The organism is Calditerrivibrio sp. (assembly GCA_026415135.1).
In the GTDB taxonomy this organism is placed as follows: Bacteria; Chrysiogenota; Deferribacteres; order Deferribacterales; family Calditerrivibrionaceae; genus Calditerrivibrio.
In genome coordinates this window covers 1-57671 of sequence record JAOAHS010000009.1, presented here as the reverse complement: position 1 = coordinate 57671, position 57671 = coordinate 1, and the positions used below count along the sequence as shown (strand labels likewise).

The 57671-nt window shown below is 34.8% G+C and carries 46 protein-coding genes, 2 tRNA genes and 1 riboswitch (1 of these 49 running past the window's edge); of the genes, 34 read left to right on the top strand and 14 right to left on the bottom strand.

Going from position 1 to position 57671, the window contains the following annotated elements:
- Positions 1-1536: the 3' portion of an aconitate hydratase AcnA gene (gene acnA, locus N3C60_02215; protein MCX8083715.1), read on the top strand. It extends 1098 nt beyond the left edge of the window; only the last 1536 of its 2634 coding nucleotides appear in the window; its start codon lies beyond the left edge, outside the window; its stop codon occupies positions 1534-1536.
- Positions 1537-1566: 30 nt separating this feature from the next.
- On the opposite strand, the gene pckA is transcribed toward acnA, so the two are convergent.
- Positions 1567-3159, bottom strand: coding sequence for a phosphoenolpyruvate carboxykinase (ATP) (pckA, locus tag N3C60_02210; GenBank protein MCX8083714.1), 1593 nt, complete (start codon positions 3157-3159; stop codon positions 1567-1569).
- Between the two features lie 86 nt (positions 3160-3245).
- On the opposite strand from pckA, the gene N3C60_02205 reads away from it, so the two are divergent.
- The 4 genes from N3C60_02205 to N3C60_02190 all read left to right on the top strand — a co-directional run bounded on the left by N3C60_02205 (position 3246) and on the right by N3C60_02190 (position 10567).
- On the top strand, positions 3246-3548 hold the full coding sequence (locus tag N3C60_02205; GenBank protein MCX8083713.1) for an HNH endonuclease: 303 nt from the start codon (positions 3246-3248) through the stop codon (positions 3546-3548).
- Between the two features lie 9 nt (positions 3549-3557).
- The gene (alaS, locus tag N3C60_02200) at positions 3558-6182 is read left to right on the top strand and encodes an alanine--tRNA ligase (GenBank protein MCX8083712.1); all 2625 of its coding nucleotides are present in this window, start codon (positions 3558-3560) and stop codon (positions 6180-6182) included.
- A gap of 216 nt (positions 6183-6398) precedes the next feature.
- Complete coding sequence (locus tag N3C60_02195) at positions 6399-9662, top strand: PAS domain-containing protein (GenBank protein MCX8083711.1); 3264 nt, start codon at positions 6399-6401, stop codon at positions 9660-9662.
- 2 nt (positions 9663-9664) lie between these two features.
- Positions 9665-10567, top strand: a complete 903-nt coding sequence (locus N3C60_02190) for a diguanylate cyclase (protein MCX8083710.1) — start codon at positions 9665-9667, stop codon at positions 10565-10567.
- A 6-nt stretch (positions 10568-10573) separates the two neighbouring features.
- Here the strand turns inward: N3C60_02190 and N3C60_02185 are convergent, their stop codons facing one another.
- Positions 10574-12949, bottom strand: coding sequence for a response regulator (locus tag N3C60_02185; protein ID MCX8083709.1), 2376 nt, complete (start codon positions 12947-12949; stop codon positions 10574-10576).
- Complete coding sequence (locus tag N3C60_02180) at positions 12946-14007, bottom strand: substrate-binding domain-containing protein (GenBank protein MCX8083708.1); 1062 nt, start codon at positions 14005-14007, stop codon at positions 12946-12948. Before N3C60_02180 ends, N3C60_02185 begins: the two co-directional genes overlap by 4 nt.
- Positions 14008-14137: 130 nt before the next feature.
- On the opposite strand from N3C60_02180, the gene N3C60_02175 reads away from it, so the two are divergent.
- The 8 genes from N3C60_02175 (at position 14138) to N3C60_02140 (ending at position 22063) form a co-directional block, all read left to right on the top strand.
- Positions 14138-14208 (top strand) — tRNA-Cys (locus tag N3C60_02175).
- Between the two features lie 73 nt (positions 14209-14281).
- On the top strand, positions 14282-15391 hold the full coding sequence (locus tag N3C60_02170) for a response regulator (GenBank protein MCX8083707.1): 1110 nt from the start codon (positions 14282-14284) through the stop codon (positions 15389-15391).
- Positions 15384-16427 carry a response regulator gene (locus N3C60_02165; GenBank protein MCX8083706.1) on the top strand — a complete coding sequence of 348 codons (1044 nt, stop codon included), beginning with the start codon at positions 15384-15386 and terminating at the stop codon, positions 16425-16427. Before N3C60_02170 ends, N3C60_02165 begins: the two co-directional genes overlap by 8 nt.
- Positions 16428-16433: 6 nt before the next feature.
- Complete coding sequence (locus N3C60_02160) at positions 16434-18323, top strand: ATP-binding protein (GenBank protein ID MCX8083705.1); 1890 nt, start codon at positions 16434-16436, stop codon at positions 18321-18323.
- Between the two features lie 52 nt (positions 18324-18375).
- Positions 18376-20472, top strand: a complete 2097-nt coding sequence (gene fusA, locus N3C60_02155; GenBank protein MCX8083704.1) for an elongation factor G — start codon at positions 18376-18378, stop codon at positions 20470-20472.
- A gap of 30 nt (positions 20473-20502) precedes the next feature.
- Positions 20503-21396: a hypothetical protein gene (locus N3C60_02150; protein MCX8083703.1), complete on the top strand. Its 894-nt coding sequence runs from the start codon at positions 20503-20505 to the stop codon at positions 21394-21396.
- A gap of 58 nt (positions 21397-21454) precedes the next feature.
- Positions 21455-21730 carry an integration host factor subunit alpha gene (locus tag N3C60_02145; GenBank protein ID MCX8083702.1) on the top strand — a complete coding sequence of 92 codons (276 nt, stop codon included), beginning with the start codon at positions 21455-21457 and terminating at the stop codon, positions 21728-21730.
- Positions 21731-21739: 9 nt separating this feature from the next.
- Complete coding sequence (locus N3C60_02140; GenBank protein MCX8083701.1) at positions 21740-22063, top strand: MerR family transcriptional regulator; 324 nt, start codon at positions 21740-21742, stop codon at positions 22061-22063.
- Between the two features lie 8 nt (positions 22064-22071).
- Here N3C60_02140 and N3C60_02135 read toward each other — a convergent pair whose 3' ends face one another.
- From N3C60_02135 to N3C60_02110, 6 genes are read right to left on the bottom strand one after another with little or no spacing between them, the layout of a single operon-like run.
- Positions 22072-22590: a nitroreductase family protein gene (locus tag N3C60_02135; protein MCX8083700.1), complete on the bottom strand. Its 519-nt coding sequence runs from the start codon at positions 22588-22590 to the stop codon at positions 22072-22074.
- Between the two features lie 11 nt (positions 22591-22601).
- Complete coding sequence (locus N3C60_02130; protein MCX8083699.1) at positions 22602-24386, bottom strand: chloride channel protein; 1785 nt, start codon at positions 24384-24386, stop codon at positions 22602-22604.
- A complete protein-coding gene (locus N3C60_02125; protein MCX8083698.1) occupies positions 24376-25143 on the bottom strand; it encodes an ABC transporter permease in 768 nt (255 codons plus the stop codon). The genes N3C60_02130 and N3C60_02125 overlap by 11 nt, the downstream gene beginning before the upstream one ends.
- Positions 25133-25834, bottom strand: coding sequence for an ATP-binding cassette domain-containing protein (locus tag N3C60_02120; protein MCX8083697.1), 702 nt, complete (start codon positions 25832-25834; stop codon positions 25133-25135). The genes N3C60_02125 and N3C60_02120 overlap by 11 nt, the downstream gene beginning before the upstream one ends.
- The gene (locus N3C60_02115) at positions 25831-26559 is read right to left on the bottom strand and encodes a class I SAM-dependent methyltransferase (protein MCX8083696.1); all 729 of its coding nucleotides are present in this window, start codon (positions 26557-26559) and stop codon (positions 25831-25833) included. The genes N3C60_02120 and N3C60_02115 overlap by 4 nt, the downstream gene beginning before the upstream one ends.
- Positions 26543-27673 (bottom strand): homoserine O-acetyltransferase, encoded by a 1131-nt coding sequence (locus N3C60_02110; GenBank protein MCX8083695.1) that lies wholly within the window; start codon positions 27671-27673, stop codon positions 26543-26545. The genes N3C60_02115 and N3C60_02110 overlap by 17 nt, the downstream gene beginning before the upstream one ends.
- 63 nt (positions 27674-27736) lie before the next feature.
- A riboswitch (SAM riboswitch) is annotated at positions 27737-27841 on the bottom strand.
- A gap of 116 nt (positions 27842-27957) precedes the next feature.
- Here N3C60_02110 and ispG point away from each other — a divergent pair.
- The 6 genes from ispG to clpB all read left to right on the top strand — a co-directional run bounded on the left by ispG (position 27958) and on the right by clpB (position 34558).
- Positions 27958-29013, top strand: coding sequence for a flavodoxin-dependent (E)-4-hydroxy-3-methylbut-2-enyl-diphosphate synthase (gene ispG, locus N3C60_02105; GenBank protein ID MCX8083694.1), 1056 nt, complete (start codon positions 27958-27960; stop codon positions 29011-29013).
- Positions 29010-29897 carry an EamA family transporter RarD gene (gene rarD, locus N3C60_02100; GenBank protein MCX8083693.1) on the top strand — a complete coding sequence of 296 codons (888 nt, stop codon included), beginning with the start codon at positions 29010-29012 and terminating at the stop codon, positions 29895-29897. The genes ispG and rarD overlap by 4 nt, the downstream gene beginning before the upstream one ends.
- A gap of 81 nt (positions 29898-29978) precedes the next feature.
- Positions 29979-30422 (top strand): Hsp20/alpha crystallin family protein, encoded by a 444-nt coding sequence (locus N3C60_02095; GenBank protein MCX8083692.1) that lies wholly within the window; start codon positions 29979-29981, stop codon positions 30420-30422.
- A gap of 41 nt (positions 30423-30463) precedes the next feature.
- Positions 30464-31567, top strand: a complete 1104-nt coding sequence (dnaJ, locus tag N3C60_02090) for a molecular chaperone DnaJ (GenBank protein ID MCX8083691.1) — start codon at positions 30464-30466, stop codon at positions 31565-31567.
- An 18-nt stretch (positions 31568-31585) separates the two neighbouring features.
- Positions 31586-31954, top strand: coding sequence for a helix-turn-helix transcriptional regulator (locus tag N3C60_02085; GenBank protein MCX8083690.1), 369 nt, complete (start codon positions 31586-31588; stop codon positions 31952-31954).
- Between the two features lie 3 nt (positions 31955-31957).
- Positions 31958-34558: an ATP-dependent chaperone ClpB gene (gene clpB / locus N3C60_02080; protein MCX8083689.1), complete on the top strand. Its 2601-nt coding sequence runs from the start codon at positions 31958-31960 to the stop codon at positions 34556-34558.
- Between the two features lie 30 nt (positions 34559-34588).
- Here the strand turns inward: clpB and N3C60_02075 are convergent, their stop codons facing one another.
- Positions 34589-35374 carry an IclR family transcriptional regulator gene (locus N3C60_02075; GenBank protein ID MCX8083688.1) on the bottom strand — a complete coding sequence of 262 codons (786 nt, stop codon included), beginning with the start codon at positions 35372-35374 and terminating at the stop codon, positions 34589-34591.
- 149 nt (positions 35375-35523) lie between these two features.
- On the opposite strand from N3C60_02075, the gene N3C60_02070 reads away from it, so the two are divergent.
- Positions 35524-38691 (top strand): EAL domain-containing protein, encoded by a 3168-nt coding sequence (locus N3C60_02070; protein ID MCX8083687.1) that lies wholly within the window; start codon positions 35524-35526, stop codon positions 38689-38691.
- A 1-nt stretch (position 38692) separates the two neighbouring features.
- Here N3C60_02070 and N3C60_02065 read toward each other — a convergent pair.
- The 4 genes from N3C60_02065 to N3C60_02050 form a co-directional block, all read right to left on the bottom strand.
- Positions 38693-38788: transfer RNA gene (locus N3C60_02065), tRNA-Sec, on the bottom strand.
- A complete protein-coding gene (locus tag N3C60_02060) occupies positions 38788-39990 on the bottom strand; it encodes an HD-GYP domain-containing protein (protein ID MCX8083686.1) in 1203 nt (400 codons plus the stop codon). The genes N3C60_02065 and N3C60_02060 overlap by 1 nt, the downstream gene beginning before the upstream one ends.
- Positions 39991-40026: 36 nt before the next feature.
- Positions 40027-40950, bottom strand: a complete 924-nt coding sequence (locus N3C60_02055) for a TerC/Alx family metal homeostasis membrane protein (GenBank protein MCX8083685.1) — start codon at positions 40948-40950, stop codon at positions 40027-40029.
- 3 nt (positions 40951-40953) lie between these two features.
- Positions 40954-41643 carry a FecR family protein gene (locus N3C60_02050; protein MCX8083684.1) on the bottom strand — a complete coding sequence of 230 codons (690 nt, stop codon included), beginning with the start codon at positions 41641-41643 and terminating at the stop codon, positions 40954-40956.
- 116 nt (positions 41644-41759) lie between these two features.
- Between N3C60_02050 and N3C60_02045 the strand changes: the two genes are divergently transcribed.
- The 14 genes from N3C60_02045 to N3C60_01980 form a co-directional block, all read left to right on the top strand.
- Positions 41760-42278 (top strand): hypothetical protein, encoded by a 519-nt coding sequence (locus N3C60_02045; GenBank protein MCX8083683.1) that lies wholly within the window; start codon positions 41760-41762, stop codon positions 42276-42278.
- An 8-nt stretch (positions 42279-42286) separates the two neighbouring features.
- On the top strand, positions 42287-43693 hold the full coding sequence (locus N3C60_02040) for a hypothetical protein (protein ID MCX8083682.1): 1407 nt from the start codon (positions 42287-42289) through the stop codon (positions 43691-43693).
- Positions 43694-43766: 73 nt separating this feature from the next.
- Positions 43767-44348 carry an LPP20 family lipoprotein gene (locus N3C60_02035; GenBank protein MCX8083681.1) on the top strand — a complete coding sequence of 194 codons (582 nt, stop codon included), beginning with the start codon at positions 43767-43769 and terminating at the stop codon, positions 44346-44348.
- Positions 44349-44409: 61 nt separating this feature from the next.
- Entirely contained in the window at positions 44410-44820 is a 411-nt protein-coding gene (locus N3C60_02030) for a hypothetical protein (protein MCX8083680.1), read from the top strand.
- A gap of 20 nt (positions 44821-44840) precedes the next feature.
- Positions 44841-45971, top strand: a complete 1131-nt coding sequence (locus N3C60_02025) for a transglycosylase SLT domain-containing protein (GenBank protein ID MCX8083679.1) — start codon at positions 44841-44843, stop codon at positions 45969-45971.
- Between the two features lie 25 nt (positions 45972-45996).
- Positions 45997-47001, top strand: coding sequence for a class 1 fructose-bisphosphatase (gene fbp / locus N3C60_02020; protein ID MCX8083678.1), 1005 nt, complete (start codon positions 45997-45999; stop codon positions 46999-47001).
- Complete coding sequence (locus tag N3C60_02015; GenBank protein MCX8083677.1) at positions 46998-47834, top strand: deoxyribonuclease IV; 837 nt, start codon at positions 46998-47000, stop codon at positions 47832-47834. The genes fbp and N3C60_02015 overlap by 4 nt, the downstream gene beginning before the upstream one ends.
- 8 nt (positions 47835-47842) lie before the next feature.
- The gene (locus tag N3C60_02010) at positions 47843-48145 is read left to right on the top strand and encodes a hypothetical protein (protein MCX8083676.1); all 303 of its coding nucleotides are present in this window, start codon (positions 47843-47845) and stop codon (positions 48143-48145) included.
- A 39-nt stretch (positions 48146-48184) separates the two neighbouring features.
- Positions 48185-50701, top strand: a complete 2517-nt coding sequence (locus N3C60_02005; GenBank protein MCX8083675.1) for an EAL domain-containing protein — start codon at positions 48185-48187, stop codon at positions 50699-50701.
- Between the two features lie 430 nt (positions 50702-51131).
- The gene (locus tag N3C60_02000; protein ID MCX8083674.1) at positions 51132-52160 is read left to right on the top strand and encodes an EAL domain-containing protein; all 1029 of its coding nucleotides are present in this window, start codon (positions 51132-51134) and stop codon (positions 52158-52160) included.
- A gap of 26 nt (positions 52161-52186) precedes the next feature.
- Complete coding sequence (locus N3C60_01995; protein MCX8083673.1) at positions 52187-53779, top strand: PAS domain S-box protein; 1593 nt, start codon at positions 52187-52189, stop codon at positions 53777-53779.
- 19 nt (positions 53780-53798) lie between these two features.
- Complete coding sequence (locus tag N3C60_01990; protein ID MCX8083672.1) at positions 53799-56684, top strand: PAS domain-containing protein; 2886 nt, start codon at positions 53799-53801, stop codon at positions 56682-56684.
- Between the two features lie 8 nt (positions 56685-56692).
- Positions 56693-57244 (top strand): 60S ribosomal export protein NMD3, encoded by a 552-nt coding sequence (locus N3C60_01985; GenBank protein MCX8083671.1) that lies wholly within the window; start codon positions 56693-56695, stop codon positions 57242-57244.
- A partial coding sequence (locus N3C60_01980; GenBank protein ID MCX8083670.1) for a hypothetical protein occupies positions 57241-57671 on the top strand: 431 nt, incomplete at its 3' end. The genes N3C60_01985 and N3C60_01980, both read left to right, overlap by 4 nt.

The window sequence follows — 57671 nt, the reverse complement described above, 5'->3', positions numbered from 1 at the left end:
GAGCCTTCCATAGCAGGGCCTTCAAGACCACAGGATAGGATATCTTTAAAAGATGTTAAAACACGTGTTTCCGCTTCGAAAAAAGATACCATTGTGACTATTACATTAAATGATACCCCTGTTAATATCAGGGATGGTAGTGTAGTTATTGCAGCGATTACATCTTGTACAAATACTTCAAACCCATATGTTATGATCGGAGCAGGATTGTTGGCTAGGAATGCTGTTAAAAAAGGTTTGAAAGTAAAACCGTATGTAAAGACATCCTTAGCGCCAGGTTCAAAGGTAGTGGAAGCATACTTAAAGAAAGCTAATCTGTTACCTTATTTGGAGGCTTTGGGTTTTCATGTTACCGCCTATGGTTGTACGACCTGTATAGGTAACAGTGGTCCTTTATTGACTGAAATAGAAAAAGTGATAGTGGAGAATAACTTAAATGTAGCCTCTGTTCTTTCGGGCAATAGAAATTTTGAGGCAAGGATACATCAGCTTGTAAAGTCGAATTATCTATCTAGCCCTATCCTTGTAGTTGCGTATGCTTTGGCAGGCAACATTGATATAGATTTTACCTCTGAACCTATTGGTTTTACACCCTATGGTGAAAAGGTGATGCTCAAAGATATCTGGCCTAAAAGTGAAGAGATAGAGGAAATACTTGAGCATGTTTTTACAAAAGCTGATTTTAAAAGGGAGTATGCTAAGATATTTGATGGGGATGAATTTTGGAAGCGTTTAAATGTCCGCAATGATAAAATTTATAACTGGCAGGAAAGATCTACATATATCAAAAAACCTCCATATTTCGATGATTTTGATTCCACTTTAAGTGAGAGCTATGATATTTTAGGTGCAAGGGTGTTGTTAATGTTAGGTGATTCAATTACCACTGATCATATTTCTCCTGCAGGTGAAATAGATCCTGATTATCCTGCTGGTAAATATCTCATTTCAAAAGGTGTTGGGGAATATGATTTTAACTCTTATGGCTCAAGAAGAGGTAATCACGAAGTGATGATAAGGGGGACTTTTGGCAATATTAGACTTAAAAATAAAATGGTGGATAAGGAGGGGTCCTGGACTATTAAATATCCAGAAAGAAGATTAGGCTTTGTTTATGATGTGGCTATGGAATATAAAAAGGATAATACCCCTTTAATAGTTTTAGCTGGTAAAGAATATGGTACCGGTTCATCGAGGGATTGGGCTGCTAAAGGGACAAGACTTCTCGGTATTAAAGCTGTAATTGCAGAGTCTTTTGAAAGGATACACAAAAGTAATTTGGTTGGAATGGGTGTTCTTCCACTGCAGTTTAAAGATGGAGAAAGCTGGCAATCCTTAGGTCTTAAAGGTGATGAGGTTTTTAATTTGAAAGGTATACAGCAGATATATCCTCGTAAAACAATTTCTGTAGAAGCAGTTAGACAGGATGGTGGTAAGACAGTGTTTGAAGTGGTAGCAAGGCTTGATACCCAGATTGAAGTGGAATATTATCTCAATGGTGGGATTTTACCTTACGTTTTGAGGAGGTTTTTATAATCAAACAGGGGAGGTGTACCCCTGTTTGTTTTAGCATTTTGGTGCACCTTTTAATATCTCTTCATCTATTTTATCTTTATATTTTTGGAAATTCTCTTTAAAATCACGGGCTAATTTTTGAATCGTTTCATCGTACTTAGACTTATCTTCCCAAGAATTTCTTGGATTTAAAATGCTTGCTGGCAGATCTGGTATAGATGTCGGTACTAAAAATCCAAATGTAGGATCTTCATTAAAAGGGATGTTGTCCAGTTCATTGTCCAATATTGATTTGATTATCCTTCTTGTGTATTCTATTGAGAACCTTTTACCAATTCCATGGGGACCACCTGTAAGCCCTGTATTCACTAACCAGCATTTGGTATTATATTTGCACATCTTTTCTCCGAGGATTTTGGCATAAACTGATGGGTGGTGTACCATAAAAGGGGCACCAAAGCATGCACTAAATACAGATTTGGGTTCTTTTACCCCTTTTTCAGTGCCAGCTACTCTTGCTGTATATCCCGAAATAAAGTGGAACATTGCTTGGTTCATATTTAGTTTTGCCACTGGGGGCAACACTCCAAAAGCATCATAGGTTAAAAATATTATATTGGATGGTATACCAGCTATGCCGTCTGGGACGATATTGGGTAGATGTGTTATCGGATAAGATGCCCTTGTATTTTCTGTAAGGGAATCGTCATCTAAATCTATTCTTCTGGTTATAACGTCGATGGTAACGTTCTCAAGTATGGTTCCAAATTTTCTAGTGCATTCATATATGTCTGGTTCAGATTTTTGAGAAAGTTTTATCACTTTTGCGTAACAACCACCCTCTATATTAAAAATTCCTTTATCACTCCAACCATGTTCATCATCACCAACAAGGGCCCTTTCTGGATCAGTGGAAAGTGTAGTTTTACCTGTGCCAGATAATCCGAAAAAGAGTGCAACATCACCTTTCTTTCCAACATTTGCAGAGCAGTGCATAGATAATACACCTTTTTTTGGTAGAAGATAATTCATTACTGTAAATATAGACTTTTTTATTTCGCCGGCATAACTTGTACCACCTATGATGACCACTTTTTTCTCAAGGTTTAAAATGATAAATGTTTCCGAATTTGTGCCATCTATTTCTGGTATTGCATGAAATCTTGGTACATTTATAACGGTAAAATCAGGTTGAAAGTCCTTAAGTTTATCCTTATCATATTCCCTGATAAACATGTTTCTGGCAAAAAGATTGTGCCAGGCTGTTTCTGTGATGACCCTTACTTTGATTTGGTATTCCTTATCTGCTCCAGCATACAACTCCTGAACAAAAACCTCTTTTGTCTGCAAATAGGCCTGAATTCTTGCATATATCCTTTCGAAATTTTCTTTGGAGATAGGTTTGTTATCCTTTGACCAGTTTACATCTTTGCTATAAACGCCATCATCAACGATAAACTTATCGTTGGGTGATCTACCTGTGTGATGGCCTGTTCTTACAACTATTGGCCCTAAGTGGGCTAAAATACCTTCTTGTCTTTTGATAATCTCTTCATATAGTTCTGGTGTGGAGAGGTTCCAATGGATCCTCTTTAGGTTTTTAAAACCATGTGCCTCAAGACCGCTGTGTTCTGTTTTTTCCATAAACTTACCCCTTAAAATTTTTAGCCATCCCTTTTAGCAAAATTTCGCTTGAAAATAAATAGAAAAATATATTATAGTTTTAAAATATGGACAATTTTTTTATATCTGATATTTCAGAAGAAGAAATTAAAAAAGAGAGACAAAAAGCCAGAGAGCTTAGAAAGAAACAGTGGTGGAATACTCTTATCTCTAAAGGGGAATGCTATTACTGTGGAAAAAAAGTTCCTCCAAAAGAGCTGACTATGGATCATATAGTGCCTTTGATAAGAGGAGGTAAGTCTACAAAAGGGAATATCGTTGCTGCTTGTAAGGATTGTAATAATAAGAAAAAATATATGTTGCCCATTGAATGGGAAGAATATCTTAATAGAATAAAAAAAGAATCATAGGAGATAGATATGGTATCTGGAAAAGAGATAAGGGAAAGGTTTTTGAAGTATTTTGAAAAGCATGGTCATAGAGTAGTGGATTCTTCATCGCTGGTTCCCCACAATGATCCCACTCTTTTATTTACCAATGCAGGTATGAATCAGTTTAAAGATCTTTTTTTAGGCCTTGAAAAAAGGGACTATAACAAAGCAGTAACATGTCAAAAGGTTGTTAGAGCAGGAGGGAAACACAACGATCTGGAAAATGTAGGCAGGACTGCGAGACACCATACCTTTTTTGAAATGCTCGGTAATTTTTCTTTTGGGGATTACTTCAAAAAAGAAGCCATAGAGTATGCTTGGGAGTTTCTCACAGTGGAGTTGGGGCTTCCCAAGGAAAAGCTGTTTGTTTCCATTTACTACGATGATGAGGAAGCATTTAAAATCTGGAATGAGGTAATTGGTGTCCCCACTGAAAAGATACTAAGACGAGGGGAAAAGGATAATTTTTGGGCTATGGGGGATACTGGACCTTGTGGACCATGCTCGGAAATACATATAGATTTGGGGCCTGATGCTGGGTGTAAGAGACCTGATTGCAATCCAGACTGTGATTGTGATAGGCATCTTGAGCTGTGGAACTTGGTGTTTATGCAGTTTGATAGATCCTTTGATGGTAAACTCACTCCCCTGCCAAAACCGAGTATAGATACAGGTATGGGGTTAGAGAGGATCACAGCTGTGTGCCAAGGAAAGACCTCAAACTACGATACTGATCTCATAAAACCTATCATAGATTTTACTGCTGATCTGGCAAATAAAAAGTATGGGGTCAGTGAAAAGGATGATGTGAGTTTTAGGGTGATAGCTGATCACAGTAGATCCACGACCTTTCTCATAGCAGATGGTGTTATACCTTCTAATGAAGGTAGAGGCTATGTGTTAAGAAGGATAATGAGAAGGGCGATGAGACATGGAAAAATGCTTGGGTTTGATGATTCATTTTTCTATAGGGTTTGTGAATATGTTGTGGATTTTATGGGGGATCATTATATAGAGCTAAAGGACAAAAAGGATTATATCTCTAAAATGGTGGCTTTTGAGGAGAAGAGGTTTTCGAGGACTCTGGATGTTGGCCTTAAAATGATTGAAGATATTATGGAGAAAAATAGGGATACGAAAGAGATATCAGGTGTAGATATTTTTAGATTATATGATACCTATGGTTTTCCTACAGATCTTTTACAAGATATTGCTGAGGATTATGGTTATAAGCTTGATATGATCGGATTTGAAAAAGAGATGACAATTCAGCAGGAAAGGGCAAAAAAGAATTGGGCTGGAAGTGGTGAGGAGAGGATACCAGAGATATACAAAAGATTATCGCATCTAAAGACGGAGTTCAAAGGCTATGAAGATTTTTCTCTAGATGGTAGTATTATTGCTATTATTCGTGGTGAACAAGAAGTGGAAAGTGCTGTAGAAGGTGAAGAGGTGGATATTGTTTTAAATGAAACACCTTTTTATCCTGAAGGTGGTGGTCAAATGGGAGATACAGGAACCTTGACCAATGGGCAGGCACTGGCAACGGTCCGTGATACAAAAAAAATAGCAGGAATTATAGTGCATAAAGCTACTATTAGGAAGGGTTTTCTTAAGTTAAATGATGTAGTTGTTGCTAATATAGATACGCAGAAGAGGTTTGCTACGGCGAGAAATCATACCGCTACCCATTTACTCCACAGAGCACTACAGATGGTTTTAGGAGATCATGTTCGTCAGGCTGGTTCCCTTGTAAATGATGAGAAGCTAAGGTTTGATTTCAGTCATTTTGAGGGTTTGAGTAGAGAGAATATATATGAAATCGAAAGGATTGTAAATTCAGAAATAATAAAAAATTCTATTGTAAAAAAAGAGTATATGTCTATAGATGATGCCATCAGGTCAGGAGCTATGGCTCTTTTTGGAGAGAAATATGATAAGGTTGTGAGGGTTGTGGAGGTACTTGGTTTTTCAAAAGAGTTGTGTGGTGGTTGTCATGTTAGGCAGACAGGGGAGATCGGTTTTTTTAAGATTATATCTGAGACAAGTGTTGCTGCTGGGATTAGGAGGATAGAGGCTGTAACTGGGATTAGGGCTTTCGATGAGGTGACAAGGATATATAATATTTTGGATACGGCTTCTTCTCTTCTCAAGATCAATACAGATTTGATTAGTACCAAGATTCAGGAACTCATAGATGAAAATAGAGCCCTAAAAAGGGAACTGGATGAGATAAAGACTAAAGATATAATGGGCTTTTTAGGTGAAGTGGATAAATATTCTTCTGATATAAATGGCATAAGATTTGTCACATTTAAAATAAATGCCGACGATCTTGAAACAGTAAGGCAACTGATAGATAATATCAAAAATAAAATAAAGTCTGGGGTAATTTTTATCCCTGTAATAAATGGTGAAAAACTGACATTTTTATGTGGAGTAACCAAAGATCTTACAGCTAAATTATCTGCTAATATCTTGGTGAAGGAAGCCACTAAGATAACTGGTGGCGGTGGTGGAGGTCGAGCAGATTTTGCACAGGCAGGTGGTAAGGATATATCTAAATTGGATGAAGCTATAAACCATTTGAAAAATTTTATAACTAGCCAATAATAGTATAAACTATTTTTTAGGAGATAGCATTGGGTGAGTATTTAGGATTGATAATTTTTGTAGTGCTTATAGTTTTTATGGGTTTCTTTAAGGGTGGCTGAGCCAGCTCAGGATGTAGTATCGAGGATCGATACGGAAATACAAAAAAAGATAAAAGTGATAAAAAATAAAACAAATAAGGCAGTAATCTTCTGCTTTTTCTGTTATAATTAGCTTATGAATACACCTAATTTGGAATCCATATTTAATGCTTTGGAAAATGGTAATATCGGTTTGTGGTTATGGGATGTAAAAACAGGTGAGGCTTATTGGTCCGATTATGCTTATATTATGTTAGGCTATGCTCCAAAAGAATTTCCTATAAGCTACGATGTATGGGCCTCATTGGTCCATCCTGATGATTTAAAAGGTGTTGAGCAGTCTTTGTTTGAGCAACTGCAAGAAAAAAATAGTTTCACTGTGGAATTCCGCTTGAAGGGTAAGGATAACACTTATCGGTGGATACGTGGGTCGGGCAAGGTTTTCAAGTTTGATGAAAATGGACAGTATCACCTTGTATCCGGTGTCCATATTGATATTACTGAGAAGAAATTAGTAGAATTGGAACTCGAGGAAAAACTATCTTTGTTACAGGAAGCAGAGAAGATTGCTTCTATTGGATCGTGGGATCTTGATATTATAAATAATAAATTGACTTGGTCCGATGAAATCTTTGTGATCTTTGAGGTAGATAAAAAACATTTTGGAGCTTCTTATGATGCCTTTATCTCTTTTGTTCATCCTGATGATAGGGAAAAGGTCAATACTGCATACTGGAATTCGGTAAAAAATAAAACAGATTATGTTGTGGAACATAGATTGCTTATGCCAGATGGAAGGGTTAAGTATGTTATAGAGAGGGGGAAAACTTTTTACGATAGCGATGGAAAGCCCATTAGATCTGTGGGAACGGTTCAAGATATAACTGAAAAAGTTATATTGGAGCAATCCGTTAAGGAGCAGGAAAAGATCTTTAGGAGTATTTTTGATAATGCTACTGTGGGTATTGTTTTTGGGGATTTAAGTGGTAATATTCTGTTGGCTAATAGCTATTTCTGTGATCTTGTAGGCTATAGCCTTGAAGAGTTAAAAAATATTTCAGTGGCTGAACTGACTTTTCCTCCTGATTTTGAACAGGAAAAAAAGTTGATGAGAGATCTGTTATCCGGTAACATAAATAGCTATCGAATTGAAAAAAAATATGTGAAGAAAGATGGATCACTGGTTTGGGTGGATTTAAATGTAACAGCTTTGAAAGATGATTATAATAATATAAAAAATCTTATAGCTGTTATAATAAATATAAATGATAAAAAACTTGCTGAGACAGAATTAATAATAGCAAAAGAAATGGCTGATAGAGCCAATAATGCTAAAACAGTGTTTCTTGCAAATATGTCCCATGAGATAAGGACCCCCCTTAATGGTATAATTGGTATAGCCCAAATCCTCATGTCTGAGAAACTTTCTCCGCTGATTAAAGACTATGTGAATCATTTACATGTTGCTTCACTGCATTTGTTGGATCTGATTAATGATATTTTAGACTTTTCCAAAATAGAGGCTGGGGAACTTAAGCTGAATTTCGAAGAGTTTTCGTTAAAGGATTTGGTAAATGAGATAATAAAGGTTTTGTATTACAGGGCTAAGGATAAGAATATCGATCTCACTGTTTTCATAGACCCGCATGTTCCTTACAATTTGATAGGTGATCCTTTTAGATTAAAACAGATATTGACCAATCTCTTGGGCAATGCAATAAAGTTTACCGAAAAGGGTTATGTATCTTTAGAGATATTTTGTAGTGATGTGAATGAAACCCAGACGAAAATCTATTTTAAAGTCAAGGATACAGGGATTGGTATGTCTCAGGAACAGCTCTCCAAACTGTTTACACCATTTTATCAAGGTGATCTCACCATTTCTAAAAAATATGGAGGAACAGGGCTTGGGTTAAGTATTGTAAAGAAGATAGTAGATGCTCTGGGAGGGGAGATATATGTAGACTCAGAGTTAAATCGTGGTTCGGTTTTTACTGTAGCTTTAAATTTTAAGAAAGTAGATTTAGAAGAAAGTAATTTGAAAAAACAGTTATCTAATCTGAAGATAGCTGTTTTAGATACAAAAACAATTTTTGTAAAAAATGTTGTGGATATTTTGAGATCGTTAAATATGGAAGCAGAGTATATAGATTTTGAAAGTATTGATATAACATTTAAGGAGCGATTCGATATTATCTTTTTGGAATACAAGCCGGAGTACATAGAAAAGATCAAAGATATTTTAAATCAGTTCTATCCACAGAAAGTATTGTTATTATCTGATATATCATCCCAGGAGATCAAGAGAATATTGGATAAGAATGTGATAGTGATAGAAAAACCTTTTTTACCATCAGATATCTACAATGCTATAGTGGAGCTATTTTATAAAGAAGATAAAACTGTATCACCAAGTTTAATGGCAAATATTGACACTGCAAATATTAAAGCCCTTATTGTGGAAGATAATCCTGTGAATCAAATAGTATTGCACAAAATGTTATCACAACTAAATATAGCGGCAGATATTGCTAATGATGGTGCTGAAGCGATTGAGATGGCTAAGAATAAAGATTATAGCATTATTTTTATGGATATACAGATGCCCAATATGGATGGTTATGAGACCACAAGAATGATAAGGATGTTACCAAAGTATATAGATGTACCTATTGTGGCAGTCAGTGCCCATGCTTTTAAAACTGATGCTGATAAGTCATTAGAAGCTGGTATGAATGATCATCTCATAAAACCTGTTTCTTTGAATGACCTATTAAATGCTCTTATAAAATGGGTGCCTTTAAGTTGTAAAATAAAAAAGGAAGAAGAAGTTAGTGGTTTTAAAATTCCTTTCCTCGATGTAGAGGATTTATATTCAAGGGGCGGTCGTCTTGAAGATATAAGACCATTGATCAAGATCTTTGTTGAAGAGGTGGAAAAGAGTCTACCTACTATAAAAGCATGTTTAGAACGAGACGAAGTTGATATACTCCAAAAAGAGATACACAAGCACAAGGGTGCAGCGGGTAATCTAAGTCTTATTGAGATACATAAAAATTTGCAGGAGATCGATAAGAGGCTGAAGGAGAAGATCCCTCCATCTTTGTATATGGAGCTATTTGAAAAATTCTTCAATCAGATAGATATGTTAAAAAGCTTTAATGATTTTACAAAAGACACATTTTTAGAAATGGATCATGACGCTATAAACGATGATGAGCTTATTACCCTAATTCAGTTATTAGACTCCAACAATCTTAAAGCCATCGATAAGTTTACCCACATAAAAAATGGCATTGTTTCAAATTATCCAGAACTGGTAAAAGAAATAGAAAAGTGTATTAATAATCTTGAATTTAAAAAAGCTTCTGATATCATTAAAAAAATGTTAAAGGTTTAGTTATGTATGAGAAAAAGGATAAGATACTCATAGTAGATGATTCAACATCAAATATCATGGTGATAAACAACATTTTAAAGGATGAATATGAGATTATATTCGCGACTGATGGTAAAACGGCGATAAAAACAGCTTTGGATAACCTTCCAGATTTAATTCTTCTCGATGTGATGATGCCTGATATAGATGGGTACAAAGTTTTAAAAACGTTGAAACAGGATCCTTCCACTCGGGATATACCAGTTATCTTTATAACAGCTTTAGATAGCATCGATCAAGAGGTGAGGGGGTTAGAGGCTGGAGCTGTGGATTATATAACAAAGCCAATTGTTGGGCCTTTGTTGAAAGTGAGGGTTAAAACTCATGTGGAGTTGAAGAAGCAGAGGGATTTTTTTAAAAATCTAACTATGATAGATGGTTTGACCGGTATCGCAAATAAAAGAATGTTGATCGACTATCTTGAGAGACAATACAAAATAGCTTACAGAAGAAAAAGGTTTATATCAGTGTTAATGATAGATATCGATTATTTCAAGCTGTACAACGATACTTATGGCCATATCAGTGGTGATGATTGTCTTAAAATGGTTGCTAAAACAATACAGATTTCATTAAAAAGACCCACCGATCTTGCTGCTAGGTTTGGTGGAGAAGAGTTTGCTTGTATCTTACCGGAAACTGATATGAATGATGCTCAAATTGTTGCTGAAAGGATTAAAACTAATATTGATCAGCTGAAGTTAGAACATAAAACCTCCGCAATATCTTCCTATGTTACGGTTAGTATCGGCGGTACTTCGACAGTACCTACTGATCATAACTCCTGGGAAAAACTTTTAAAACATGCAGATGATGCCCTTTATAATGCTAAACAGACTGGAAGAAATAAAATAGTGTTATTATAAGACCTATTAAGATATCTTTAGTTTTTCGAATATATCTTTTGCCTCATCATATTTTTCTTCTTTTATTTTTTCATAAAGAACTTTCAATGTATCGACTGGAATTTTTCCTTCGAGAAGCTTTATAAAACTTGATATTACGCTATCATCTATCTTCTCTCTGTTGGAAAGGGCTCTGGAGATCTTTATATAATTATCGATTAGATCTGATTTGTTTTTTTTATTGCTTAATAGATATTTTTGTAACGTTTTAATTAAAGTAGATTTTTTAAAAGGTTTTGCCAGATGTTCATTCATACCTGCTTGTAATGCTTTTTCTCTGTCTTCTATCATGGCAGCTGCTGTTAGGGCTATAATGGGTATATCTTTGTCCAATTCTCTAATTTTTTGGGTTGTGGTGTAACCATCCATATTTGGCATTTGGATATCCATGAGTATAAGATTGTATTTGTTGGTCTTATACAAATTTAAAGCTTCGTTACCATCTGAAGCTATATCCACTGTTGCATTATGATCTTTTAGCATGTTTTTTAAAAGTTGTTGGTTAATTATATTATCCTCTACAATCAAAATTCTATTGCCATTTAAATCTATATTAGATACAGCATCTACAATGTCATTGGTATCTCTTTTTTCATCCAAATTCCAGCTCTGAACTTCAAGATATAGGTCAAAATAGAAATGGCTCCCTTTATTGATTTCACTTTCCAGTAGCAGATTTCCACCCATAAGCTCAACTAATTTTTTGGATATTGTTAGACCAAGACCTGTGCCACCATATTTCCTTGTGATGGATATGTCTGCTTGGGTAAAAGGTCTAAATATCTTTTCTTTATCGGTGTCATTTATACCAATACCTGTATCTTTTACAGAGAATCTTACTAATACCTTTGATAAATCACTACTTTTGTTCAAAAGTTTTATTTCTATTGTAATGTTACCTTCTTCAGTAAATTTTATTGAATTACTCAAAAGGTTAGAAAGTACTTGGGTAATTCTTAGCTTATCTCCAATAACTAATGGTGGAAGTGTGTCGTCAAAGATTAAATTAAGTTTGATATTCTTTTTTGATGCGCTAAGGTGAAAGATATTTACCAGGTTTAACGCGATCTCTTTTAATGAAAAATCAACCCTTTGCAGTTCAAATCTTCCAGATTCAATCTTTGAATACTCCAATATATCGTTTATAAGATTCATAAGTATCTCTGATGAAGTATATATATTGCCAATAAAACTCATTTTTTCTGGATCTGTTTCTTTATTTTTTAGTATCTCTGCAAAGCCCAAGATTGAATTAAGAGGTGTTCTTAACTCATGGCTGATATTGGCAAGGAAAAAATCTTTAGCCTTATTTGATCTTTCTGCTGACTCCCTTGCTTTGTATAGCTCTTCTATAACCTGTTTTATGTAGACTGCTAAGTTTTCATATTCTTTAAAGTAAAAATGGGGGATTTCCAATTGTTTTTCTCCTGTAGAGATCCTACCTGCAAAATCTTGAATTTTTAAAAGTGGATTAAGAAACATTTTGTTTAAAAAAAATGTGATACCCATTAAGAGCAAAACCATAAGTATAAAAAATAGTGAAAACCAGACTATCAACTTGTGTTGGAACTCCTTAAAGAATGTACTTTTAAGCGCCATAACAAGGATAATCGGACTTGGTTTCCCATCAAAATCGAGTTGTGTTTTGTAGGTGATATAATCGTTTTCACAAACGCATGCATAGTTTAGAGTGTTGTTTTTTGTAAAAGGTTTGTTTGAATTTGATATAATCAATTCATTGTAATAGTAAAGACTTATTAAATCCAGCATGCTACCCTTAACAATATCATAGATCAAAGGATCGTAACTGTTTAATTCTACGCCTCTAAACAATACAGCCAATAATTGGCCATTTTTAGGATCTAAAACAGTTTTTGTGACAATGATTAGGGTTTTGTTACCAAGAGGGGTGTTTAACCGGATAAGATTGTTATGGATTTGCGATGTTATGCTTTTTTTTACATCATTTATAAGTAGTTGTGTATCGTAAAGGAGGTAATCTTTTTTGTAAACGAAATCATCTACGATGGATACTACTCCAAAAATGTTGGAAATAGTGTCTGGTTGTAGAAGCTTTTCTATCTCAGTTACATTTTTTTGTTTGATAGCATTGATAAGATGGATATTTAAAGAATCTGTTTTAATACTTGTACCGAGATTATTTATGATGTTGTCAAAAATATTTTGGGCATATTTTTTGTTTTTCTGGAAAAAAGAGTCGTATTCCTTTGATAGCAACTTTTCATAAAGGGTAAATGACATGATAAAAGAAATACCTATGATCATTAAAAAGGTAAAAATCAGATATAGCCATATTGCTGTTTTTAAACTATATTTTGTCATTTACTGTATCTAAAAGCCTGCTTTTTTAAATATTCAATTTTATCTCTACTGGTGCTTTTGTCGACAATATTGAACTTACCAGTGTATATAACCGGTACTTTTTCTCCAAGAAGATCTAATTTTATTGCTTCTGCCATAGCTACTCCGTTATCATCGTTCATTCGCATTACTGTGACATCTAATAGTCCATTTAAAATCAATTCTATCTCTTTTTCACCACCTCCCCACCCATTTAAAGCTATTTTATGCTTTAACTTAAGTTCAGATAAAGCTTCCATTGCACCTATGGTAATATCAGTAGAACAGCTATAGATGAAATCCACTGAATTCGATTGGAAAAATTTCTTTACTGCTTCTTTGGCTACATCTTTCTTGCCATGTGTAAAAAAAGCCCCTGCCAGTGTAAATCTGTCTTTTGTAAGAAAAATGAACTGATCACCTCTCATTTTCGATACATATCCGTCTTTGTAAAAGAGCATAAGGTATTTACTACCAGGTGGAAAATTTTTTTTAAAGTAATCAGCTAAAAGTTTTGTCCCCTCTATATGGTCAAAGCCGACGTAAAGAAAGGGCTGTTTATACTCCCATTCCTTTAATGGAGTGGTGATATTTTGCAGTATCAATTTTGGTTTGTCCATATTTATTAGCTGGGAGAGAATCTTTTTGTGGGTTATCGTATCGAGGGTAAAGATAAGGTAGTCTATTTCATTTTTTAAAAATGAATTGATATGAAGCTTTATCTTTTCGATATCGTCTTCGTCTACAAACGCAGAGTATAGTTCATACTGGATGCCCAGCTCATCCATTCTTGCTTTAAAGGATTTCAAACTTCTAACCCAGTAATCTGAAAGTTGTCCACCGGGATAGATTATCCCTATTTTCACCTTTTTAACTTTTGTTTTTAATGGGGTTCCTTTTGTCTGAACGAATTCATCTAATTTTTCCATGAGAACTTTTTGTTCCGGGTATTTTTTTAAAAATTCTTCTATTGTCCAGTATTCATTAGAGTAGGCTACCTTTGATATCAGAAAAAGAACCACAAGATATAAAAATCTCATAAAATCCCCTTTGATGGATATTCATTATGATTCTACATTAGAATGTTCCAATTTTCAAGCGATTTACAGATATTGTTATGAAACTTCTTGACAAGGTGCATCTTATCATATATAAATTATACCCCTAATTGGCGACGTGGCCGAGTGGTTAGGCAACGGTCTGCAAAATCGTGTACCCCGGTTCGAACCCGGGCGTCGCCTTCTTAGGAAGAAACACAACTATTTTTATAAGAAATTGATTGATTAAATTTTAAATTATGATAATATAACTATTATGCCAACAATAATAGTAGCAGATGATGAGTCTTTCAACAGAGAGTTAATTATTGAGTTCCTTTCTGATCAAGGGTACAAGCTTTTGGAAGCTGAGAATGGACTTCAAGTCTTGAATCTGCTTTCGGAGCATGATGTTGACCTTGTTCTGCTTGATATAGGTATGCCTCTGATGAACGGTATCGAAGTTTTAAGGGAGATAAGGGGAGCCAAAGCTCATAATTATCCCAATATACCAATAATTGTTATAACAGCATTTCCCGATGAAAAATATAGATGTCTCGAGTTAGGTGCCAACGATTTTATTACTAAGCCTATTGATATTTTTGAGCTTCAGCTCAGGATAAAAAATACTCTCAATGTTAAGCTGTATGCCGATGTCCTACAAAACTTTAATAACACTCTTGAAAAGATGGTTGCTGAGAGAACCTTTGAGCTTCAAGAGGCTCTCAAAAGGAGCAAAAGAGCAGAGCTTGAAATAAGTTTGAGACTTGGTAAAGCTACAGAATACCGGGATTTTGAGACAGGTGATCATACCAAAAGGATGAGTGAGTACTCTGCTTTATTAGCTGAACTATATGGTTTGGGAAAGGAGGAGGTGGAGTTGATTCATGTGGCTGCTCCTTTGCATGATATAGGCAAGGTAGGGATACCTGATGCTATCCTTTTAAAGCCAGGTAGATACACGAAAGAGGAGTTTGATATAATGAAGCTACATGTGAATATTGGGCTTGAGATGCTCAAGGATCATGAGGATTTCCCTGTTTTGAAGGCTGGTTATCAGATTATTGCAGGTCATCATGAAAACTGGGATGGTTCTGGTTATCCTTTTGGTAAGAAGGGGGATGATATACATATATATGGTCAAATATGTAAAATTGCAGATGTGTTTGATGCTTTAACTACTAAGAGGGTATACAAAGAACCCTATTCCATAGAAGAAGCTGTAAAAATAATGGTTGCAGACAGGGGTAAGATGTTTAATCCTAAGCTACTTGATATCTTTATTGAAAACCTATCCCAGTTCCTTACTATCAAGGAGAAATTTAAAGATCAGGAGGAACTGCCTCCTATTTTAAAAATAATGCAGGAGATATATAAAAGTGTATAGAATATTGATTGTGGACGATGATCCATTTAATCTTGAGATATTGAATGATCTTTTGAGGAATGAAATAGATGCAGAGTTTTATGTAGCTGCTAACAAGGCTAAAGCCTTTGAAATATTAGAACAGATTAATGTGGATTTAGCTATAGTTGATCTAATGCTTCCAGATGGGAATGGGTTTGAGATTCTTCAAAAGATAAAAGAAAAAGATCTTTTTGTTCCTGTTGTTGGGATAAGTGCTTTTATAGATGATAGTGATACAGGTAAATTCGATTTTTTCGCACCAAAGCCTATTGTATTGGATAGTTTTATTCACGAGGTTAAAAGTCTATTGATCAATAGAGTTAGTAGTATTACTTTCTATGATATAGAGAGCTTTGAAAATTTTGATTTGCCACATCAGAATATGGTGGTTTGGACATCTTCATGTTTTTATACTGATGTATTAACCATTTTAAAGGATAAAAGATCCCAAAAGAACTACGTTATTTCTATACCTAAAGGTATTGTAAACGAATCGTTTGTTGAGAATAGGATTACTGTGTCTACTTACTCTGATGCTATTAAAGTTCATGATGATATAAATTTTTGTTATAATAATAACAGAGTGGTGTTCAAAGATAATAACTATATACTGAGCTATTACTCTACAAATCTTGGACATTTCAGAGAGGTTATTGGTTTTAAAGCTAACGATCTTTGTTGTGTAGAAAATGGGGTATTGATTCCTGTTGATGCTGTTATTTTCTCTTCTCAAATACATTTAAACTATTACTATTACGATTTCGATAGTGAGAGGATGGATAGACTGGATGATTTTTTTAAAAGTTTCAGGGTGAAAGAGACGGGTAGACTTGTTTCTGTTATTATATGTGAAAGAATTCTAAAAGATATGGATGAGAGCTTTTTGTTGGATAAGGTTAGGGAGTATTTTTCAGATAAACCAGTTTCTGGGTTTGTTGTGGATAAGCTTTGTGTTGGTGATGGTAAAAAAATAGATTTTTATGGGAATGCTTTTGCTATTTCCTTAGCTTATTGAGATTGTATGCTAGATATTTTTTTGTCTATATTTGATATTTCAGAAACTGATAAGGATTATGCAAATCTTCTTCATAAGCTAAGTATAAAATATGGTAAGAAGATATCAACCCAATTTTACGACTTTTTGATGAGAAACGGTTATACAAAGAATTTTCTAAGAGGTGAATCGGAGATACTGAGGCTGTCCAAGACCCAGATGCAATATCAGAGAAACCTCTTCAGTTTGGATTTTTACGATCTTATTCCATATATATATAATGTGGGGCTTATTCACTATAGAATCAGACTGGATAACACCTATGTGGTTGCTGCCCATTCGTTGCTGAAAAATTTATATACAGAAATTATCTTTGAGGAGAAGTACTCAAATGTTAAAGAGATTTTGAAGGTTTTGGAAAAGTATTTGGGATTGAGTCTGGCTATAATGCTTCACAGTTATTACGAAAGAAGTGATCTTTGTCTATTTAGTGTGAATGAATTTAAAAGTATAGTGGATATTATCAACAACATTAAAAGATCTCATATAACAAATTACGATAATATTAGGGGTATGATAGAAAAAGATGATTTGTCACAGGATATAGTGGAGGTAATCAAAGATCCAAAAAAATGTTACGTAAGCGAGATCTTGGAAAGGCATCGCCATGCTTTGGACAGAATTACTGTGGATATGGTGGAGGAGATTAGTGCCTACCATTCAACGTATCATGTCGCTGTTTCTGATTTGTTAATCAACTATTTGAATAAGAATATAGTGAAAGAGGATACTCTTCAAAGGATTAACTTTCTGACAAAAGAGTTTTTATCTTATTTGGATAGTATCGTGGATATGATGATCTCCCACGAGAAGAATACCATAATTCTTGAGATCATGTTAATTATAGAGAAGATAATAAATATTAATTTTAAAAGAGATTTTCCTGAAATCATTATTGAGTTTCAAAATATAATAAAAGAAAACTCTAACCTTATTAATGAACTTATATTGTCTGATCATGAGGAAACTGGGTTTGATATTTCGATGAAATTTTTTGTTAATAATAGATATTATTACTTGAATGCTAATCTATGTGTGAAAAATAAGAAGTTTTTGCAAGAAAGTGTATTAAAAATTTATATAAACCTTTTTCAGGAACTATTTAATATACATATTCAAGAGATTAAATATCTGGAGATGGCACAGCAACTGTTGGAAAGTGAAAAGATAAAAAATATCTTCTTAGCAAGTGTTACCCACGAGATACGAACCCCCCTGAATGCCATTTTAGGTTTTGCACAGCTATTAAAAAAGATGAGAAATGTCGATGAAACAACTGTAAAATATGCGGAAAAGATAATTGAGGCTGGCGGGAAACTTCTCGATTATGTAAACAAGATCATAGATTTTTCAAAATTACAAACTAACAAATTGGCGTTAAATAAAAAAGATAATAAGGTCTTAACCATTGTAAACAGGGTTATATCGATTCTCTCTTCTTTATTATCTGAGAAAAAAATAAAATTGGAGATCGATATCGATCCCAACTTAACAGTTTATGCTGATGAAAAATTGTTGGAAGATGTTGTCTTTAACATACTGGGGAATGCTATAAAATTCGTAGGGCACGAGGGCCACATAGTCATCAGGGGTTATGAGGATACTGCTATGAGGGAAATGGTGATAAGTATTGCTGATGACGGAATAGGTTTTGATCCTAAGAATAAAGATAAGATCTTCGAGCCTTTTTTTCAAGAGGCAAGAGGTGATAATCCGATAGTTAAGGGCTCAGGATTGGGGCTTTCTATAGTAAAAAGTATTATAGAGAACCATGGTGGAAGAGTTTGGGCTGAATCTGAACTGGGTAAGGGAGCAACGTTCTATTTTACCATCCCATTGTTAAACAAAAAATCTTGAATTTTTCATTTTATCTGTTAAAATTAGTTAAAATTTTTGTTAGGGGGCATTTATGAATGTAGGTGACATTAAGAATATCCGCAACGTTGCTTTTATTTCTCATGGTGGTGCGGGTAAGACAAGTCTTGTAGATACAATTCTTTATAACGCAAAAGTAAACAATAGAATAGGAAGTGTGGACAATGGGACAAGCCTTATGGACTTTGATCCTGTTGAGATCGACCGTAAAATATCTATAAATCTAAAAGTAGCATCAATTGAGTGGAATAATACCCTCATAAATATTATAGATACTCCAGGTTATGCAAACTTTCTTCATGAGACAAAGTGTGCAGTGTCTGCCGTTGGTGGGGCGGTGGTGGTTGCCAGTGCCATCACGGGTGTTAAAGTTGAAACAGAAAGGGTATGGAAGTATGCTGACGAGTATGATTTAGCTAAAATTATTTTTGTTAATAAAATGGACAAAGAGAGGGCTGATTTTTTTAGAGCCCTTGCAGATATAGAGAAAACCTTTAAAGTAAGACCATTACCCATATATCTCCCTATAGGTCAAGAGGACAGTTTTAAGGGAGTAATAGATTTGGTAAAAATGAAAGCATATTTTTACCCATCTGAGCCTACTGCAAATTATAAAATAGAAGATATACCTGCTGATCTGCTGTCAGAGGCTGAAGTGCACAGGAACAAGCTACTTGAGGCCATAAGTGAGGTAGATGACTCCCTTATTGAGAAGTATTTAGATGGTGCAGATTTTACTGAGGAAGAGATTATAAAAGGTATTAGAGAGGGGACTATTGCCAAAAGGTTTTTCCCTGTGATACCAGGTTCTGCTGTGAAAAATATCGGTAGCAAACTGTTACTTGAATCCATTATCAAGTTTTTACCATCACCTCTTGAAAGGGAAAGAAAAAAAGCTATAGATCAAAAAACCGGTGAAGCGATATTTATTGATCCTATGGATAATGAGTTTAGGGCTTTTGTATTCAAAACTTTTATAGATCCTTTTGCTGGAAAATTGACTATTTTTAGAGTTTATTCCGGTGAAATAACAAACGATACAGAGATCTATAATGTAAATAAAGATGAAACAGAAAAGGTAAACCAGCTTTACCTACTTCAAGGTAAAAACTTTATCAAAGTAGATAAACTTATCTCGGGACAGATAGGTATGATCAATAAATTGAAATATACAGAAACATTTGATACATTATCAAAAAATAAAAAATCAACCATAGTATTTGAGCCTGTTCAGATCCCTGAGCCTGTTCTGGCATTTTCTCTTGTTCCAAAATCTAAGGATGATGAGGATAAGGTAAGTTCTGGTTTGCATAGACTTATGGAAGAAGATATAGGTATAAGGCTAAATAGAGATGAGCAGACAAATGAACTACTCCTCAGCGGAACAGGGCAGATGCATATTGAGGTTATAGTGGATAAGCTGAAGAAAAAGTTTAATGTTGAAGTTGATCTAAAAACACCCAAAGTACCATACAAAGAGACGATTAAAAAGTCTGCTCAAGGACAGGGTAAGTATAAGAAGCAGTCCGGTGGTAGAGGTCAGTATGGGGATGTATGGATAGAGCTTCAGCCTCTTGAAAGGGGTGCTGGTTTTGTTTTTGAAGATAGGATAGTTGGTGGTGTGGTTCCAAAGCAGTATATCCCTGCTGTGGAAAAAGGGTTAAGGGAAGCTTCCCAGAGGGGCGTACTTGCTGGATTCCCTACAGTTGATTTTAAGGCTATTTTGTACGATGGATCATATCATTCCGTAGACTCCTCCGAGATGGCATTTAAAATAGCTGCTTCCTTAGCGTTTAAAAAGGTTGCCGCTTTGGCTTCACCTACAATACTTGAGCCCATAATGAACCTTGATGTGTTTGTACCAGATGATACCACTGGTGCTGTAATAGGTGATCTGAACTCCAGAAGGGGTAGGATCGTAAATGTGGAGCCACAGGTAAATGGCCAGCATATAAGGGCTCAGGTACCTATGGCAGAAGTTTTAAAGTATGCACCAGATCTCAGATCTATAACAGGTGGCAGAGGAACATTTACCATAGAATTTAGCCACTATGAGGAACTGCCAAGTTATCTTGCCGAAAAGGTTATCGCTGAGAATAAAAAAGCTCAACAAGAAGAAGAGGAAGATTAGTGATGGGAGGGGTAACCCTCCTTTATTCTTATGATTAGATTAAATCTTCTAAGATTTTTTGATAAGAGTTTTTCTGAGATATATCAGATCACCCACGGTGAAATACAACTTCAGGAAGAGGAGGAGGTTTTAGAATCCACTGAACAGGTGGAGTCAGTTCCTACACCTAAGAAAAAAGTTTCGAGATTACTGATATATAGTTTAACTGGTTTTTCTGTGCTTTTGATAGTTTCTGCGTCTGTATTTGGTTATTTTTACTATAAGATGTTGCAATTGAAAAAAGAAGTAGAGAAAAAAAAGCAGATTGTCGAGCAGGTTAATAACAAAAAGCCACCTGTGACTAAACCTAATGACAATGTAACATCCGTTGATAATGACACTGCTGAGTTTGCAGAGTTTAAGGTGATAGGGGAGATTGTGTTTATTGATGAAGAAAAGGATAAAAAGAAGACAGTTGATAATATATCCTCAGTTCGAAAAATCGATAATGATACAAAAGATAAAGCAATAGATAAGCCTTATCTTTCATCTGATACCAAATCAAATTATCAATTGGTTATCGAGGATTGTTACCCCGGGGAACTTGACCGTATAAAAGCTGCCTTGAAAGATGGAAAACTGTCGTACAGTAGTAAAGAGGTGGAAAGGCTGAAGATGGTTGTGTATAAGGCTTATAAATATACTGATAAGTCTGATGTATATATAGGTAATAAACCTGTTTTGTTTTTAGGGTACTTTTATAGTAAAGAGGAGGCAGTAAACTTTTTAAGGGAGAACTCCATCAAGGGTGTTATCACCTCTAAGCAGGAAGAAGTGATTAAATATCATGTTACTGTGGGTAGTTTTTCTAAAGAAGATGAGGTTTATTCATTTTTAGCAAAATTAGGTCTTAATAATAAAAAAGTGTTTATTAATAAATCTTGATGGTTGACAAATATAGATAAATTATTTATGATAATACATAAACTTATGGGGGTTATTTATGACGAAAGCGGATATAGTGGATATAATTCATGAGACCTTAGGTATTTCTAAAAAGGATATTTATAATGTAGTTGATGCTGTTTTTACAACTATCAAAAATGAGATTTTAGAAAAGAGGAATGTTAAGATATCTGGTTTTGGAAGTTTTGAAGTAAAGACAAGGGGCAGAAGGGTAGGAAGAAATCCTAAGACTGGTGAAGAGAAGATTATAGAATCCCGGACAGTTGTCTCTTTTAAGCCAAGCAGATTGTTGAAAGAAGAGGTTAACGGCTAAATACTTTCCATGTTAAAGACAAGCCAGCTATCTGACAATAAGGTTTATTATAAAATAGGTGAAGTTTGTCAGCTAACAGGCCTTAAGCCTTCTGTGATCAGGTTTTGGGAAAAAGAGTTTAGACAGCTTAAGCCTGTTAGGGTATCTTCAAATCAAAGGCTGTATACACAAAATCATATCAACATTATAAATAAAATAAAACATCTCTTGTATGAGGAGAAACTGACCATTGAAGGGGCTAAAAAAAAGCTGAGAATATCAGATCAAAACGAAAAGATAGATAATATCAAAAAGGAGTTAATAGATATTTTAAACATATTAAGGGGGGACTAAGTTCCCCCTTATGTTCTTTTGAATCTGTTTTTATGTATCCTTTCTGGTTTGTATCTATCCACTTCGAATCCTTTTTTATCTGAATATCCTATTACAATGAGGGCAAGTGGGATAATATGTGCTGGTAGCTCAAAGAGTTCTACAAACTCTTTTACCCTTTCCTCGCTTGGATATATCCCGCACCAAACAGTTTGTAGATCAAAAGCAGGAGCTGCTGTGAGAATGTTCATGATTGCAGCTGAACAATCTTGAACCCAGAACCCTTTGTACTTTTCTAAGTTTGTATCCCCTAATACTATTATCCCCATTGGTGCTTGATGAAGCATCTTAGCGTAAGGATGCATATTTGCGATTTTTGTTTTAAGTTCTGGATCATCCACGATGATAAAGTGCCAAGGTTGCTGATTTCCAGCGGAGGGTGCACACATGGCTAGTTTTAAAAGCTCTTCAATCTTAGCTGGTTCAACAGGCTTATTAATGTAGTTTCTTATACTTCTTCTTGTTTTAATAGCGGTGATTACATCCATAAATATCCTCCTTAGAATATATTTTCTTCACTTTGTTTTTTTTGTCTTAACATCTCTTTGTTATAAGTGGAGATGATATCTCTACGGGTTACGATACCTGTTACTTTTTTTTCTTCATCAACCACAGGAAGCAGTTCCACATTCATACTACCAATGAGTTCTATAGCTTCTGCTAAGGTATTGTTTGAAGTAACAGTAGGGGCGTCTTTGTCGCAGATTTCGCTTGCTACCACCAGATTTTCAAGCCCTTCCTCAAAGACAAATTCCCTGATCTCTTCAAACCTTAGAACTCCCACAAGTTTGTTCATGGGATCTACCACTGGAAAGCTGTTGTGTTTTGTGGATGCTATAAAATGAATAATGTCTTGAAACTTCATATCTTCCTTTATTACAATGGGCTCTTTTTTCATAATATCTTTTACTTTGATCTCCTGCAAAAACATGAGTAAATATTCATTTTTATGGATGGGTGAATCGCTTCTAAATTGCATCTGACTTTTATAAAATTTCACTTTTTTTAATGAAAGGAATGTTAGAGTACTTACCCACATGGCTGGTACTATTAGTTGGTAGTTGCCGGTTAATTCGCTTACCATTATGATAGCAGATAGGGGTGTTTTTGCAAGCCCTGATAGAAATCCGGCCATCCCCACCACAGCGTATGCTCCTGGGTTTGGAGCTAATATGGGAAAATATCGGTTTAATATTAGACCTATGACACCACCAGTTGCAGCTCCTATTACCATCGTAGGAGCAAAAGTCCCGGCACTACCACCACTGCCTATGGTGAAAGATGTTGCAAAGATCTTACCGATAACTATGATTATGAGAGATTGTATTGTTATATCTGTCTGAATGGCTTGGTCTATTATGAAATACCCTGCCCCTAAAACCTCAGGTATAAAAAATCCTATTATACCTGTAAGTAGAGCACCTGATAGAATTTTATTAATCTTATGTAATTTTAAAAGATCAAAATAGATTTTTGTTTTGTGATATACCTTTGTGTAAAGATGTCCTACGAGTATGCACCCTATTATGAGTATTGTATAACCTACCAGTTCTAAAGGGTTTGAAAAATGGGCATTTATGGTATAAAAGAGGGGGCTCCATCCAAATATACTACAAAAAATGGAATAGGCTATAATCGAAGTGATGGTGGATGGTAGGAGAGCTTCATACTCCATGTCAGAGCTCGAATACAAAACTTCTGCAGCAAATATGGCTCCAGCCAGTGGTGATCTGAAGATTGCTCCCACACCTGCTCCCATACCTGCAGCTGTGAGGATCCTTCTCTCTTTTTCAGTGAGGTGAAATATTTGGGATAGTACCGATCCTACCCCTGCTCCTATATGGGATATTGGTCCTTCACCACCACCAGAACCTCCTGAACCTATTGTGATTGAAGAGGTTATGGTTTTTACCAGGGGTACCTGCCACCTTATAAGTCCTTTGTTTTTATGGATGGCAGTAATTGCAGCGTCAAGTCCTGCCCCCTCAGCCTCAGGAGCAAATTTTAAAACCAAAATAGCCGATATAAAAGCTCCAATGACTGGCATTATTATTAAGAGATATTCTCTAAATTCTCCACCTTTGAAATCAAAAATAGAGACTTCCCCGGTGGCTTCAGGGGTAGTATAACCAGCAATATAGTGCAGGAAAAACCCGTTTGTCAGTTGCAAAAGAGTGTAGAATATTATAGCTGCTATACCCGCTACAACTCCTACAATTGTCCCCAGGATAAACCATTTACCAACCACAGGTAGGTTATATTTTTTTACTATATTATATGCCATGTTCCACTGTTCTAAAAAAGTTTATTGTCCAGAAATATAGGCTTAGTAGTGTTGTTAATAGAATAGTTATGGCGATGGTTATCATCATGGCAATCTGGTATTTTACAGCAACTGTTGGATTTGCACCAGCTAAAATCTGACCTGTCATCATACCGGGAAAAAAGACTATACCTACACTACTCATATTTGTGATTATTGGCATCAGGGAAGATCTCAGGGCTTTTTTGAAAAAGATCATCACTGATTCAAACTGGGTTGCTCCAAAGCTTAGAAATGTCTCCACAAGATCATAGTTTTCCTTTATATCTGAGTTAAATCTTTCTAATGCCACAGCGCATGCGTTCATGGAGTTTCCCATTAACATGCCACTTATGGTGATGAAGTATCTGGCCTCGAACAGGTTTTTACAATTAACTATAAAGAATTGAAAAAAAGATGTCATGAAAAAAGACACAAGGAATATAACAGGGTATATATAGTAGGCTCTTTTTAGGTTCGATTTTCTGATGATCGTTTGGGAGGCAATTAAAGACATAATTAAAAAAAATAGAAGAACTATCCAAAATGTATTTACTTTGAATATAAAAAGTAAAACAAACGAACCAATAAAAAGTTGTATTGACATTCTCATTAACGAAGTAATAAAGTCTTTTAAAATCCCCAGTTTCAATATATGGATAAAAAGTGCAAATATACCGCTGATCAGGTATAGGATAACAAGGGATAGGACACTTATATCCAAAACATTACCTTCCATTTTCACCTTCTATGATCTTTTTTATTTCTTCTGTTGAAAGCTCTCCATCGATTATGTGGAGCTTCTTATTGTCCAACAATATCTTGCAATCAGAATGCTGAATAATATTAGGGGAGTGGGAAACGACAATTATGCCTATATCTTTTTTCAAATCGTGTAAAAAAGATAATAAAAGTTCTTCGGTATAGATGTCGAGGGCTGATGTGGGTTCATCTAAAAGTATGAAAGAGGGGTTTAGTAATAGTGATCTGATAATACTAATCCTTTGTTTTTCTCCACCAGATAAGGTTCTGGTATCCTTTTCTAAGATGTCGTCGTTAAGATTCATCTTTTTTAGTAGATATTTTGTTCTTTCGATATTGTTAAGATTGCTTTTATTTGCTGCAAAATCAAAAACATAGTTGATATTTTTTAGTACGGTATCGGGGATAAATCTTGGTTCTTGTCTTATATAGTGAACCTTTTTTCTTAAATCCCTTATATCATAGCTGTTAAAATTTTTTCCATTGAGTTTTGCTGTTCCTAAAAATCTTATCAAAGATCCTAATGCTTTTAAAAAGGTGGTCTTACCTGTGCCACTTTTACCAAATATGGTATATATCTTACCTGTTTCGAAGGATATTCCATCAACATGTATTAAAATAGTTCCTTGTAAAAAAATGGTAAAGTCTTCGAGTAATATAGTGTTCATATTTTAGTGAAGATAAAAAGACCTTTTTTGTCGGTATAACTTTTTATATTATTGTTTTCTATCTTTAAGAGGAGTTCATCTTTTACATGCTCTGGTAAGGCTAAAAATTTATCCTTGATAACCATAACCTTATTTTCATCTGCACCCAATCTCGTAGCCCATTCTATGAAATTATGTTCTTTATATATATTAAAGAAAAACTCAAGTCGAAAGAGTTCATAAGAAAGGTTTATAATCTCTTTTACAGTCATACTTCTTATATGGGAATTATCTCTGACAAACTCTATGACGTTGAGATAAGCGTCATCCACATCTACTATGCTGTCTATTAGTACGAAGTACCCTTTATGTACTAAAATCCTGTAGACTTCTTTAAAAAAAAGATCAGGTTTTTGAAAATGGTGCATCGCTATACGGCAGGTTACTACATCAAAGGAGCCTGTTTTGAAGGGAAGGCAAGTAGCTTCTGCAATACAAGCTAATTTGATGGGGAAATTTTTTTTTGATATGTTCAACATATTGAAGCTTAAATCAACTGCATATTTTTCATCAGCGTTAAACACCCCTGTAAAGTGACCAACACCTGTAGCTACATCTAATAGTTTATGAAATTTTTTATGGGAGAAGTATTCTCGAACGATTTTTAGGTCGTCACCTCTTGCGTGATCTGTGCTTAAAAGATAATTTTGGGCAGAGTTATCAAAAGGGTTATTGGCTGATTTCATAGTAGGTTTCTTCTAAAAAATTCGCTATTGTTGAGCCTTGAACATCAAACTCTAAAAGGAAGGCATCATGTCCATAATCGGATTCTATGTTGATCCATTTCACATCTCTGTTAAGCTTTTTCAAGATATTCACGATCTCTTCGGTTTGGTATGTGGGGAATAAGAAATCAGAGGTGAAGGTGATAAATAGGGATTTGCAGGTTATTCTACTTACAGCTTCCTCAAAAGAACCGTAACCGTAGGAAAGATCAAAGATGTCCATTGCTTTTATGATATAAAGATAGCTGTTGGCATCAAAGCGCTCTGTAAATTTGTAGCCATTATACCTTAAGTAGTTTTCTACCTCGAAATAACCCATAAAATCGTATATCCCTTCAAGTGTAGCATAACGTCTGCCAAATTTTTTTTGAAAAGAGGCATCTGACATAAATGTGATATGTCCTGCCATACGGGCGATGGCCAATCCATCTTTTGGAAACGATTTGCCGTAGTAATCACCATTATTCCAGTTTGGGTCTTTCATTATGGCTATTCTACCAATAGTGTTAAAGGCTATTGCCATTGGGGTTATTCTGCCAGCTGTTGCAATAGGGATTATTGAATGTACTTTTTCCGGGAATGTTACTGCCCATTCGAGAGCTTGCATGCCCCCCATAGAGCCCCCTGCTACACACAATAGTTTGGGTATACCTAAATGGTCTATCAGTTTTTTTTGTAGTTTGACCATATCCTTTACGGTGAATACTGGAAATTTAAGACCGTATGGTTTTCCAGTGGATGGATCTATGGAGGCAGGTCCTGTCGTACCATAGCATGAACCTAAAAAGTTGGAGCATATAATAAAATATTTATTTGTATCAAAAGGTTTTCCCGGGCCTATCATTTCGTCCCACCAGCCGGGTTTTTGATCATCAGGTGTGTAGTAGCCAGCAGCATGGTGACTGCCTGTAAGAGCGTGGCAGATCAAAATGGCATTATCTTTTTTTTCATTTAGTGTTCCGTATGTTTCGTATGCTACTGTGAGCTTGGATAACATTCTACCACTTTCCAAAAAGAAATCATCTTTAAAGTGAACAGTTTTAGCCTTTACTATGCCAACGGATCCTTTATCCATTTAAAATGCCTCCATAAAAAAAGCCTCTTCTTGTTGGTAGAAGAGGCTGTGATATTCATCATAGCCTTATCTATCCATTACGGCGGGAATTAGCACCTGTCGTTTCCAAATTGGAAACCGGTTGCTGTGGTGTCATAGGGCCCGTCCCTCAACCACTCTTGATAAGGTAAAATGATAATATCAGTATTTTGGTAAAAGTCAATGGAAGTTTGATGACTATTTTATTGCTTGATAAAATTTCTGCTATAATATATCAAGTTAACAAATATCGAAGAGGTTGATAAATGAGAAAAATTACCAGAAAGATCAGGTTGGGTAATGTTTATGTTGGTGGTGATGCCCCCATAACCGTACAGAGTATGACAAATACAGATACCCGTGATATAGATGCCACCCTCGATCAGATAAAGAGGTTGGAAGGTGTGGGTTGTGAGATTATCAGGGTAGCTGTTCCTGATGAAAAAGCCCTTAACAATATCCCTGAAATCTTAAAGAATATCAATATACCCCTTGTTGCTGATATACACTTTGATTATAGGCTTGCTATTGGGGCAATAGAAAGAGGTGTTCATTGTGTAAGGATAAATCCTGGTAATATTGGTGGAGTGGAAAAAACAAGAAAAGTAATAGAGGCAGCAAAAGTAAACGGTTGTGCCATAAGGCTTGGGGTTAATGCTGGATCTTTAGAGAAAGATCTATTAAAAAGATATGGTGTTTGTTCTGATGCCCTTGTGGAGTCGGCATTAAGAAATTTGAGAATTTTTGAAGATGAACGGTTTGATCAACTTAAGATATCAATAAAGGCAAGTAGTGTCCCTATGACCATTGATGCATATAGAAAATTGTCTGCTCAGGTGGATTACCCTTTGCACATCGGTATTACAGAGGCTGGTACAAAATTTTCTGGTACTGTAAGATCTGCTGTGGGAATAGGTACCCTTTTAGCGGAAGGGATTGGTGATACGTTGAGGGTTTCTCTGACGGCTGATCCAGAGGAGGAGGTAAAAGTAGGTTGGGAGATTTTAAAGGCACTTAATATAAGACAAAGAGGTGTTGAGGTGATCTCTTGCCCCACATGTGGTAGAACAGAAATCGATCTTATAAGTCTTGCAGAAAAGGTGGAGAGTGCCTTGCAGTTTGTAAACAAACACATCACTGTTGCTGTGATGGGTTGCCCGGTAAATGGCCCAGGAGAGGCGAGGGAAGCTGATTATGGCGTAGCAGGAGGTAAAGGTCAGGGGGTTATTTTTAAAAGGGGTGAAGTGGTCAAAAAAGTAAAAGAGGATGAATTGTTAGAGGTTTTTTTAAAAATCATTAGGGACGATCTCTGTAAAGGATGAAGGAGTCAAGTAAAGGATTTTGGGCTGCGATCATTGCTTATACCCTTTGGGGAGTTTTCCCTGTTTATTGGAAGTTTCTAAAACATGTCAATTCTTTTGAGGTAGTTTTTCATAGAATTTTTTGGTCATTTCTTTTTCTGAATATTGTTCTGTTTTTTGGTAAAAGGCTCAAATATACATTTTTACTTTTGAGAAATCTTAAGACACTTGGTTACTTTTTGCTGAGTTCAATGATGATTGGGATAAATTGGTTTTTGTATATATGGGCTGTCAACACAAATAAGATACTTGATACGAGCTTGGGATATTATATGGCTCCTATATTTAATGTTTTGTTTGCAAGGCTTTTGCTCAATGAGCGGATGAGTAAGGGCAGGGTTATTGCATTCTTTTTCGTTTTGTGTGGTATTGGTAATATGATGTTGGGGTTGAGTTATTTTCCATGGGTATCCATAGTGCTTGCGTCTACATTTAGCTATTATGGTTTTTTAAGAAAAAAGGGGGCTCTTGGGTCTATAGAGGGTCTTTATGTTGAAACATTTATAATGGGTATTCCATCATTTTTGTATCTTACATATCTGATGGCTATAGGTAAAGGAGCTTTTGGAAATCTTGATATAAAAACAGATATGCTTCTTATTCTCTCAGGTCCAGCAACAGCAATCCCTCTTTTGGCTTTTGCAACCGCTGCCCGTAGGTTAAGATTTATTACGCTTGGTATTATTCAATATACAGCTCCTACGATTGCTTTTCTTATAGGTGTTTTTGTTTACAAAGAGTCTTTTTCTTTTAAGCATTTGATAACATTTCTTTTTATATGGCTTGCCATTGGTATTTATATGATTGACTCATATTTTTTGATATATAATAATCATAAAAGTTGAGTTTGTTTAAATAAAAAACTTGACACAATGAGACTCAAGTATATATTATTATTCAGATACTAACATTAAAGGAGGTCAGCTATGGCAATAGTAAAATGGGATCCTTTCAAAGATCTACTTTCTATTCAGGAGAGGATAAATAAGATTTTTGAGGAAAACACCTACCCAGAGCTTTCTGCTCAGAATAGGGGTGAGTTTGTTCCACCTGTGGATGTGTTTGAAAAGGAAAATGAGATAGTATTGCTTATGGATATCCCAGGGGTAAAAGAGGATGATATTGAGATTCAAGTAAATGATGGTGTATTGTCCATCAAGGGTGAGAAGAAAGCTCCCTTTGAAAAGGAGACAGATAACTGCTTTAGGATGGAAAGACAGTTTGGTAAGTTTTCAAGGTTGTTCTCTTTACCAAATAATTTAGATTTTACCAATATAAAAGCAAGCTTGAAAGATGGTTTGCTTAAGATATCCATTCCAAAGTCTGAACAATCAAAGGCTAAAGTGATAAAAGTAACAAAAGATGAATAAAAAAGGCACCTGCGGGTGCCCCTCTTTTTTAGGGGAAGAGTATGAGTAAAAGCTACTACGATATTCTGGGTGTTTCAAAAACTGCAAGTGCTGAAGAGATTAAAAGGGCTTACCGGAAACTTGCTAGGAAATACCATCCAGATGTTAATCCTGGCAATAAAGAGGCTGAAGCTAAGTTTAAAGAGATTTCTGAGGCTTATGCTGTTTTATCTGATCCGGAGAAGAGAAAGCAGTATGACACATTGGGTCATGATGCTTTCACATCTTCAGGACAGGGGTATAATTTCCATGATATGAATTTTGAAGATCTCAGGCATTTTAGGGCTGGGAGTTTCAGCTTTGAGGATATTTTTGAAGAGTTTTTTGGTGGAGGAACCAGACGGAAGAGTAAGCAGAATCTCAAAGGTGAAGATATATCATATTCCATAAACCTCCCTTTTGAAACTGTTATTAAAGGTGGGGAGTACGAGATTTCTGTCACAAGACAGGTAAACTGTCCAAAATGTCTCGGTAAAGGTGGTGAAAAAATAGTATGTACTGCATGTAAGGGGAAAGGCTATGTTGGTAACCAATCTGGTTTCTTTTTTACTCAAACACCTTGTCCATCTTGTAGAGGAAGTGGTGAAATATTTAGGAATGTCTGTTCATCTTGTGGTGGTACCGGTAAAATACACAACACTGAAAGAATCAAGGTCAAGATCCCTGCTGGAGTAGATGATGGAACAAAGATAAGGGTACCACAAAAAGGGCATGAAGGGGATTTCGGGGGATTACCTGGTGATCTATACATAATCACCAAAATTAGCCCCCATCTCATATATGAAAGAAAAGGGAATGATATTTATCTAACTGTGGATATAGATATTTTTGAGGCTGCTATGGGTACGAAGATAACTGTTCCTACACCCTATGGTGCTGTTAACATAAGCATCCCTGCTGGAACTGAAACGGGAGATAAATTCCGCCTTAGAGGTAAAGGTGTTCCGAATATAAATGGAACTGGCAATGGTGATTTTTATGTTGAGGTAAAGGTAAGAGTACCTAAGATAGAAAATGAGACTGATAAAAGACTGTTAGAGGAGTTGAAAAAAAAGTATGGTAAAAATTTAAGGGATAGGCTCCTTGAACAGGGAAGAATTATTTAGTACTGCAGGTGGTGACTTATGAAAGATAAACCTTTGTATGCTATAAGTGTAGTCTCAGCCATTTTAAATATCCATCCCCAGACATTAAGGCAGTATGAGAGGTTGGAGTTGGTAAAACCTTCAAGAACAATGGGGAATGTGCGCTTATACTCCGAAGATGATATCGAAAAATTGAGGTTTATTATCACCCTCACAAGGGATATGGGGGTAAATTTGGCTGGGGTTGAGGTGATTTTGAAGATGAGGGAGCAGATGGAGGAGATGAGAAAGCAGATGGAGCAGTTGATGGACTTTATACAAAAGAATATGGAAAAACCAAAAAAAGAACAGGTTGTTGAGGTTAATCCCAATAATACTGTAATAAAAGTAAAGATAGAGAGGGAGTAAATTATGATAAACTGGAACAAACTAACGATAAAAGCAAGTGAAGCTATACAAAATGCCCATGCCATTGCTGATAGAAATGGTAATCAGCAGATCGAACAGGAGCATCTTTTAAAGGCACTTATCTTGCAAGATGAGGGGTTTGTTAAACCCTTACTACAAAAGATAGGTGTAAATGTTGGTTCTTTTGTACAGGATGTGGATGAACTTATTGCCAAATACCCTAAGGTTTCTGGATCTGAAGGGGTTTATATCTCGAGTGATCTTAAGAAATCATTGGATTATGCGTTTAAGATCATTTCAAACTTCGGGGATGAATTTGTTTCAACAGAACATCTAATATTAGGGATCATAGAACATGCTAACTATTCTTTAAGACAAGTACTGATAAAACATAGTATAGATAAAAATAAAGCTGAAAAAGCCATCAAAGAATTGAGAGGTTCTACAAGGATAACAGATCAGAATCCAGAAGATAAATTACAGGCTTTGGAAAAGTATACTATAAATCTTACAGAAAGAGCTAGGGCAGGAAAACTTGATCCTGTAATAGGTAGGGATGAAGAGATCAGAAGGGTAATGCATGTTCTATCAAGAAGGACCAAAAATAACCCTGTTTTAATTGGTGAACCGGGTGTTGGTAAAACAGCCATTGCGGAAGGTCTTGCTCAGAGGATTGTAAATGGAGATGTTCCAGAGACTTTGAAGGATAAGACATTGTTAGCCTTAGATCTTGGTGCCCTTATCGCTGGAACAAAGTATAGAGGAGAATTTGAGGATAGGCTTAAATCAATCTTAAATGAGATAAGACAGCGTGAAGGGGAGATAATACTTTTTATCGATGAGATGCATACCCTCGTGGGTGCTGGTGCTGCTGAAGGAGCTATGGATGCTGCAAATCTTCTTAAGCCTGCTCTTGCAAGGGGTGAGTTGCACTGTATAGGTGCTACTACGCTTGATGAGTATAAAAAACATATCGAAAAAGATGCTGCTCTTGAGAGACGTTTTCAACCTATTCTTGTGGATGAACCTTCTGTAGAGGATGTGATTTCTATTCTAAGGGGGCTTAAAGAAAAATATGAAGTTCACCATGGTGTTCGTATAAAGGATACTGCTATTGTGGCTGCTGCATATCTTTCCCATAAATATATATCGGACAGACATATGCCAGATAAAGCGATAGATCTTGTGGATGAGGCTTGTGCTAAGCTAAGGATGGAGATAGATTCTTTACCAACAGAGTTGGATGAACTGGAGAGAAAGAAAAGGCAACTTGAGATCGAAAGACAGGCCCTTAAAAGGGAGCAGGATGAGGCATCAAAGATAAAACTTGAAAAGATTGAAAAGGAGATAAACGATCTATCAGAAAAAATAAATATCTTAAAAGCTCACTGGCAGAATGAAAAAAGTATAATCACTGAGATTAAAAAGATCAAGGAAGAGATAGAAAATCAGAAAAACGCCATGGCTATTGCCGAAAGGAATGGTAACTATGAACTGGCATCACAGATAAAATATGGCAAACTTGTTGAACTTACAAATAAGGTAGAGCAATTAAACAATAAATTAAAAGAGATTCAAAAAGATAGGAAGATGCTCAAGGAAGAGGTGGATGAGGAGGATATTGCTGAGATCATTGCGAAATGGACTGGTATTCCGGTTACCAAGTTACTCGAAGAGGAAGCTGATAAGTTGATCAGGATGGAAGAAAACCTACATAAGCGGGTGATTGGACAAGATAAAGCTATAAAATCTGTCAGCGAAGCTATTAGAAGAAGTAGAGCAGGGCTTAGTAATCCCAGAAGACCTATTGGATCCTTCATTTTTCTGGGGCCTACTGGTGTTGGTAAGACGGAGCTTGCTAAGGCTCTTGCTGAATTTATGTTTGACAGTGAAGATGCTTTGATCAGAATAGATATGAGTGAATATATGGAAAAACATTCCGTTGCTAAGCTCATCGGAGCTCCTCCCGGTTATGTGGGTTATGACGAAGGTGGCCAGTTAACTGAAAAGGTAAGGAGAAGGCCATACTCTGTGATACTTTTTGATGAGATTGAAAAGGCCCACCCTGAGGTGTTTAATATAATGCTTCAGATTCTGGATGATGGGAGATTGACAGATTCAAAAGGGCGTGTGGTTAATTTTAAAAATACTGTGATAATAATGACTTCTAATATAGGTAGTGAACTTATTCAGACAGAATTTGAAAAAGGTGGAAGCTGGGAAGAGGAATATGATAGGATATCGAAACTTGTGTTTAATATTATTTCAAAGCATTTTAAACCAGAGTTTTTAAACAGGGTGGATGATCTTATTGTATTTCATCCTCTCGGTAAAGATCATCTGTATGAAATTGCTAAGTTATTGTTGGATGATCTTAAAAAGAGGTTGAAAGCAAATGTAGAGGTTGATATGAGCTACGATGGAACAGTTGTCAATGCGCTAATCGAAGCTGGATACGATCCAAAGTTTGGTGCAAGACCTATGAAAAGAGCTCTGCAAAGACTTATAGAAAATAGAATTGCCGAGGAGATTATAAAAGGTAATATTAAAAAGAACAGCTCAATAACATTGTCATTCAAAAATAGTGATTTGTATATAAGTTGATCAAACTGGGGGCTTTTAGCCCCCTATTTTTTACCCTTGATAGCCTAACCTTTTTGAGATCTCTCTTGCGTATTTTTTTAAAACAGGGAGGACCTCCTTTTCTATTTTTTCCGGTGTCATTCTGCAAACTGGGCCAGTGGCGCTTATTGCTGCTACTGAGACACCCTCATAGTTTTTTATAGGAACGCCTACATTCCTCACAGATTCTTCAAACTCTTCATCGTCGATGGCATAATCGTTTTCTGCAACCACCTTAAGATGTTTTTTAAGCTCAGGTAAAGATGTGATCGTTTTGTCGGTGTATTTTTTTAGTCTAGCACCCATGTACATCTTATTTAGTTCCTCTTCTGAAGCGTAAGCTAACTGTATTTTACCTATAGCTGTGCAGTATGCGGGGGCGTCTTTACCTACTCGGGATACGACTCTAATTGTTTGGGATGCCTCAACTATGTCAAGATAAACGACGGCACCATCTTTGAGTATACCGATATAGACAGATTCATTGATCTCGGATACGATCTTTTCCATAAAGGGTCTTGCAAGTTTTAAAAGCCCAAGCTTGTTTAAATATTTTTGCCCGAGATCAAAGATCTCTATGCCAAGTCTATAGTTTTCTGTTGCTTTGTTCTGCTCTATGTAGCCCCTTGCTTCTAATGTAGCCAAAAGGCGAAATACGTTGTTCTTGTGAAGTCCTAAAAGCTTACTTAACTCTGTAACACCAAACTCCTCTTTTTGATCAGCTGTCCTATAAACCTCAAAAAGTTGCAAAACATGGGCAACAGATTGTACCAATTTTGGAGTATTCTTAGTTACCATATGATCTCCTTGATAATATCATTTTTATTATTAAAACATTTTTTTATAAATAAATCAATAAGAAAATATTGAAAAATAGTTTTGTAAAATTTAATTGGAATCTTTTATTTTATATTGATAATCGTTTCAAAAAAATATATAACTTTTATATGAAAACCTTTGCTGTATGCTTTCACCATACGAATGAGGATCTTGTAATCTGGAGAGAGTTTGCTGATTATTTGAGCTATTACTATGGGGAAAAGTTTGAGCTTGTCACATTCTCAAGCTTTTATGAGGAACAAGTAAGATCAAGTGAAGAAGATTATGATCTGGTATTCCAAAATCCAGAGACAATTTTTGTTTTACTTCAAAGGGGTTATAAACCATTTCTTAGGTTTAATAATCAATGGGATACAGTGTATTATATCTCAAAAAGAGGTTTTAAAAAAGATAAGCATTTTATCAGAGTGGGGATTGTCCCCCTTAGGGTTATTTATTCTACATTGTTGGAGTTGGAAAAAATAGGGTTTGATATAGATAAAATAGATTTTAAAATTTATTCAAATCTTGCAGAGATTCATAATGCCCTCATTAATGGTGAAGTGGATGTTGCCATAACCCGTAAAGATACTTATACCAAGCTGTCTGCTGACTTCAGAGAGAGCACAGAGATTTTGTTAGAGTTTGGGATGGGTATATTTCATTCTTTTATGGTAAAAGATGGGGATAGGGTATTTGAGGAAAAAATAAAAGAGATACTATCTAATATGCACAATGATGAAAGGGGGCAAAAGATACTACAAGAACTTGGTTCCGACAGACTTGTGGAGATCGGTTATGAGTTTAAATTCCTGGATAGATTAAACAGTATCGGAGAGAGGATATTTGATTTCAGAAATTATAGAAGTTTTTTCAATGCCCTTGATCAGGTCTCAAACGTGGGTGTGTTGATTTACGGAAAATATATTAAATATCTGAATAAATATGCCAAACAGTTGTTAGAATATCATGATTATAAATATATAAATAATCTTGAAACTATTGCTGTTTTTGATTCTGAATTGGTTAAGGAAGTGGAAAAAAATGTTACAAGAAGAACTTCCGGTGAGTTTTTTGATACGACGTATTCCCATATTAAGATGATCACTTCTACTGGTAAAAAAATTGATGTGATGGGTTTTGCATCCACAATTATCTTTCAAGGTTCGCCATCAGGTGTTTTTATTTTTATAAATATAAGTAGAAGAGTATTTCTTGAAAAGCTCTTCCATACTATTAAAGAGATTAACCATCTCATAATCTATTCTGAGGATAGAGAAGAGCTTTTTAATCGTTTAAAGGTAATGATTGTGGAACAGATGGGTTTTAATTTCTGCAAGATTATATCTTTTAATAACTCTTCCACCCCATTAGAATATAGTTTTGGTTGTCCGATAGAAACTATAGATAGATTTAAGACAGATGATGACAAAGTAAGTGTACATATTGTATCTAATGAGTTAAGTGAAATAAAAGGGCTTATTTTCAATGTGCCTGTTTTTTTGAATGGGGTTTTGGATACGATTATTGAAATACATGCTGATAAATACTTAGATTATTTAAATGAGCTATCTATTTTGATGGAAGAGCTTAAGAGGGATGTTACCTTTACACTTGATAGACTTGATAAAAATTTTAGAGCTATTTCCTTCTATAATGCGATTAAATCATCCAAAGATTTCTGTTTTATTACAGACAAGGAAAGCAGAATAATTTTTATCAACGATTCGGTGACTAAAATTTCAGGTTTTTCTGAATCTGAAATAATAGGGAAAAAGCCATCTGTTTTTAAGTCTGATAAGATGGGGATTGATTTTTACAATAACTTATATTCTAAGATATATAAAGGGGAACAGTTTGATGCTATTTTTATAAATAAGACTAAGAATGGGGAGTTCTTTTATTTGGATGCGTCAATTCTACCAATCGTAAAAAAGGATACTATCCAGGGGTTTGTTTTTATAGGTAAGAATATCACAGACGAAATTATGTTAAAACATGAAATGGAAAGATTGAGGTACGAGGATCATCTGACTAAAGCTTTCAACTTTTTAGGTTTTACTACAAAGATAAAAGAATTTCTTCATCTAAACCCAGAGAGTATTTCTGCTGTTGTTATGATAGATATTGTAAATATGAGTTATATAAATAATAAGTATGGATATGATTTTGGTAACAAATTTTTGATTGCTATTGCTGAAGAGTTGAAAAGAATTCTAAAACAAAGGGATTTTATTGCACGAATAGGGGGAGATGATTTTGGAGTTTTTTTGGCAAACATTAAGAAAAGGGAAAATATCTTTAAGATTGTTGATAGGATCGACAGCCTTTTCAAAAGAAACTTTGTTATTGATGACGTGTCTATTGCTGTTGTTTCTAAGATTGCTGTTGTTTTATACCCATATGATGGAAAAGATGTTAATGATATATTAAATAAATGTTCCCTTACACTTTCAAAGATTAGGAAAGATGAGAATAATCTCAGGTTTTATGATGTTGATCTTGAGAATGAAGCTGAAAAGTTTTTAATGGTGGAGAGTCTTATATCAAATGCAATAGAGGAAAAGAGATTTGTATTGCATTTCCAGCCTTATTTCTTTGCCCGGGATCTATCATTAGCTGGTTTTGAGGCCTTGATCAGAATGTATGACAGGGAAGGTAATATTTTATATCCTAATGTTTTTATAGATCAATTGGAACAATCTGTATTCCTTGATAATTTTGAAGATTGGTTGATGGGTGAAGTAAACAAGATTATTGAGGAAACAGGTTACGATTTTTCAGTCAATCTTTCAGCTAAAAATCTGGACTCAAAAAGGTTTTTTGAGAAATTCAGAAATCTATCAATGAAAAGTGTAGAAAAGATAACTATTGAAATTACAGAGAGGGAGTTAAACGATAATATAGATTTATTTGGCGATGATTTCTTGGATTTTAAGAGAAGAAATCATATTAAAATAGCTATCGACGACTTTGGAACTGGCTATTCTTCCCTTTTGCGACTAAAGCAGATGCCTTGTGATATTATTAAGATAGATATATCCTTTATTAGGGAGATGTTTAAAACTGAAAGGGACACTTCTTTTGTAAGGGCTATTATAGAGCTTGCAAACAGATTTCAATACACAACCCTTGCAGAGGGTGTTGAAACACAAGAGCAGTTTAATTATCTTAGAAGACATGGTTGTGAAATTGTGCAGGGCTACCTTTTCTCCAAGCCGATAGATGAAAAGCAGCTAAAAACCACTAACTGGGATGATTTTAGCAGAGAGTTGAGAAGAAAGCTAAGCATTTGATTGGCGGAGACGTGAAGGAATCGAACCTTCCTTTCGCTTTTGGCGAAACAGTCGAGGTTTGAAGCCTCCGAGGGGCACCAGCCACCCAACCGTCTCCTAATTTTGTTCGTTTATTTTTTCTATTAAGCTATATATCTCTTGGGAAATATCCACCTTTTCTGGATTTACTGGTCCTATTATCTTTTTGTTTAATATGCTCTTTTTGGAGAGGTCATGAAGATAGATAGGTATATCCTCTCCTTTTGGGTTTTTAAATATTGCTACGATTGGGGCAGTGGGATTTGTAGTTATTTTGGCTACTATACCAAGTTCATTGGTATTAAGCAATACTAATGTTCCTACTGGATAAATACCTATGTGGGTGATGAAAAATTCAAATACCTTTTTGTTTATATGGGTATCTGTCCACTTAAACATCATTTTTAAAGCTGATGGAGGTTCCATGCCTTTGTGATAGACTCTGTTACTTGTTATGGCATCGTAGATGTCCACAACAGCACCTATTTTCCCAAAGATTGAGATATCAGGATCTTTCAAACCATAGGGGTATCCACTACCATCGTATCGTTCATGGTGTTCTATAACAATCTTTAGGTTATCTTTGATCATACCGTTATTTATTAGGTAATCATAACCCAAGATTACGTGGTTTTTCATGATCTTAAATTCGTCATCGGTAAGTTTTCCTGGTTTGTTCAAAACCTCTTTTGGTACTAACATCTTACCTGTATCATGTAAAAGAGCGCTGGTGGCTAACATTTTGAGTTCTTTTGGGGATAGATTCATTAGTTTGCCCAATGAGGTAGCAAACACAGATACGTTTACACAGTGTTGGAATGTATATTCATCATAGGTTTTTAATTTTGCTACACTGCTTAATAGATCCCCTTTTTTTATCGTAAGTTCTGTGATTTTATCAGCGACTAATCTTACACCGGTATCGTCAAATAGCTTACCTGATCTTATATCATCCATAACGGATCTCATAATCTTTACCGATAGTTCGTAAATTTCTGCGGCTTTGGTGATGTTTTGATAATCTATATAATGCTTGGGTAATTCTTCTTTTTGGATCTCTTCTAACTTTTCTATGTTTTCTTGGATAATCTCTTTAAAAAGGTTATCTTCACACCTTTTTTCTATGTATACATAATCGATATTGTTGTCTTTTAGTTTTTTAATGTCGTCCCAGTTTTTTATTGTAAATCTATGAAAAAGAAATGGTGTGTTAAGCCAGCTTTCATCGAGTTTTATAACTTTATCACCAATTTTAAGTTCATCCACATGAATTCTAATCATAGAGTGTTTGATAAATTTTTAGCAGTAAAAAGTCAATCACTTATTTTCAATCACTTTGGGAAATAGCAGTGAAAAAAGGATAGATATACTTAGTACAGCTATTATTGTGATAAGGGATATGATGGTTGGTATATGAATTATATTAGCAATCAACATTTTAACACCTATAAAACCCAAAATGATACTAAGACCATACTTTATAAAATGAAATATACCCATTATGCCAGCCAAAGCAAAATAAAGGGATCTTAGCCCTAAGATGGCAAATATATTTGATGAAAAGACGATAAATGGATCGGTAGTTATTCCAAATATTGCAGGGATAGAATCCATTGCAAACATAATATCACTAAACTCGATTACCAGTAAGGCAATGAGTATTTGTGTAGCATGTTTCTTACCATCTAATAATACAAAAAACCTTCCTTCTTTTGTATTGTTGGCTATGGGGTAAATATTTTTTATTCTTTTAAAGAACCATTTACTTTCAAAATCTATCTCCTCTTCCTCCTTTTTAAAAGCCATTTTTATAGAATTAAATATTAACAATAAACCAAAGATGTAAAATATAAAATGAAATCTCTCCACTAAACTGATACCCACAAATATCATTATAGCTCTTAAAATAATTGCTCCTATAATACCTAAAAAAAGAATTTTATGTTGGTATTCTGAAGGTATCTGAAAGGTCTGAAAAATTAGAATCATAACAAAGATATTGTCTATACTAAGGGATTTTTCTATGATATATCCAGTGAGAAACTCAATCGCCTGTTTATCACCATTAAAATAATATAAACCTATGTTAAATACAAAGGCGATAGCTATCCACATGGAGCTATATGCAAGGGACTCCTTTAAGGTTATTACGTGGGCTTTTCTGTTAAATATAACTAAATCTAATAAAAGTAATACGAGAATAATGAGAGTAAAAACTACCCAGCCTAAGGTATGATGCATAACTTAAAACTTATTCAATAGATCAAACTCATCATCGAACTCTGATAGATCTTTTATTTTTCTTACTTCGTTACCTTTTATACTTACACCCATCTCATTTTTCATTGTAAATTCTTTTACAAACTCGACAAATTCCTCTTCTATCTTCTTTTTATATGTTTCATAATCCTCTTTTGTCTCTTTCACAAATTTATTAAAATCCTCTTCCTCTTTTTCTAAGTATCTTTTAAATTCCCCTTTAACTGCTTTTACAGATATTTCACCCTCTTTGAGGATGACATCTATACCATCTTTATCGATATCTATGAGAAACTTTGTCCCCTTTACTCCGATTATCGCTGTTTTGGTGGCTATTTTGATCCCTTCTTTGTCACCCTGTTTTTGAATGTCAAAAACCACTTTACCATTTTTGAGATTTAGACTTGAAGTGTCTTTGATGGTCAAAATTGAATTCTCTGTTAGGACTATTTTTGAGTTATCAATAAACTTGACAAAAGCATTGGATTTCTGAAAAGTTCTCACCGTGTCTTTTGTTTTAAGTATCATACCTTCTTTAGCCGTAACACCTTTGACAGCCCCAGATGGATAGGCAATCACTTTTCCTTCTACTTTTTCTATATTGCCCGCGTTGTTTTGGGCGTAAAGAGGAAGGGTAAGGAAAAGTATGAACGCAAGCGTTATTAGTTTTTTCATATACACCCCCTTATAGTGCCATTATAGCTGTTGAGATTTTTTTTTCAATAAAAATATTGTAAAAAAAGTTGATGGGGGTATAATTAATTTAAGGATAGTATATTAAGGGGGTATTTATGTTCTTAGAAGCCATAGCAGTTTCTTTGGTTAAGACCTTATCTTCATTTCTTTTTTCCAAAATGCTTGTCTATTCTGATGTTAATATTCAAGGGGCTCCAAGTTGGTTTCACAAGCCGGAATCTGCTTATGTGTGTGTTTCCACATATCAGGAAGGTGGGCTTGAATCTGTAGATATAGCGAAGGATAAGGCTAAGAAGATGATGATATCAAAAATTAATGAGATAATGGAGATAGTTGTGTATGATAATTATCGTAATCTGGAGAACAAATCTGAAAAAGCTTTTGTAAAGAGCTTTGTGAAGGATGATGATTTACATATATTCGTAAATAAGAATATAGATTTTCGTAATATAGAATACGTTAAAAAAGTTAATATTACTTTTGTCAGGGGCTGTGTGGATAAGAATACTATCATCGAGTATGAAAAAGAAAGAATCGATATGATTAGGAAGAAGCTCACCCACAAAAGGGCAGATGAAGCTTTTGATGAATTAGAAAGTTCTCCTGCAAAATGAGGTGTAGCATGAGGTTGTTGGTAGTAATATTTTTTCTTTTTGTTAGTGGGGTTTATGCGGATGATGGTTTTAAAGGGTTTTTAAAAAAGGAGTTGGGTGGTTTTGAAGAGTTTAAGAGTCAGGCTGATAAGGAGTTTTATGAGTACTTAAAAACATCATGGGAGGAGTTTAAAGCATTTGCTGCAGTTAAAAGGGATGAAAAACCCAAAATCAAAACACCACCTGTATTAAATAAAAAAGGTAACGAGCTTACCACCGAAATGAAAACAAAAATAACAGGTAGTATTTTAGATGATGGAATTAGGTCCAAAGGAAGTGAAGTAAAAGTAACATCAGATCCGAAACAAGAAGAGCTTGAAATTAATTTATATAAAATTGACCTTAAAACTTACCCAAAAAATGTGCTAATAGAAAAACCAATAACAGGCGAAAAGATCGCAGAAGCATGGAAGATGATGGCAACTGGTAGATTTTTGGAATTGGCTGAAGAGATGCGTAGAGTAGGTAAAAAAATGAATTTTGATGACTGGGGGTATTTCAAGTTTACTAAAACTATTTCGAATGGTGTCTACCCAAGCGATTATAACTCAAAAATAATCCTTTCCTGGTTTCTCCTTTCTAAATTGGGGTATGATGTAAAAATAGGTTTTAACAAAGAAGCTGTCTATATGATGGTTCCAGCAAATCAGATGATTTATGGCTCAGCCTTTTTTAGATTTGGTAATGTTAGGTATTATCTGCTTTGGACAGATGGGAGAGAGGTAAAAGGTCTGTATAGTTACTCTGGGAATCATCAAGAATCTAAATCATACTTTTCTTTCATGATAGAAAAGCAGAGTATAGATCAGATTATAAAATCAAAGGTTTTATCATTTAGTTATGATGGTAAAAGATATGAGTTCCCAGTATATTATAACTTATCAAATGTAAAGTTTTATGAAGATTTTCCCCAAACAGAACTGTCGGTTTATCACAAAGCCGATGTTTCTGGGATGGTGGTTGCCTCTGTTGTGGAAGGGCTTAGAAGGGTTGTAGAGGGTAAGAGTGAGGTTGAGGCTGTAAATATTTTGTTAAGGTTTGTCCAGACTGCCTTTGAATATAAAACGGATCAGGATAATTTTGGATATGAAAAATATCTTTTGCCAGATGAAACTGTATATTATCCCTACTCCGATTGTGAAGATAGATCTATCTTGTTTTCTTATCTTGTAAGGAAGATATTAGGTCTTGAAGTTGTTCTGTTGGAATATCCCGGGCATATAGCGACCGGTGTGAGATTTAATGAAAATGTGGCTGGGGATAGGGTGCAGTATAATGATAAAATATATGTTGTAAGTGATCCAACTTACATCAATGCCAGTGTTGGTATGGCTATGCCTCAATTTAAGAATGTTGCGCCTAAAATTATTTTTTAAAAAAGGTTGACAAATAAAATATGGCCTTTAAAATTATATTAAGGAAGTTCCAAATAAAAATGGAGGGAATTTTATGAAAAGATTTTATCTTTTAGCTTTAGTGTTTGCTTTTGGTATGTTTGTTTTGTCCGGTTGTGCCGATAAGAAACAGCCTCCAAAGCTTGCTAATCCATGTTTTGAAGGAGCTCCAGCATGGGTTATTGATCCAACTATGGAAGGTGGGATCACAGGACTTGGTTCTGCAAAGATAGGACCTGCTGGAATAAGTTTTGCTCGTCAGGAGGCTACTGCTGCTGCTAGAGATGAGATGGCAAGAAATATTAGTGTAAAAGTGAATAATATGTTTAAAAGCTTTACCCAGACAACTGGTATAGGTGATGCCCAGACTGTGGATAAAGTTGCCAGCAATGTCTCAAAGCAGGTTTCAAGCCAGCTTATTGAAGGTAGCAAGGTGAAGAATCAGTGGATATCCCCTGCTTGTAATGAGCTTTTTGTACTTGTAGTTCAGGATCCAAATATTGCTAAGCAGGCTGTAAAACAAGCTGTGAACACAAGCTTGAGGAATGAACAGGCGCTGTGGCAGCTGTATCAAGCTAAAAAAGCTACAGAAGAGATGGATAAAGAGATCGAAAAAGAGTTTGGCTCCAAAAAGTAATGTGACATATTTCTGTGAAAGGGTGGCTTAATGGCCGCCCTATTTTTTTATGAGGTGTTGGATGAAAAATATGTATATCTTTATGCTTTTAACATTATTTTTGTCTGTGGCCTGCTATCATTCAAAGCCTGTTGCTACAAGTGAATATGCTGGTGCTCCAGAATGGGTATATGGTAACCCTCCATCTGGTAAAATCTGTTATGTGGGTAGTGCATTACCCCATGTAAGTGGCAAACCTTATCAGAGAGCACTTGCAGTTTCTCGGGGCATTGAGGGGATTGCAAGACAGAAAAATGTAAAAGTAAATGTTGAGGTTGAGTCCTTTATGTCAGGAACGAGCCAGTCGGCATCAACATCTATGAATGTTTATTCTGTTCAGACTACTGACGGGGCAACAGTTAGGGCAAAGATAGATAAAATCTGGATGAACCCTAAAAATGATGAGATCTTTATTTTGATGTGTGAGGAATAGATTGCTGTCAGGAGGTCTGATTGAGAAGATCTTTCATATTAATTTTTTCAGTAAGTTTATTTATTTCATTTAGCGTTTTTGCGGATGATTTTCTTAAAGAGATTGAGGATTTTGAAAAGTATAAAAAGGGGGTGAAAGACGATTTTCAGCAATATTTGGAAATAGTAGTCCAAGAGTTTGACAAATTTAAGCGGGAGGTTTTCAAAGAGTGGGGGGATCAACTGATATCTGATAGATACAAATGGGTTGAATATTCCCCTGATTTAAAATCAAGAACGATAGTGGATTTTGAAAAAAACAAAATCACAATTCAATATAGATCTGATGCACCGAAAGAGGACAAAATTGTTATTAAGGAAAAATTAAAAGGTATTTTAAATGAGTCTATAAAGGATGCTATCAATAACAATAAGCCTATTATAAACATAGAAAAAAAAATGTCCCAGTCAAAACAAGCAAAAACAGAGGAGTTAACAGACCAAAAAGTTATTGGTGATATTGTCCCAGCAGATGGCAAACAGTTGGACAAGTTGGTAGATGCTGGTAACATTCAGTCTTCAAGGGATAAAAATGGTGGATACGTTACAACTTTTACAGTAAATATCAAAGTAAGTGATAAAGACAAGGCAAAAAAATTTAAAGATATTGTTGTTCGTTATGCTACGAAATATAACTTAAAAACAGAGCTTATTTATGCCATCATCCATACCGAAAGTTATTTTAACCCTCTGGCTACTTCACCAGCACCAGCTTATGGGCTAATGCAGATAATACCTACACAGGCAGGTAAAGATGCAGCCAGGGTACTTTATGGTAATCCTCTCATTCTGTTACCATCTTTTTTATATAATCCAGAAAATAATATTAATGTTGGAACTACCTACCTTGATCTGATGATGTCAAGCTATCTACGGGATATAAAAAATCCAGAAAGCCGATTTTATGTGGCTATTGTAGGGTATAATGTGGGATTGAGAAATGTGTATAGGGTTTTTTCTAATGATGGCAACCCTAAAAATGCATTTAATAAAATAAACCAATTGTCATCTGATGAAGTTTATGATATTATAAACAAGCAGCTTTCCCCAAGGGGAGGCGTTGAATACTTAAACAAAGTTCTTGAAAGGATGAAGATTTATAAAGATTTGTAAAAATTTATTTAAGGAGCAAAAAGTTATGAGTATAAGACGCGGTGTAACAAATTTGTCAAGATTTTTGTTGGAAGAGCAAAGGAATTTCCCAGAGGCTACTGGGGATTTTACTATGATTCTTGAACAGATAGCTTTTGCTGCCAAGATAATCAGCAGGGAAGTTAACAAGGCTGGTATTGTGAATATACTTGGAAAGGCTGAGTCCTCAAATGTGCATGGTGAACAGCAACAAAAATTAGATGTGTTTGCTAATGAGAAGATGATACAGGCTCTTGACCATACAGGTAAGATCTGTGCCATGGCCTCTGAGGAAGTGGATGATGTGATCAGTATCCCCAGTAAATATCCTAAAGGTAAATATCTTGTGGTTTTTGATCCCCTTGATGGCTCCAGTAACATAGATGTGAATATAAGTATTGGGACGATCTTTGGTATTTACAAGAGACAGTCTGTTGATGGGGATGGTTGCCGTCAGGACTTTATGCAGCCGGGTAGAAACCTTTTGGCGGCTGGTTATGTAATATACGGTTCCAGTACGATGTTCGTTTACACTACTGGTAGAGGTGTAAATGGTTTTACTCTTGATCCAAGTGTAGGTGAGTTTTTATTATCCCATCAGGATATGAAAACACCTGAATGTGGTTCCATCTATAGTATAAATGAGGCAAATTATCATAAATGGGATGAAAGAATCAAAAAGTATGTGGAACATCTAAAAAGTATAAAAGAGAGGCAGTATACCACACGTTATATAGGATCATTGGTGGCTGATTTCCATAGGAATCTGCTGAAAGGTGGAGTGTTTCTATATCCTGGTGACAGTAAAAATCCGAGGGGTAAGCTACGTCTTTTGTATGAAGCTTCTCCCCTTGCATATATCGTGGAACAAGCTGGTGGTATGGCCATAGATGGTGATAACAACATACTTGATATTGTTCCGGAGAATCTACATCAAAAAACTCCTCTTATCATCGGTTCAAAGTTTGAAGTGGAGCTCTTTGCTAAGTACTGGAAAAAAGAGTTGCAATGATACTTGGGGCACATGAATCGATTGCTGGAGGTATTTATAAGAGTATCACAAGGGCACAAGAGGATGGTGCTGAGTCCGTTCAGATATTCGTAAAAAGTTCAAATAGATGGTTTGATAAGCCACTAAAGGAAGAAGATATTGAAAAATATTTTTTGGAACTAAGACGGGTGCAAATCCCGTCTGATTGTGTTTGTGCCCACAGCTCATATCTTATAAATATGGCTTCCATGGGGGACACATACGATAAATCTTATGCCTCTATGAAGGATGAGCTTAGTCGCTGTGATAAACTAAATATACCATACTACATCATACATCCTGGTTCCCATTTGGGTATAGGTGTTGATGAGGGTCTCAAAAGGGTAGTGAATTTTATCGATAGAATCTACACCGATGGGGATTTCAAAGTTATGACGCTTTTTGAGACAACAGCTGGTCAGGGGAGTAACTTGGGTAGTAGCCTTGAGGAGATAGACTTTTTGATAAATAGTTCGAGATATTCCGATAGGTTAGGTGTCTGTCTTGATACCTGTCATCTTTATTCAGCTGGGTTTGATCTGTTGGATGATTATGATAAGGTATTTGATGAAATATTTGAAAGGTTTGGAGACAAGGTAAGGGTCATCCACATAAACGATACTAAAAAAAGTTTGGGCAGTAAAATAGATAGACACGAGTTTATAGGTAAGGGGCTTTTGGGTATCGATTTTTTTAAAAGGTTAATAAACGATTTGCGTTTTAAAAAAATTTTAGGTATACTTGAAACACCAATAAAAGGTGAACAAACTTATAAAGAAGAGCTTGTTGTTTTAAAGAGCTTAAGAAAGATTTGAGGTGTAGTATGGAACCTGTGAAGATAACTGTTAGTAGTAATAATGTTATAAGTATAAAGGGGGATGTATCAACTATTGAAGATTATGCGAGAATTAGGGACTCAATTAATGAATTGATTGGTAATGGTGCTATAGATATTGTGGTGGACTTTGAAGACTCCAAGACAATCATGTCATCGTTACTTGGTTTTTTTATGAAGTTGATAAACCATGATAAAGTTAAAGTTCGTATACGAGTTGGCTCTAATGAATTATATAAAAGTTTAAAGACAATGCATTTGATAGATCTTTTTGATATTAGAATGAGGTAACATACGATAAAATTTAAAAGTTTCAAATCTATAAATTTTTTGGTCTGGTTTGGAACATTTTTCATATCCTTTGCGGGTTTTACTATTGCTGCAGGTTTATCTCTTTTAATCTGTTATAATTTAGCTACAAAACATTTTTTAACAACTTCAGAAATCATATCCTCAAATCTAAACAGGTCTATAATCGAGTTAATGAACAAAGATTTCAAACAAGGGGAACTAAAGAGATTTGCAAAAGAGTTTGATGGTAGTCGATTTAATTACCCTTATGTTATCGAAATTTTTGGTACAAAAAGAAATGGAGTAAAATTTGAATACTTTGAAGAATCTGAAGAGGCGAGAATAGCTTTTGAGACTAAGAATAAGGTGTTTAAAAGGAATAAAGATTCAATAGTGTATGCCTATCCAATAAGATTAACAGAAAGCTGTATGAAATGTCATAAGAAAGAAAACCTGGGAGATATATTGGCTATACTTACAATAAACTATGATCTAAAGCCATTTTTCAACGATTACAATAGAAAGATGTTCTTTTATTTTTTACTGCTGTCCCCTATTCCTTTAATCTTTGCATTCTTTTTATCCAGATATATTTCAAAGAAGCTTAAAAATAAGTTTGATAGGTTAAGTAATATAGTAAACAATATTAGTTCAGTCAAAGATCTTAAAGTGATCTCTTTAGAGCCTATTGATTTTGGATTTGAAGAGTTTAATAATGTAGTTGAAAATATTCATAATCTGAGCCAAAAGATAAAATCTATTGCTGTGGACAAAGATATACTCGAATTTGAGATTAAGATTCTGGAAAAGTTTATTATTACCTCAGAAGTTATAAAGGATTGGAAGGAAAACGTTAAAAATATGTTGTTAGAAGTAAACAGATTGATGGAGACCTATGCCATTTTTTCTCTGTTTAAAGTTGATAATGAGGTTTTGTCTTTGGAGATTTTCTGGCTTAAAAAACCTTCTCTTAAAACTATTGAGATAACAGAAAAGTTTATTGTTAAAAAGATTAAGTCAAATACCACTTTCTTTAGTGATGTTACAGATCTTCGCATGGAGCACAACATAGCCAATACAAATGATTATCTAAAAGAATTGACTGAGGAGGATATAGCTATACAGACAAAATCCCTCATATTGGATGCACCAAAGATAGGTGGTGTGGTGGGTATAGGGGTGCATTCTGAACTTGCTTCTGATAACATTAATGGTTTGGTTATAGAAGGTATTTTAGCTACGCTTATGAATGTTGTGGGTTCAGTAAAGGCTATGTCCAAGTATACTAAACAGCTGGAATATTACACAACAAGGGACCCACTTACCAATCTCTTCAATCAAAGGGTCTTTTGGGAGGTATTAGGGTATGAAGTGGGTAGAGCATCGAGGAATAATTATAAATTTTCTATTCTATTGGTAGATATAGATAATTTTAAGTATATAAACGATTCTTATTCTCATGCTGTTGGTGATTATATAATCTCTGAAATTGCAATTATCATAAGGCAATGTTTGAGGAAGGGTGATATATTGGCAAGGTATAGTGGGGATCAGTTTGTGGCAATATTGCCAGAAGCCGGTGAAGAACAGGCTTTTACAGTTGGCAAGAGGATTCAGGAGACCATAGGTGCCCATACTTTTAAATCAAACGATGGTAAGGATATCAAAGTAACTATTTCAGCGGGTATATCGATATATCCTGATCATGCTGATAACGCTAAAGATCTTTTTATATTTGCAGATAATATCCTTAAAAAAGCTAAAGATGAAGGTAAAAATAGGATCATGCTTCCCACCCAAAATGAAGTGGTGGAGGTATTAAAAGCTATTACGGAAAAAACTATTATAGTCACCAAAGCTGTGAATGAAAAAAGGATTATACCATATTTTCAGCCTATTATGAGAAATAGCAATGGTGAAATAGAGTGTTGTGAGGTGTTAAGTAGGATAGAGACTCCAGAAGGGACAATGAATGCCTATGAGTTTATCGAGATTGCTGAGAAGATTCATTTAATATCCAGGCTTGATATTATTCTTCTGGAAAACGCTATCATAGAAGTGAAGAAATCAAACTTTAAGGGTCTTATTTTTGTAAATCTTTCACCACGATCCCTTGTTATGAGCGAATTTATCCCTGAGGTTTTAAGGATTACTGGAGAGTATGATTTTGATAGGTCAAAGGTGGTTTTTGAAATTACTGAGAGAGAAACGATAAAAAATCTATCTTTGTTGGAAAGGTTTATTGCAAATTTAAGGGTGGAAGGTTTTAAGTTTGCCATAGACGATTTTGGTTCTGGATTTTGTTCTTTCCAGTATCTGAGAAGATTTCCTGTAGATTTTATCAAGATAGAGGGTGAGTTTGTAAGAAATATTTTGAAAGATAGTAAGGATTATGTTTTGGTTAAGACACTTGGTATGATTGCTAAGGAGTTTGATATAAAAACCATCGCAGAGTATGTGGAAAATGAAGAACTATTAAATGAAATGAAAAAACTTAGTATAACATATTCTCAAGGGTACTATATAGGAAAACCACAGCCCCATTTACCTAAGTAGATGATTTTTGATGTTAAAAGACTTTTATATTTAACTGTTGGTTTTGTATCACTCTTTTTAGGTATAATAGGTGCCTTTTTACCAATTATGCCTACAGTCCCTTTTTTATTGGTTGCTGTTTTCTGTTTTTCTCGAAGTTCTAAAAAGTTGCATAGTTGGTTGGTATCTCATCCTGTATGGGGAGGGTACATAAGACTTAATAGAGGCTTAAATAGAACTACTAAGATAAAAATTGTTGTTTTATTGTGGTTAAGTTTATCGGTATCGATCTTTTTTACTTTTAGGTATATCCCGGTGTTAATCCTTTTAATACTAATTGGTGTATTGATAACTTTGTATATCCTTAAAAAATGAAATTTACATGACCCTATTTTAATTTTATTATTTATGTGATATAATAAATATTAAACATATAAAAAACGGGGTTTATATGGGTTGTGATAAGTGTACAAAAACACCAGATCTGCCTGAGGGTGTAGTTAAGATACTTGTTTTTGCCAATCATGATTATATGTTAAAAAAGTTTTATGATAATTTTTCAGGTCAGTTTCAGATTGTTCATTATGGTGAATACGTAGAACTTATGGGTATATTTAGCGAATTTATAGATAATATTGCTACTTCAAAGATCTTCAACCAGATGGAGTTGGAAAATATATCTGCACTTGTTTTAGAGCCCCATGAAACACCCATTTTTAGTTCCTATAGAAAGGCAAAATCTTTTAGTTATTGGATAAATCTATGTTATTCAAAAGATCTTATCTCGATTTTAGATAATCAATCTATTGTTACTTATTTTCAACCTATATTTGATATTAGATCTAATACAGTTTATGCTTATGAGTGTTTGTCAAGGGGGAGAAAGATCGATGGTAGTATCATGCCACCAAATATTATGTTTGAATCCGCAAGAAAAACAGAGCTGATTTTTAACCTTGATAGGCTCTGTCGTATCAGTGCCCTAAAGAATGCTAAATCAAAAGGGTTGGATGCTAATATTTTTATAAATTTCACACCGACTTCCATCTATAATCCTGAATATTGTTTAAAAGATACAATTGAAGCAGCAGTTAATCTGGGTTATAATTTTGAAAAGATTGTTTTTGAAGTGGTGGAAAGTGAAAGAGTAGAAAATATTGAACATTTAAAGAGCATATTTGATTTTTATAAAGGGATGGGGTTTAGGGTGGCACTGGATGATGTGGGTTCCGGTTATTCGTCTTTGAATATGTTAGCTAAGTTAAAACCAGATATTATAAAGATCGATATGGAGCTTATCAGAAACATTCATCTCGATACAGCAAAGAAGGCTATCGTTAACTCTTTAGTGTTAATATCCCATGAGATAAAAGCATTGACTCTTGCTGAAGGTATAGAATCTGAAGATGAACTTAAAGTCATAAGAGATTTGAATATCGATCTGGCTCAAGGGTATTTTTTAGGTAAACCTGCACCTTAAATCTTTTTTTTGATGCGGAGGTTTTTATGAGTGACTTGAGAAAGAAAGCAGAAGAATTAGTTGACTCTATAAATCTATCTGAACTCAACTTGGAGCATAAAGATAAGTTATCAATCATTTATGAGTTGTTAGTGCATCAAAGGGAGCTGGAGATCCAGAATGAGGAGATAAGAAGGGCTAATCTTGAGCTCGAAGAACTAAAAAATAAGTATTATGATCTTTATAACTCCGCTCCAGTGGGTTATCTAACATTGAATGAAGTGGGGATTATATTAAGTTATAATCAGACCTTTTCCACAATGTTAAAAATTGTGGGTAATGACATCAAGGGGAAATCGTTGATAGATTTTGTTCATAGTAATGATCACAGGTATTTTTTGGCTAATTATAAAGATTTTTATACCCAACCTGAAGGTAAGAACATGGAGTTGCGTTTTATTAGAGGCAAAGGCTATCTTAGTTGTCTTGTGACTGGAAAAAGAGATAAATATAGCAATAATTTGAATATTATAGTTACCGATATTAGTGAAATAAAAGAGTCACAAAGAAAGATCGATACTTATATGAAGATCATAGACCTTGCTCCGGTTTCCATTGTAATAACTGATAGGAACAATAATGTAATCTTTGTTAATGATTTTTATTGCAATGTTACAGGTTACTCGAAACATGAGATTATCGGCCGAAATCCTGGTTTTATAAAATCAGGTAAAACACCTTTGGATACTTATAAATCCCTCTGGGCTACTTTAAGTAAAAAAATGACTTGGGAAGGGAGTTTTATAAATCGTAAAAAAAACGGGGAACTGTTTACTGAAGAAGCAAAGATAACCCCAATTCTTGATGAAAGGGGGAATATTATTTATTATGTTGCTATAAAAAATGATGTTACAGAGAAGATCTTGTTGCAGGAAAAAGAAAAAAGTATAGCGAAAGCCAAGTCGCTGATAAACATCTCTGGAGGTATAGCACATCACTTGAATAATATAAATACACCGATTCTCATCATAGCTCAAGAGCTCTCGAACAATCTCAAAGATAAACCGGAGTATCTGGAAAAGCTCCAGATAATTCAAAAATCTGTATTGAGAGCTACTAATATTATAAATTCTATAATGAAGTTTAGTAGAAATGCAATTATGACACCTAAAAAAGTTAATTTAATGCCTCTTTTGAATATTGCACTCGGTTACTCAAAGCATATTCTAACTGACAACATAAAACTTATCATGGAGACTGATCCTGACATAAACTATTATGTCAAAGCTGATTTGGATATGATAAGTCAGGCTATCTTTAATGTCATAAAGAATGCAAAGGAGGCTATGCCTACTGGAGGAGATATCTATGTAAGATTATTTGTAAAAGATATTCAAAGGAATGATATCTGTGGAAAATTTGCTGTTATACAGATTGAAGATACAGGTGTCGGAATACCAGATCATATAAAACCTAATGTTTTTGAGCCGTTTTTTACTACAAAATTTATGCATACATCTCCTGGACTGGGTTTGTCTGAGGTATTGGGGATTATGGAACAGCATGGTGGTTTTGTGGAACTGGAGTCAAAGGTCAATGAAGGGACTATTGTGGAATTGTATTTGCCAATAGTAGAATAATGTTTGATGGGGTGATGGAATGAACAAAGATATTAAGATGCCAGATTATTATATTGCAATTGGTGCTTCAGCTGGTGGATTAGAGGCTATTGAGCAATTTGTTACAAATATGCCAGAAAAAAATAATTTCGGCATAATTATTATCCAGCATCTTTCTCCTGACTATAAAAGTATGATGGCGGAGATACTTTCAAAAAAAACCAACATCCCTGTACATAAATCTGAAGATGGTATGCTGGTGGAGGCCGGAAATATCTATCTTATTCCTCCTAAAAAGAATCTAACGATCAGTCAAGGTAGGCTTGTATTAAACGAGCCAAACTATTCAGGTGGCCTTAATTTCCCCATAGACCTTTTTTTACGTTCATTGGCTGAAGATCAAGGCGAAAAAGCTATAGCGATAATTTTGTCCGGAACAGGTAGTGATGGAGTAAGGGGGATAAGAGCTATCAAACAGCATGGCGGTATAATATTTGTTCAGGATGAAACCACTGCAAAATTTGATGGGATGCCAAAGGCTGCGATTTCCACAGGATTGGTGGATTTCATAATGAAACCATCAGATATGCCAAAGCAGATTATTTCTATGCTTGAATATCCAACGAATTTTATAAAAGTGGATCAAGACAGAGTAGTGACTGATGAAGAGATATTAAACAAAATTTTCTCTTTGATAAAAACAAGTCATGGAGTGGATTTTTCCTATTATAAGCCATCTACCATTACAAGAAGGCTTGAAAGAAGGATGTCCATTAATAAGTTAGAAGATATATCCGATTATCTTAATTACATGTATAAAAACCCCTCTGAGGTGGCAATACTTTTCAAAGAGTTTTTAATAGGTGTTACGAGTTTTTTTAGGGATACAGAGGTTTTCTTGAAATTGGAACAGGATGTAATTCCAGATCTTTTAAACCGTATACCTGATGCAGAGATAAGGGTGTGGGTAGCTGGTTGTTCCACTGGAGAAGAGGCTTACTCCATAGCAATAATCTTTAAAGAGGTTATGGAAAAGCTCAATATCATCAAGCAACTTAAAATATTTGCCACAGATATTGATAAAAGGGCTTTACAGTTTGCAGCCGTGGGAGCTTATCCGGAGAGTATTACTGCAGATGTGCCTGTGAACTATTTGAGTAAATATTTTATAAAACAAGGTAATCAGTTTGTTATTACACGATCTGTAAGGGAATCTATAGTTTTCGCAGAACATAATCTCATAAAAGATCCACCTTTTACTAATATATCTTTTATTAGTTGTAGAAATCTTTTGATATATTTAAAGCCTGAGACCCAGTTAAAGGTTTTAAGAAACTTTCACTTCTCCTTGAAAACCCATGGTGTGCTTCTATTGGGTAATAGTGAAACCATTGGTGATCTCCCAGAATTATTTGATATTATGGATCCTAAACTGAAGATATATGAATCTCTCGGTGCTCCTAAGGTAACCATTGACTATAATATCGAAAAATCTCCCCTGAATGGTACAAGAAGAATAGGAACAAATCTGGATAGGTTAAAATATTATACTGCTGAAGAGAATGAAAAATTGCTTGAAATGACATTATCCCAGCTTAGCAATGGCTATTTTGATGCTTTAGTTATTGTTAATAGTGCTATGGATGTCATGTATATGGAGGGGAATCTATCCAACTACTTTACCATGCCCAAAGGAAAGCCTGTCATTGAGTTGGAAAAAATTACTACGAGGGATCTATCAATTCCAATAGTAAACGGTGTAAAAAAGTGTTTTAAATCGAACAAAAGGCTGAAGTATCGTAAAATACTCCATAAAAAGAATAAAAAGAAGACTGTATTAATAGATATGTTCCCTTTTACTGGATATAAAAAGGAGCAATACTGTCTTATTGTTTTATCGAATCTTGATATGGTTCATAAAGATGTCCATTTCGATGACCAGGTCAGTTTGGAGATACCATCACATGTGGAGGAGAGGATTAAGGATCTTGAGAATGAACTCCAAATAACAAAAGAAAATCTTCAGGCAACTATTGAGGAACTTGAGACTTCCAATGAAGAACTACAGGCAACAAATGAAGAACTTTTAGCAAGTAATGAAGAATTACAATCTACAAATGAAGAGCTCCAGTCAACCAATGAAGAACTCTATACAGTCAATAACGAACTACAATCAAAGATACTTGAACTTACGGAATTACAAAACGATCTGGATAACCTTCTTACATCCTCTGCAATTGGTATATTGATGTTGGATTTGGAGCTAAAAATTAGAAAATTTTCTCCTAAAATCAGGGAAATATTTAAAGTAATAGAACTGGATGTGGGTAGGTCAATTACCCATATATCTCATTTTATTGAGGATGTTGATCCTTATCAACTTTTTAAGACAGCGTTAAGCGATTTTGGTCAAAAGGAGTATGAGGTGAAAACAAGCTCTAACAATTATTTTCTGATGAGAATAATGCCTTTTTTGGCTGATATTCCCAGAAATCATGGGCTTGTTGTTACATTTATTGATATTACACAGTATAAAAAGTTGTACGAATCCATCTCTATAAGGGATCAGATCATCAAAGCAACCCAGAAGATTTCTAAGGTAGGGGGCTGGTATTACGATATTGTTCATAATACCATGTTTTGGACGGATGAGGTTTATGCAATTCATGGATTAGAAAAAAGATATTTTGGTAGTGACCCAATGACATATATAGAAAGATCACTGATATGCTATGGGGATAGGGCTGACGATATTATGGAGGCTTTTAAAAGATGTGTAAGGGAAGGGGTGGCTTATGATCTTGTTGTTCCATTTAAAAAATATACTGGTGAGGAAATTGTTGTAAAAACTACTGGTAATGCAGTATATGATGGGAATAAAATTATCGGAGTGGTTGGTACGATTACTGATATGTCTAATAAATAGGGGTTGGAATGGATGATTTGAATGGTTTGAATGAGATCCAAAATAGTTATGTTTTGGATAGGGACATGAAAATTATAGAAGTGGGTTCCCGGTGGGACCTTATGGTATACGAAAACTGTGGCAATTTCCATGTGTTAAAGGAAAATGTATTAGGAAAAAGTATTTTTGACTTTATTACAGGAGATCATATCAGGATGTGGTTTGAATCCCTTTTAAACTTAGCTAAAATTTCAGGTAAACCTGTGATAAGGGACTACAGATGCGATAGCCCAGAAGTAAAGAGATTTATGAAGATGAAGATATATCTTTTAGAAAACAATTTGATAAGATTGGATCATTATATTGTTAAAATTGAAAAAATTGTTCAACCAATATGTCTGAACTTTTATAACGAGTTTTATCTAAAGGTTACAAGATGTTCTATATGTAATAGGTTTTTATACAAGAACAGATGGATCGATGTTGAAGAAGCTGTAAAATACTTTTACTTTCCACTTTCTTCCATTGTGGATATTATATGTAATGACTGTGTAAGATCTCAATTGGAGAGTGTTGTATGAAAAAAATAAATAGTTATGAACTGTTGGATTTATTTGATAAAGCTATCGTTGTTTTCGATGATAGTTTAGAAGTGTTGTATATTAATGAAGCTTTTGATACTTTGTTTGGTTTTGATAAAGATGAGATAAAGACTATGAGAGATTTACATGATAAAATACATCCATCTTTAGCTTTTTGTTCTTGTCCTTTAATTGGTAAAATCATGGAAAAAGTGTCAGATTTTAAAACGATAGAAAGATTAGAAACAAATCGAGGAATAAGAACTTTTTCTGTTCTACTGAAAAAGGTTAAATATAAGTATTTTATGATTTTTTCTGATATTACGGATGATTTAGATTTGAAGAGAAATTCCCTTATTCTTCATCAGATTCTTGAAAATGCTACGGTGGAAATCATTATCACCGATAAAAACGGCAGGATAGAGTA

Excerpts from the sequence above, each read along its gene's own strand:
- N3C60_02180 (MCX8083708.1), bottom strand. The coding sequence starts at position 14,007 with ATGAGATTTTTATATCTTGTGGTTCTTTTTCTGATATCAAAGGTAGCC.
- N3C60_02010 (MCX8083676.1), top strand. The coding sequence starts at position 47,843 with ATGGAACCTGTGAAGATAACTGTTAGTAGTAATAATGTTATAAGTATA.
- N3C60_02150 (MCX8083703.1), top strand. The coding sequence starts at position 20,503 with ATGATTAGATTAAATCTTCTAAGATTTTTTGATAAGAGTTTTTCTGAG.
- N3C60_02060 (MCX8083686.1), bottom strand. The coding sequence starts at position 39,990 with ATGATTAGAATTCATGTGGATGAACTTAAAATTGGTGATAAAGTTATA.
- pckA (MCX8083714.1), bottom strand. The coding sequence starts at position 3,159 with ATGGAAAAAACAGAACACAGCGGTCTTGAGGCACATGGTTTTAAAAAC.
- N3C60_02050 (MCX8083684.1), bottom strand. The coding sequence starts at position 41,643 with ATGAAAAAACTAATAACGCTTGCGTTCATACTTTTCCTTACCCTTCCT.
- N3C60_02035 (MCX8083681.1), top strand. The coding sequence starts at position 43,767 with ATGAAAAGATTTTATCTTTTAGCTTTAGTGTTTGCTTTTGGTATGTTT.
- N3C60_01985 (MCX8083671.1), top strand. The coding sequence starts at position 56,693 with ATGGATGATTTGAATGGTTTGAATGAGATCCAAAATAGTTATGTTTTG.
- N3C60_02205 (MCX8083713.1), top strand. The coding sequence starts at position 3,246 with ATGGACAATTTTTTTATATCTGATATTTCAGAAGAAGAAATTAAAAAA.
- N3C60_02030 (MCX8083680.1), top strand. The coding sequence starts at position 44,410 with ATGAAAAATATGTATATCTTTATGCTTTTAACATTATTTTTGTCTGTG.
- N3C60_02000 (MCX8083674.1), top strand. The coding sequence starts at position 51,132 with ATGGGTTGTGATAAGTGTACAAAAACACCAGATCTGCCTGAGGGTGTA.
- N3C60_02055 (MCX8083685.1), bottom strand. The coding sequence starts at position 40,950 with ATGCATCATACCTTAGGCTGGGTAGTTTTTACTCTCATTATTCTCGTA.
- N3C60_02045 (MCX8083683.1), top strand. The coding sequence starts at position 41,760 with ATGTTCTTAGAAGCCATAGCAGTTTCTTTGGTTAAGACCTTATCTTCA.
- N3C60_02160 (MCX8083705.1), top strand. The coding sequence starts at position 16,434 with ATGCTAGATATTTTTTTGTCTATATTTGATATTTCAGAAACTGATAAG.
- N3C60_02075 (MCX8083688.1), bottom strand. The coding sequence starts at position 35,374 with ATGGTAACTAAGAATACTCCAAAATTGGTACAATCTGTTGCCCATGTT.
- N3C60_02185 (MCX8083709.1), bottom strand. The coding sequence starts at position 12,949 with ATGACAAAATATAGTTTAAAAACAGCAATATGGCTATATCTGATTTTT.
- clpB (MCX8083689.1), top strand. The coding sequence starts at position 31,958 with ATGATAAACTGGAACAAACTAACGATAAAAGCAAGTGAAGCTATACAA.
- N3C60_02085 (MCX8083690.1), top strand. The coding sequence starts at position 31,586 with ATGAAAGATAAACCTTTGTATGCTATAAGTGTAGTCTCAGCCATTTTA.
- N3C60_02120 (MCX8083697.1), bottom strand. The coding sequence starts at position 25,834 with ATGAACACTATATTACTCGAAGACTTTACCATTTTTTTACAAGGAACT.
- N3C60_02095 (MCX8083692.1), top strand. The coding sequence starts at position 29,979 with ATGGCAATAGTAAAATGGGATCCTTTCAAAGATCTACTTTCTATTCAG.
- N3C60_02070 (MCX8083687.1), top strand. The coding sequence starts at position 35,524 with ATGAAAACCTTTGCTGTATGCTTTCACCATACGAATGAGGATCTTGTA.
- N3C60_02145 (MCX8083702.1), top strand. The coding sequence starts at position 21,455 with ATGACGAAAGCGGATATAGTGGATATAATTCATGAGACCTTAGGTATT.
- alaS (MCX8083712.1), top strand. The coding sequence starts at position 3,558 with ATGGTATCTGGAAAAGAGATAAGGGAAAGGTTTTTGAAGTATTTTGAA.
- dnaJ (MCX8083691.1), top strand. The coding sequence starts at position 30,464 with ATGAGTAAAAGCTACTACGATATTCTGGGTGTTTCAAAAACTGCAAGT.
- N3C60_01990 (MCX8083672.1), top strand. The coding sequence starts at position 53,799 with ATGAACAAAGATATTAAGATGCCAGATTATTATATTGCAATTGGTGCT.
- N3C60_02040 (MCX8083682.1), top strand. The coding sequence starts at position 42,287 with ATGAGGTTGTTGGTAGTAATATTTTTTCTTTTTGTTAGTGGGGTTTAT.
- N3C60_02190 (MCX8083710.1), top strand. The coding sequence starts at position 9,665 with ATGTATGAGAAAAAGGATAAGATACTCATAGTAGATGATTCAACATCA.
- N3C60_02135 (MCX8083700.1), bottom strand. The coding sequence starts at position 22,590 with ATGGATGTAATCACCGCTATTAAAACAAGAAGAAGTATAAGAAACTAC.
- fbp (MCX8083678.1), top strand. The coding sequence starts at position 45,997 with ATGAGTATAAGACGCGGTGTAACAAATTTGTCAAGATTTTTGTTGGAA.
- N3C60_02130 (MCX8083699.1), bottom strand. The coding sequence starts at position 24,386 with ATGGCATATAATATAGTAAAAAAATATAACCTACCTGTGGTTGGTAAA.
- N3C60_02125 (MCX8083698.1), bottom strand. The coding sequence starts at position 25,143 with ATGGAAGGTAATGTTTTGGATATAAGTGTCCTATCCCTTGTTATCCTA.
- N3C60_02115 (MCX8083696.1), bottom strand. The coding sequence starts at position 26,559 with ATGAAATCAGCCAATAACCCTTTTGATAACTCTGCCCAAAATTATCTT.
- N3C60_02170 (MCX8083707.1), top strand. The coding sequence starts at position 14,282 with ATGCCAACAATAATAGTAGCAGATGATGAGTCTTTCAACAGAGAGTTA.
- N3C60_02110 (MCX8083695.1), bottom strand. The coding sequence starts at position 27,673 with ATGGATAAAGGATCCGTTGGCATAGTAAAGGCTAAAACTGTTCACTTT.
- N3C60_02015 (MCX8083677.1), top strand. The coding sequence starts at position 46,998 with ATGATACTTGGGGCACATGAATCGATTGCTGGAGGTATTTATAAGAGT.
- rarD (MCX8083693.1), top strand. The coding sequence starts at position 29,010 with ATGAAGGAGTCAAGTAAAGGATTTTGGGCTGCGATCATTGCTTATACC.
- N3C60_02195 (MCX8083711.1), top strand. The coding sequence starts at position 6,399 with ATGAATACACCTAATTTGGAATCCATATTTAATGCTTTGGAAAATGGT.
- N3C60_01995 (MCX8083673.1), top strand. The coding sequence starts at position 52,187 with ATGAGTGACTTGAGAAAGAAAGCAGAAGAATTAGTTGACTCTATAAAT.
- ispG (MCX8083694.1), top strand. The coding sequence starts at position 27,958 with ATGAGAAAAATTACCAGAAAGATCAGGTTGGGTAATGTTTATGTTGGT.
- fusA (MCX8083704.1), top strand. The coding sequence starts at position 18,376 with ATGAATGTAGGTGACATTAAGAATATCCGCAACGTTGCTTTTATTTCT.
- N3C60_02140 (MCX8083701.1), top strand. The coding sequence starts at position 21,740 with ATGTTAAAGACAAGCCAGCTATCTGACAATAAGGTTTATTATAAAATA.